General features: G+C 62.4%; 56 protein-coding genes (2 of these 56 cut by a window edge). 27 read left to right on the plus strand and 29 right to left on the minus strand.

Features of this window, described 5'->3' with window-relative positions:
- Together glpK and O3306_RS04010 are read left to right on the plus strand one after the other, a co-directional pair.
- Positions 1-1,374 carry the 3' portion of a glycerol kinase GlpK gene (glpK, locus tag O3306_RS04005; RefSeq protein WP_272003635.1) on the plus strand. 120 nt of this gene lie to the left of the window's left edge, so only the last 1,374 of its 1,494 coding nucleotides appear in the window; its start codon lies beyond the left edge, outside the window; its stop codon occupies positions 1,372-1,374.
- A gap of 19 nt (positions 1,375-1,393) precedes the next feature.
- Positions 1,394-2,074 (plus strand): glycosyltransferase family 2 protein, encoded by a 681-nt coding sequence (locus tag O3306_RS04010; RefSeq protein WP_272003637.1) that lies wholly within the window; start codon positions 1,394-1,396, stop codon positions 2,072-2,074.
- A 7-nt stretch (positions 2,075-2,081) separates the two neighbouring features.
- On the opposite strand, the gene O3306_RS04015 is transcribed toward O3306_RS04010, so the two are convergent.
- Complete coding sequence (locus O3306_RS04015) at positions 2,082-3,134, minus strand: DMT family transporter (RefSeq protein ID WP_272003639.1); 1,053 nt, start codon at positions 3,132-3,134, stop codon at positions 2,082-2,084.
- A 260-nt stretch (positions 3,135-3,394) separates the two neighbouring features.
- Between O3306_RS04015 and O3306_RS04020 the strand changes: the two genes are divergently transcribed.
- Both O3306_RS04020 and O3306_RS04025 read left to right on the plus strand, forming a co-directional pair.
- Positions 3,395-4,270, plus strand: a complete 876-nt coding sequence (locus O3306_RS04020; protein WP_272003642.1) for a hypothetical protein — start codon at positions 3,395-3,397, stop codon at positions 4,268-4,270.
- A 596-nt stretch (positions 4,271-4,866) separates the two neighbouring features.
- On the plus strand, positions 4,867-5,892 hold the full coding sequence (locus tag O3306_RS04025; protein ID WP_272003644.1) for a LacI family DNA-binding transcriptional regulator: 1,026 nt from the start codon (positions 4,867-4,869) through the stop codon (positions 5,890-5,892).
- Between the two features lie 21 nt (positions 5,893-5,913).
- Here the strand turns inward: O3306_RS04025 and O3306_RS04030 are convergent, their stop codons facing one another.
- The 3 genes from O3306_RS04030 to O3306_RS04040 all read right to left on the minus strand — a co-directional run bounded on the left by O3306_RS04030 (position 5,914) and on the right by O3306_RS04040 (position 9,685).
- Positions 5,914-7,416 (minus strand): heme biosynthesis protein HemY, encoded by a 1,503-nt coding sequence (locus O3306_RS04030; protein ID WP_272003646.1) that lies wholly within the window; start codon positions 7,414-7,416, stop codon positions 5,914-5,916.
- Positions 7,417-7,436: 20 nt separating this feature from the next.
- Complete coding sequence (locus tag O3306_RS04035; RefSeq protein ID WP_272003649.1) at positions 7,437-8,831, minus strand: hypothetical protein; 1,395 nt, start codon at positions 8,829-8,831, stop codon at positions 7,437-7,439.
- Between the two features lie 98 nt (positions 8,832-8,929).
- Positions 8,930-9,685 carry a uroporphyrinogen-III synthase gene (locus O3306_RS04040; protein ID WP_272003652.1) on the minus strand — a complete coding sequence of 252 codons (756 nt, stop codon included), beginning with the start codon at positions 9,683-9,685 and terminating at the stop codon, positions 8,930-8,932.
- A 49-nt stretch (positions 9,686-9,734) separates the two neighbouring features.
- Between O3306_RS04040 and tsaD the strand changes: the two genes are divergently transcribed.
- From tsaD to O3306_RS04070, 6 genes are all read left to right on the plus strand, one after another.
- Positions 9,735-10,832 carry a tRNA (adenosine(37)-N6)-threonylcarbamoyltransferase complex transferase subunit TsaD gene (gene tsaD / locus O3306_RS04045; protein ID WP_272003655.1) on the plus strand — a complete coding sequence of 366 codons (1,098 nt, stop codon included), beginning with the start codon at positions 9,735-9,737 and terminating at the stop codon, positions 10,830-10,832.
- The gene (locus O3306_RS04050; RefSeq protein WP_272003657.1) at positions 10,829-11,794 is read left to right on the plus strand and encodes an NAD(P)H-dependent glycerol-3-phosphate dehydrogenase; all 966 of its coding nucleotides are present in this window, start codon (positions 10,829-10,831) and stop codon (positions 11,792-11,794) included. Before tsaD ends, O3306_RS04050 begins: the two co-directional genes overlap by 4 nt.
- Complete coding sequence (locus O3306_RS04055) at positions 11,788-12,057, plus strand: YciI family protein (RefSeq protein WP_272003659.1); 270 nt, start codon at positions 11,788-11,790, stop codon at positions 12,055-12,057. The genes O3306_RS04050 and O3306_RS04055 overlap by 7 nt, the downstream gene beginning before the upstream one ends.
- A gap of 1 nt (position 12,058) precedes the next feature.
- Positions 12,059-12,481, plus strand: coding sequence for an EVE domain-containing protein (locus O3306_RS04060; protein ID WP_272003661.1), 423 nt, complete (start codon positions 12,059-12,061; stop codon positions 12,479-12,481).
- A gap of 309 nt (positions 12,482-12,790) precedes the next feature.
- The gene (locus O3306_RS04065; RefSeq protein WP_272003663.1) at positions 12,791-13,696 is read left to right on the plus strand and encodes a hypothetical protein; all 906 of its coding nucleotides are present in this window, start codon (positions 12,791-12,793) and stop codon (positions 13,694-13,696) included.
- A 271-nt stretch (positions 13,697-13,967) separates the two neighbouring features.
- Positions 13,968-14,363 carry a DUF1761 domain-containing protein gene (locus tag O3306_RS04070; protein ID WP_272003664.1) on the plus strand — a complete coding sequence of 132 codons (396 nt, stop codon included), beginning with the start codon at positions 13,968-13,970 and terminating at the stop codon, positions 14,361-14,363.
- Between the two features lie 292 nt (positions 14,364-14,655).
- On the opposite strand, the gene O3306_RS04075 is transcribed toward O3306_RS04070, so the two are convergent.
- Entirely contained in the window at positions 14,656-15,309 is a 654-nt protein-coding gene (locus tag O3306_RS04075; RefSeq protein WP_272003667.1) for a peroxiredoxin, read from the minus strand.
- A gap of 173 nt (positions 15,310-15,482) precedes the next feature.
- Between O3306_RS04075 and O3306_RS04080 the strand changes: the two genes are divergently transcribed.
- Genes O3306_RS04080 through O3306_RS04095 form a run of 4 tightly spaced genes read left to right on the plus strand, consistent with a single transcriptional unit; the run spans position 15,483 to position 19,628 of the window.
- Positions 15,483-16,916, plus strand: a complete 1,434-nt coding sequence (locus tag O3306_RS04080) for an aldehyde dehydrogenase family protein (RefSeq protein ID WP_272003670.1) — start codon at positions 15,483-15,485, stop codon at positions 16,914-16,916.
- Between the two features lie 10 nt (positions 16,917-16,926).
- Entirely contained in the window at positions 16,927-17,679 is a 753-nt protein-coding gene (locus O3306_RS04085; RefSeq protein WP_272003673.1) for a glycosyltransferase family 25 protein, read from the plus strand.
- On the plus strand, positions 17,672-18,544 hold the full coding sequence (locus O3306_RS04090) for an alpha-1,2-fucosyltransferase (protein ID WP_272003676.1): 873 nt from the start codon (positions 17,672-17,674) through the stop codon (positions 18,542-18,544). The genes O3306_RS04085 and O3306_RS04090 overlap by 8 nt, the downstream gene beginning before the upstream one ends.
- Positions 18,545-18,587: 43 nt before the next feature.
- Complete coding sequence (locus tag O3306_RS04095; RefSeq protein WP_272003680.1) at positions 18,588-19,628, plus strand: serine/threonine protein kinase; 1,041 nt, start codon at positions 18,588-18,590, stop codon at positions 19,626-19,628.
- A gap of 4 nt (positions 19,629-19,632) precedes the next feature.
- Here the strand turns inward: O3306_RS04095 and O3306_RS04100 are convergent, their stop codons facing one another.
- Together O3306_RS04100 and hemC are read right to left on the minus strand one after the other, a co-directional pair.
- Complete coding sequence (locus tag O3306_RS04100) at positions 19,633-20,280, minus strand: pseudouridine synthase (protein ID WP_272003683.1); 648 nt, start codon at positions 20,278-20,280, stop codon at positions 19,633-19,635.
- A gap of 94 nt (positions 20,281-20,374) precedes the next feature.
- Positions 20,375-21,322 (minus strand): hydroxymethylbilane synthase, encoded by a 948-nt coding sequence (gene hemC / locus O3306_RS04105; protein ID WP_272003685.1) that lies wholly within the window; start codon positions 21,320-21,322, stop codon positions 20,375-20,377.
- A 92-nt stretch (positions 21,323-21,414) separates the two neighbouring features.
- Between hemC and hemE the strand changes: the two genes are divergently transcribed.
- From hemE to O3306_RS04120, 3 genes are all read left to right on the plus strand, one after another.
- Positions 21,415-22,449 (plus strand): uroporphyrinogen decarboxylase, encoded by a 1,035-nt coding sequence (gene hemE / locus O3306_RS04110; RefSeq protein WP_272003687.1) that lies wholly within the window; start codon positions 21,415-21,417, stop codon positions 22,447-22,449.
- 187 nt (positions 22,450-22,636) lie between these two features.
- A complete protein-coding gene (locus O3306_RS04115; protein WP_272003690.1) occupies positions 22,637-23,965 on the plus strand; it encodes a mechanosensitive ion channel family protein in 1,329 nt (442 codons plus the stop codon).
- The gene (locus O3306_RS04120; protein WP_272004160.1) at positions 23,962-25,143 is read left to right on the plus strand and encodes a TIGR03862 family flavoprotein; all 1,182 of its coding nucleotides are present in this window, start codon (positions 23,962-23,964) and stop codon (positions 25,141-25,143) included. The genes O3306_RS04115 and O3306_RS04120 overlap by 4 nt, the downstream gene beginning before the upstream one ends.
- On the opposite strand, the gene O3306_RS04125 is transcribed toward O3306_RS04120, so the two are convergent.
- Positions 25,119-25,706: a glutathione S-transferase family protein gene (locus tag O3306_RS04125; protein WP_272003692.1), complete on the minus strand. Its 588-nt coding sequence runs from the start codon at positions 25,704-25,706 to the stop codon at positions 25,119-25,121. The genes O3306_RS04120 and O3306_RS04125 overlap by 25 nt on opposite strands.
- Before the next feature lie 142 nt (positions 25,707-25,848).
- On the opposite strand from O3306_RS04125, the gene O3306_RS04130 reads away from it, so the two are divergent.
- A complete protein-coding gene (locus O3306_RS04130; RefSeq protein WP_272003695.1) occupies positions 25,849-26,283 on the plus strand; it encodes a GFA family protein in 435 nt (144 codons plus the stop codon).
- A 6-nt stretch (positions 26,284-26,289) separates the two neighbouring features.
- On the opposite strand, the gene O3306_RS04135 is transcribed toward O3306_RS04130, so the two are convergent.
- The 4 genes from O3306_RS04135 to leuS are packed head-to-tail and all read right to left on the minus strand — an operon-like array spanning position 26,290 to position 31,205.
- Positions 26,290-27,075 (minus strand): hypothetical protein, encoded by a 786-nt coding sequence (locus tag O3306_RS04135; RefSeq protein ID WP_272003697.1) that lies wholly within the window; start codon positions 27,073-27,075, stop codon positions 26,290-26,292.
- Positions 27,072-28,100, minus strand: a complete 1,029-nt coding sequence (holA, locus tag O3306_RS04140) for a DNA polymerase III subunit delta (protein ID WP_272003701.1) — start codon at positions 28,098-28,100, stop codon at positions 27,072-27,074. The genes O3306_RS04135 and holA overlap by 4 nt, the downstream gene beginning before the upstream one ends.
- Complete coding sequence (gene lptE, locus O3306_RS04145) at positions 28,097-28,591, minus strand: LPS assembly lipoprotein LptE (RefSeq protein ID WP_272003704.1); 495 nt, start codon at positions 28,589-28,591, stop codon at positions 28,097-28,099. The genes holA and lptE overlap by 4 nt, the downstream gene beginning before the upstream one ends.
- A 55-nt stretch (positions 28,592-28,646) precedes the next feature.
- Positions 28,647-31,205, minus strand: coding sequence for a leucine--tRNA ligase (gene leuS, locus O3306_RS04150; RefSeq protein ID WP_272003707.1), 2,559 nt, complete (start codon positions 31,203-31,205; stop codon positions 28,647-28,649).
- 195 nt (positions 31,206-31,400) lie between these two features.
- Here leuS and O3306_RS04155 point away from each other — a divergent pair, with 195 nt between their 5' ends.
- Entirely contained in the window at positions 31,401-32,651 is a 1,251-nt protein-coding gene (locus O3306_RS04155; RefSeq protein WP_272003710.1) for a glycosyltransferase, read from the plus strand.
- A gap of 115 nt (positions 32,652-32,766) precedes the next feature.
- Here O3306_RS04155 and O3306_RS04160 read toward each other — a convergent pair whose 3' ends face one another.
- Together O3306_RS04160 and O3306_RS04165 are read right to left on the minus strand one after the other, a co-directional pair.
- Complete coding sequence (locus O3306_RS04160) at positions 32,767-33,219, minus strand: GNAT family N-acetyltransferase (protein WP_272003713.1); 453 nt, start codon at positions 33,217-33,219, stop codon at positions 32,767-32,769.
- 227 nt (positions 33,220-33,446) lie between these two features.
- On the minus strand, positions 33,447-33,929 hold the full coding sequence (locus tag O3306_RS04165; RefSeq protein ID WP_272003717.1) for a DUF3576 domain-containing protein: 483 nt from the start codon (positions 33,927-33,929) through the stop codon (positions 33,447-33,449).
- A gap of 164 nt (positions 33,930-34,093) precedes the next feature.
- On the opposite strand from O3306_RS04165, the gene O3306_RS04170 reads away from it, so the two are divergent.
- The gene (locus O3306_RS04170) at positions 34,094-34,747 is read left to right on the plus strand and encodes a YggS family pyridoxal phosphate-dependent enzyme (RefSeq protein ID WP_272003720.1); all 654 of its coding nucleotides are present in this window, start codon (positions 34,094-34,096) and stop codon (positions 34,745-34,747) included.
- A 23-nt stretch (positions 34,748-34,770) separates the two neighbouring features.
- On the opposite strand, the gene O3306_RS04175 is transcribed toward O3306_RS04170, so the two are convergent.
- The 3 genes from O3306_RS04175 to O3306_RS04185 all read right to left on the minus strand — a co-directional run bounded on the left by O3306_RS04175 (position 34,771) and on the right by O3306_RS04185 (position 37,263).
- A complete protein-coding gene (locus O3306_RS04175) occupies positions 34,771-35,157 on the minus strand; it encodes an H-NS histone family protein (RefSeq protein ID WP_272003723.1) in 387 nt (128 codons plus the stop codon).
- Between the two features lie 535 nt (positions 35,158-35,692).
- On the minus strand, positions 35,693-36,190 hold the full coding sequence (locus O3306_RS04180) for a L,D-transpeptidase family protein (RefSeq protein WP_272003725.1): 498 nt from the start codon (positions 36,188-36,190) through the stop codon (positions 35,693-35,695).
- A gap of 41 nt (positions 36,191-36,231) precedes the next feature.
- Positions 36,232-37,263 (minus strand): NAD(P)/FAD-dependent oxidoreductase, encoded by a 1,032-nt coding sequence (locus O3306_RS04185; RefSeq protein WP_272003728.1) that lies wholly within the window; start codon positions 37,261-37,263, stop codon positions 36,232-36,234.
- A gap of 76 nt (positions 37,264-37,339) precedes the next feature.
- Between O3306_RS04185 and mnmD the strand changes: the two genes are divergently transcribed.
- Both mnmD and O3306_RS04195 read left to right on the plus strand, forming a co-directional pair.
- Positions 37,340-38,017 (plus strand): tRNA (5-methylaminomethyl-2-thiouridine)(34)-methyltransferase MnmD, encoded by a 678-nt coding sequence (gene mnmD / locus O3306_RS04190; RefSeq protein ID WP_272003731.1) that lies wholly within the window; start codon positions 37,340-37,342, stop codon positions 38,015-38,017.
- Positions 38,014-38,880, plus strand: a complete 867-nt coding sequence (locus tag O3306_RS04195) for a DMT family transporter (protein ID WP_272003733.1) — start codon at positions 38,014-38,016, stop codon at positions 38,878-38,880. The genes mnmD and O3306_RS04195 overlap by 4 nt, the downstream gene beginning before the upstream one ends.
- A gap of 80 nt (positions 38,881-38,960) precedes the next feature.
- Here O3306_RS04195 and O3306_RS04200 read toward each other — a convergent pair whose 3' ends face one another.
- Positions 38,961-40,934, minus strand: coding sequence for a lytic transglycosylase domain-containing protein (locus O3306_RS04200; protein WP_272003736.1), 1,974 nt, complete (start codon positions 40,932-40,934; stop codon positions 38,961-38,963).
- A gap of 156 nt (positions 40,935-41,090) precedes the next feature.
- On the opposite strand from O3306_RS04200, the gene dapA reads away from it, so the two are divergent.
- Entirely contained in the window at positions 41,091-41,966 is an 876-nt protein-coding gene (dapA, locus tag O3306_RS04205; protein ID WP_272003738.1) for a 4-hydroxy-tetrahydrodipicolinate synthase, read from the plus strand.
- A 115-nt stretch (positions 41,967-42,081) separates the two neighbouring features.
- Here the strand turns inward: dapA and O3306_RS04210 are convergent, their stop codons facing one another.
- From O3306_RS04210 to O3306_RS04220, 3 genes are all read right to left on the minus strand, one after another.
- Positions 42,082-42,786 (minus strand): NYN domain-containing protein, encoded by a 705-nt coding sequence (locus tag O3306_RS04210; protein WP_272003741.1) that lies wholly within the window; start codon positions 42,784-42,786, stop codon positions 42,082-42,084.
- Positions 42,787-43,012: 226 nt separating this feature from the next.
- Positions 43,013-43,879: a glutathione-dependent disulfide-bond oxidoreductase gene (gene yghU, locus O3306_RS04215; RefSeq protein ID WP_272003745.1), complete on the minus strand. Its 867-nt coding sequence runs from the start codon at positions 43,877-43,879 to the stop codon at positions 43,013-43,015.
- A 138-nt stretch (positions 43,880-44,017) separates the two neighbouring features.
- On the minus strand, positions 44,018-45,130 hold the full coding sequence (locus tag O3306_RS04220) for an S-(hydroxymethyl)glutathione dehydrogenase/class III alcohol dehydrogenase (RefSeq protein WP_272003747.1): 1,113 nt from the start codon (positions 45,128-45,130) through the stop codon (positions 44,018-44,020).
- Between the two features lie 134 nt (positions 45,131-45,264).
- On the opposite strand from O3306_RS04220, the gene O3306_RS04225 reads away from it, so the two are divergent.
- From O3306_RS04225 to O3306_RS04235, 3 genes are all read left to right on the plus strand, one after another.
- Positions 45,265-45,555 (plus strand): I78 family peptidase inhibitor, encoded by a 291-nt coding sequence (locus tag O3306_RS04225; RefSeq protein ID WP_272003749.1) that lies wholly within the window; start codon positions 45,265-45,267, stop codon positions 45,553-45,555.
- A gap of 108 nt (positions 45,556-45,663) precedes the next feature.
- On the plus strand, positions 45,664-46,008 hold the full coding sequence (locus O3306_RS04230; protein WP_272003752.1) for a DUF2794 domain-containing protein: 345 nt from the start codon (positions 45,664-45,666) through the stop codon (positions 46,006-46,008).
- Between the two features lie 25 nt (positions 46,009-46,033).
- Positions 46,034-46,663, plus strand: a complete 630-nt coding sequence (locus O3306_RS04235; RefSeq protein ID WP_272003754.1) for a LysE family translocator — start codon at positions 46,034-46,036, stop codon at positions 46,661-46,663.
- A gap of 6 nt (positions 46,664-46,669) precedes the next feature.
- Here O3306_RS04235 and O3306_RS04240 read toward each other — a convergent pair whose 3' ends face one another.
- The 4 genes from O3306_RS04240 to O3306_RS04255 form a co-directional block, all read right to left on the minus strand.
- A complete protein-coding gene (locus tag O3306_RS04240; RefSeq protein WP_272003756.1) occupies positions 46,670-47,533 on the minus strand; it encodes a class I SAM-dependent methyltransferase in 864 nt (287 codons plus the stop codon).
- Between the two features lie 113 nt (positions 47,534-47,646).
- Positions 47,647-48,495 carry a C40 family peptidase gene (locus tag O3306_RS04245; RefSeq protein WP_272003758.1) on the minus strand — a complete coding sequence of 283 codons (849 nt, stop codon included), beginning with the start codon at positions 48,493-48,495 and terminating at the stop codon, positions 47,647-47,649.
- On the minus strand, positions 48,492-49,877 hold the full coding sequence (locus tag O3306_RS04250; protein WP_272004163.1) for a leucyl aminopeptidase family protein: 1,386 nt from the start codon (positions 49,875-49,877) through the stop codon (positions 48,492-48,494). The genes O3306_RS04245 and O3306_RS04250 overlap by 4 nt, the downstream gene beginning before the upstream one ends.
- A 162-nt stretch (positions 49,878-50,039) precedes the next feature.
- On the minus strand, positions 50,040-50,435 hold the full coding sequence (locus O3306_RS04255) for a hypothetical protein (protein ID WP_442969972.1): 396 nt from the start codon (positions 50,433-50,435) through the stop codon (positions 50,040-50,042).
- Positions 50,436-50,681: 246 nt separating this feature from the next.
- Between O3306_RS04255 and O3306_RS04260 the strand changes: the two genes are divergently transcribed.
- Positions 50,682-51,332 carry a carbonic anhydrase gene (locus O3306_RS04260; protein WP_272003762.1) on the plus strand — a complete coding sequence of 217 codons (651 nt, stop codon included), beginning with the start codon at positions 50,682-50,684 and terminating at the stop codon, positions 51,330-51,332.
- 155 nt (positions 51,333-51,487) lie between these two features.
- Here O3306_RS04260 and O3306_RS04265 read toward each other — a convergent pair whose 3' ends face one another.
- From O3306_RS04265 to O3306_RS04280, 4 genes are all read right to left on the minus strand, one after another.
- Positions 51,488-53,125: a DUF4139 domain-containing protein gene (locus O3306_RS04265; RefSeq protein WP_272003764.1), complete on the minus strand. Its 1,638-nt coding sequence runs from the start codon at positions 53,123-53,125 to the stop codon at positions 51,488-51,490.
- A gap of 339 nt (positions 53,126-53,464) precedes the next feature.
- Positions 53,465-54,487, minus strand: coding sequence for an aspartate-semialdehyde dehydrogenase (locus O3306_RS04270; RefSeq protein ID WP_272003766.1), 1,023 nt, complete (start codon positions 54,485-54,487; stop codon positions 53,465-53,467).
- 139 nt (positions 54,488-54,626) lie between these two features.
- Positions 54,627-55,802: an MFS transporter gene (locus O3306_RS04275; RefSeq protein ID WP_272003768.1), complete on the minus strand. Its 1,176-nt coding sequence runs from the start codon at positions 55,800-55,802 to the stop codon at positions 54,627-54,629.
- A 68-nt stretch (positions 55,803-55,870) separates the two neighbouring features.
- Positions 55,871-55,918, minus strand: the final stretch of a protein-coding gene (locus O3306_RS04280) for a histone deacetylase family protein (protein ID WP_272003770.1). Its footprint extends 879 nt past the window's final position; 48 of the gene's 927 nt are visible here — the last part of the coding sequence; its start codon lies off the right edge, out of view — the gene reads right to left on this strand; the stop codon is at positions 55,871-55,873.

A 55,918-nucleotide genomic window follows, 5' to 3' on the forward strand; every position in this document is an offset into this window, starting at 1 on the left:
GGCTGGGTAGAGCATGATCCGGCTGACCTCTGGGATACCACTTTAGCCACCTGCCGCACCGCGCTGAAGGATGCAGGGCTGTCCGCCGCAGACATCGCCGCCATCGGCATCACCAACCAGCGCGAGACAACGGTGGTCTGGGACGCCGCGACCGGCAAGCCGCTGCACAATGCCATTGTCTGGCAAGATCGCCGCACCGCCGAGACATGCCGTGCCCTGCGCGCTGCCGGGCACGGCCCGATGGTCAACCAGCGCACCGGACTGCTGCTAGACCCATATTTTTCGGGGACCAAGCTGAAATGGATTCTCGATCAGCACAAGGATGCGCGCGACCGGGCGGCCAAGGGCGAGCTGCTTTTTGGCACGGTCGATTGTTTTCTGATCTGGCATCTCACCGGCGGCGCGGTACATGCCACAGATGCCACCAACGCCGCGCGCACGCTGCTCTATGACATCCACGAAGGACAATGGAGCGACGATATCTGCGCGCTGCTGGATATCCCCATGCAGATGCTGCCAGAAGTCCGCGACAGTGCTGCCGATTTTGGGGAAACCGACGCGGAGCATTTCGGTGCACCGATGAAGATTCGTGGCGTTGCCGGCGATCAGCAGGCAGCCGCAGTGGGACAGGCGTGTTTCAGGCCCGGCATGATGAAATCGACCTACGGCACCGGGTGTTTTGCCCTGCTGAACACCGGCTCGGCGCCGGTGACGTCGCACAACCGGTTGCTGACGACCATCGCCTACCAGTTGGACGGCAAACCGACCTATGCGCTTGAAGGGTCGATCTTTGTCGCAGGTGCCGTGGTGCAATGGCTGCGCGACGGGCTGGGCGTGATCGACGAGGCGTGTCAAACTCACGCGCTGGCCGAGTCCGCCGATCCGGGGCAGGACGTGGTGTTGGTGCCTGCATTTACCGGGCTTGGCGCGCCCTATTGGGACGCCGAATGCCGTGGTGCGATTTTCGGACTGACCCGCGGCACCGGCCCGGCCGAACTGTCGCGCGCCGCATTGGAAAGCGTCGGCTACCAGACCCGTGACCTGCTGGAGGCGATGCGCGCCGACTGGGCGGCGCAGTCCAGCGCCAGTGAACCCACCCTGCGCGTCGATGGCGGGATGAGCGCCTCTGACTGGACGATGCAGTTCCTCGCCGATATCCTCGACGCCCCGGTGGACCGCCCAAAGGTGCTGGAGACCACCGCGCTGGGGGCGGCGTGGCTTGCAGGGATGCAGGTGGGGCTTTATCCCGATCAGGACGGCTTTGCCGACGGCTGGGCGCTCGAGCGTACCTTCAGCCCGGCGATGGACCGCACCACACGCGACGCAAAATACGCCCGCTGGAAACGCGCCGTTCAGGCGACATTGGCGGTTTGAACGCCCAAGGAAAACATTGATGCCCGATCCCATCAGCGCCGTCGTGCCCGCCTTCAATGAGGGCGAAACGATCGCAGCCGTGATTGCCTATCTCAGCCGCGCCCCCGAAGTGGCCGAAGTGATCGTGGTCGACAACAACTCGACAGACGACACCGCGGCAGTGGCCACAGCAGCAGGTGCGCGCGTGGTGACGGAAACGCGGCAAGGGATGGGGCACGCCTTCAAGGCCGGGGTCGCCGCAGCACGGCATGACTGGGTGATGAAGGTCGATGCCGATCTCGAGCGTTTCGGACCGGAGCTGGTGACGCGCCTCGCCGGTGCACGCGCGCCGGGCATCGGCCTGGTCAAGGGCGCGTGGCAGGATCCGGGCGACGACATGCCCATGACCCGGCTGCTGGTACAGCCCGCCGTGGCCGCACTCTGCCCGTCCTTGTCGACGCTCACCGCCCCCAATTCCGGGATTTACCTGATGGATCGCTCACGCATTGCCCATACCGAGCTGCGCGGCAACTATGCCGTAGATCTTGATGCGATGCTGCGCATGGCGTGGGCCGGGCACGGCGTGACCGAGGTCGATATCGGTCAGATCGAAAACGACAAGCGCAACCCGGCGCATTATAGCGCCATGGCCCATGAAATCATGCGTTTCTTTCTGGATTGCGCGCGAGATCGGCCAGAGGCAAGCCCGCCACCCTTCTGAACGGCGATCACGCCCCCTTGAAGTTGACGCGGCCTTCCGCCTTCAGCGCTTCGTCCAGATTATCGTCCTGTGTCGCCTGCGTGGCCTCAGCTTCGGCTGCCAGCATGCGTCGGCGACCGTACTGCCCAACCGCGATGGCCGCGAGGATGATCGCGCCACCGGGGATGAGGCCCGGACCGGGGTCCTCGCCCAGCAGCAGCATGGCAATCACCAGCGCCGCCAGCGGCGAAAACGAGGTGGCGAGCGAGACATCGGCAGAACGCGCGTTCTTCAGTCCGAGGTTCCAGGCGAACTGGCCGATCATGATGACGATCACCGCATAGACCCAGACCCATTTCCAAACCACCGGCGACAGCACGTCCTGAAAATGCGACGGACCGTAAAGGTATAGCGCCAGAACGAAATAGATCGCCGTCCCCAGTACCGTGCGGTAGATCGAGAAAATGCCCAGCGGCACGCCTTTCAGCCCCACCCGCGCCACCAGCGTCGAGGCAATGAAGCTGATCGTTGCGGCGATGGTGGCGATCTCTCCCTTGCCGAACATGAATGCGGCACCGTCGCCCTTGAACGCAATAATGATGACCGCCCCGACCAACGCGATGAGACCTGCCGCAAACGCCCAAGGGTCAAGCTTTTCGCCCAGGATGAAATACGTGGCGAGCAAGAACAACGGCGGTTCGATCCGGCCGATCAGGACGACGTTGGTCACAGTAGTATAATCGAGCGCGACGAAAAACAGCGCCGGGGTCAACGCCGATGAGAGCACCGCCGAAACCGTCAGGATGCCCCAATCCTTGCGCGTCAAGCCCGCCAGATTTTCGCGTGTCCAGTCACGCCAGAACATGAACACCATCGGGATGAGCGACAGCAACGATCCAAGAAAGAGCAGATTGCAGAAGGTAATGGCGTTGCGCCCGTCGACCGGGTTATCGCGCCCGATCTGGGTCAGCAGTGACACGATCGAATTTGACGACGCGTAAACAATGACGGCAAGCCAGACGAGGCCCGCGCCAAGCAGCAGCTTTGAGGCCGGTGGGTCCGCTCTGTCGGTCTGGCTCATCGGGCTGTCCTTTTGCTACGGATCGCCCGTATCTGACGCGCCGGCCCGATTCAGGCAAGGCCGTGTGCTACACATCCCTATCACGATGCAGTGCACCCCCGAAACAATGTTTCGATTCGGGTCAGCTTTCCGCCATTGCAGTCACGGGCGCGCGCCTCAGTGAAACATTCGCGCCGTGCCGGTTAGCCGAATTCAAGCTTGCGATAGACGTCCGGGCAGCGCACATGGCAGACAGCCAGTCGCACGAAAGGGAAAAAACGATGATCGAAACCGAGGGCAGCCGCGCAAAACGGATCGTCACGATTTACGATGACATCTACAATCTGCCGGATGCCCGGGATTACTTTCGGGCGATGCATCACGCCGGATTTCGGACCGCGCATCATGGTGCCGCCGCCTTTCGCGCCGCGCGCGCCGAACTGATGCGGCTGCGCGGCCTGCCCTCGCTGGGCGTGCTCGACTTTGCCAGCGGCTATGGCATCGCGGCCCTGCTGATGCGCCATAAGATTTCGCTGGACGCGGTGCTGGACCATTACCGCGATCCCGCGCTTGACGGCTATAGCACCGATGAGATGGCCGCGCGTGATCAAGACTGGCTCCGGCCGCTGCGTGCCCCTGACAACGCCGACCGCTACGCCGGCCTCGACATTGCCGATCAGGCTCTGGCCTATGGCCAGCGGATCGGCGTCTTTGATGCCGCGTTCGCAGAAGATTTGCAGACAGACATGCCTAGCGACGCACTGGCCGCTTGGCTCACCGGCTGCGATCTGGTGGTAGAGATCGGCAGCGTTGCGCATATGCTGCCGCAGGCGCTGGACCGGGTGTTGCAAGCTGCGACGGCACGCAAGCCTTGGGTGATCACCGCGCCGATCCGCGGCAACGACACCGCGGAAGCGATGGATGTGATGGCACGCCACGGTCTGACGGTCGAGCCCCTGCCGCTGCCGCCGTTCCGCCATCGCCGGTTCGCGGATGACGCCGAGCAGGCCCGCGCCATCGCCAATGCCGCCGCACGCGGGCACGATCCCGAAGGGTTCGAGACGACCGGATATTTTCATGCGCAGGTTTATCTGGCGCGCCCGGCGGATGAGCTGATGGATATTGCAGGCTGGCCGTTTTCGCCCAACGTCGATTGATCCCGCACCATCGATCACGATGGCGTTGCGACGCTTGGGCGAACGCCATCGCCATGCTATATTGATCCTGAAACGAGTCGCTGTTCGACGCTGATCCGCAGCAATACGACCCCCCGTACGGTGGTCATTGCGCTTATGCCATATCCAAGGGCTGCATCGCCAAGACGGAACCCGACGATTGGACCGTTCATGGCGACAAGCTTTACTTGAAATACAATCAAGACGTGCGTTATCTGTAGAACCAAGACAAGGCTGGCTTTGTCTCTCTGGCGTATGCGAATCGGCCCGCAGTTCTGAACTGACGATAACCAGAGTTACCTCTCCACCGCGCCGCTGTCCCTCCAGCGCGGTGGCCTCCAGACCCCCCGCAAGCCTGATGGCGGCGGGGGGCATTGTTTTCCCGCCTCGTGGTGCCGCCCCTGCACGCCGCTCAGATGTCCTGCACAATTCCGGAATGCGGCGTCAGGTTGTGCCTGAAGATTCCGATTTCGCGCAGTTAACAGGCTTGCCCGCCCCTTCGGCGGGCCTGTGCCCAAGGCATGCAACCGCTTGCAGCGAGCTTTACATCACAGCGTGGCTGGCGCAGTGTTTAAGCTATGACAGACAAGCGCAGCGCCCCGACTCTGGCCGATGTTGCCGCACGCGCAGGGGTTTCGACCGCGACAGTCTCGCGGTGCTTGAACTCCCCCGGCAGCGTGGCGGAACCCACCCGCGAGCGCGTCATACAGGTGGTGCGCGATCTGGGCTATACCCCCAATTTCGGCGCCCGGGCCATGGCCGCCCGGCGGACCAGAACAATCGGCGCGATCATCCCGACCATGGAGAACGCGGCCTTTGCCCGAGGTTTGCAGTCATTTCAGGAAGAGTTGCGCGGCGCAGGATACACTTTGCTGGTCGCCAGCAGTGGGTACGACCCGTTGCTGGAAGCCGAGCAGGCACAAGCGCTGGTCGCGCGTGGCGCCGAGGGCCTGCTGCTGATCGGGCATGACCGCGATCCGGCACTTTATGACTATCTTGGCAATCAGGCCGTTTCGACACTTGCGGCCTGGGCGCTCGACGCCACCGCGCCCTGCCCCTCGGTTGGGTTCGACAACCGTGCCGCGATGCATATCCTCGCAGCCGAAGTCATCGCGCTCGGCCACCGGCAGATCGCAGCGATCTCGGGGCCCACAGCGCAGAACGACCGCGCCCGAGGACGGATCGAGGGCATCCGTGCCGCCATGTTCGCCGCCGGGCTGGACCCGGCGACTTTGCAGGTGATCGAGACTCCCTACGGGATGGACACCGGGGCTGTGGCCTTCGAGGCGCTGATGCAGGGATGGCCTACGCCTACGGCCGTACTGTGCGGTAATGATGTTCTGGCCGCGGGTGCCCTGGACTGCGCACGCGCGATGGGCATCGACGTTCCGGGTCGCGTGTCCATCACGGGCTTTAACGATAACGACTTGGCACAGGTTACTTTGCCTGCCCTGACAACGGTGCACGTCCCGCATCGGGAAATGGGACGCACCGCAGCGAAAGTCCTGATGCAGATGATCGAAGAGGGTGGCCCCGGCGAAACTGCTACGCTGCAAACCCACCTGTGCTGGCGCGCCTCGGTCGGGCCTCCGCCGGTCTGGTAAGGCGCCCGGCGCCGCTCCGCGCTATTTGTCGCGCGCGCTGTCCTTATCGTCGGTCTCTCCCACGATTTCCGCGTCGATCACTTCGGCATCCGTTGCCTCTGCAGTGGTTTCAGCCGGGTCCAGTGACGCTTCGGCGCGCTGGTCCTCCAACTGGCCGACGATCAGCGGCAGCATCTCGACACCGGTAGGTGTTGCGATGCTGGATGCGGGTGGTGATTTCCATTCCAGCGTATCGAAGGCATGGCAGTTTTCGCAGGCAGGCACCCAGTTGGCATGGATGTGCTGACACTTGTTACAGATCCACTGCGGGCCGCGCGGCGCGGTCAGTGCACGGGCGAGCCAGCCTTTCACAACCGCGTCGGGTGCACCTTCGCCACGCTCGATCGCCGCCATCACCGTCAGCACGCGGGCGTCCGGATCGCGCTCGACCAGATCACCCAGCGCCCGGCGCGCTGCCGGGAAATCCTCGTTGGCGATGTGCATCTCGGCTTCCAGCAGTCTGGACTCGCGGTGGTCCGGCTTGGCCTTGATCAGCTTGCCGAACCGCTTGAGCCTTTGTGCGGGGCTTTCATCCGGCTCGATGGCGGCAAAGGCTGCGGCGAGATCGGGATGCGGCTGCGCATCCCATGCCTTGCGGATCACCCTTGTCGCGTGGCGCTTGTTTCCCTGATCGATATAGCTGTGCGCGGCCATCACTGCGGCAGGCACCAACTGCGGCGACAGGCGGTTAGCTTCGATCGCGGTTTCGCGTGCGGCGATGTCTTTGCCTTCTTCGGCCACGTCGCGCGCCTCTGACAGTGCCAGAACGGCATCGCGCCGCTTGTGCACGTCGCGCGGCAGGGTGCCATGCTTGAGCTTGGCATTGAGTGTGGCGCGCGCGCCCACCCAATCGGCCTTCTGCGTTTGCAGTTGCAGAAGGATATCCTGAATTTCGGGATGCGCGGGCTTCAGCCCGAACGCCGTTTCGGCCAGTTTCAGCGCGGTGTCCGTATCACCGTCCGCCAGTTTTTGCCGCAGGATGCCACGCACCCCGACAAAGCGCGTGTCCTTGTGTGCCACCAGACGCTTGTAGGCCTCTTCGGCCTTGGCGCGGTTGCCGGCCAATTCAGCTGCCTGCGCGGTCAGCAATGTCGTCAGCTCCGGCTTTTTCAGGTAGCGCTCGGCCTTGCTGGCGCGTGACATCGCCGTGTTGCCATCACCAGAGGCCAGCGCCATCATCCCTTCGGTCAGGGCGCGATAGCCCTTTTCCTGCCGGTTCCGGTCGAAATAGCGGGAAATGGCCGTCTCGTCGCCATTGATGAATTTCAGCACCGCGATCAGCAGCGCCGTCAGTTTCAGCAGCAGCCAAACCAGCAGCACCAGCAGCACGAAACCGATGACCGCCTTCATCGGTGTCAGGTTCAGCTCAATCCCGGCCATGACGATACGCACGCCGCCATCCAGTTCGAGCAGGTAAGACGCGCCGAATGTCACCGCGACCACGAGCCCGAGGAAAACGACGATCTTGATGATGGACCAAAGCATGGAGCGTTAACCTTTCGAGGTCAGTTGAGTTCGGCGCCGAGGGCATCGACGGCACGGGTCGCGTTCATCCGCATACGGGCGCTGTCAGCCCAGTCGGCCAGGGCCGCTTGCCCCGAAGGAGGCAAGGTCTCGATCTCTGCCAGAGCGTCGCCCAGCCGCGCCTCGCGCAGCGCGAACTCGACTCGCGAGAGCACCGCATCGGGATCGTCGCCTTCACGAGGCTCCAGCGACCGAGCCCCCAGTTGATCACTGAGAAAGGCCATCACACCGGTGGGCGCCGCTCCGCTCTCGCCCAGTTCCTTGCGGGCATTGGCAAGCGCGATTCGCGCAGCGGGCGGAAATGCCTCTTGCAGCGCGGCCAGTGACGGCGCGCCTTCTGCCGCCACCGCACGCAATTCCTCAGGGATATCCTGCCCGGTGGCCTCAAGATCGTCGAGCGCCATGGTGAAACTGGCCCCCGTATCCAGCGCGCTGCGGATGCGAGTCAGCGCGGCACGGCGCAGAGTTGCAGTTGCCGATGCCTGTGCTGCCGCCTCTTGTGCGGCAGCGTCGGCGCTGAGCGCCGCAATCTCGGCCTGTTGCGCGGCCAGCGTATCGGATTGCGCCATAAGCATCTGCTTCAACGTGGCTATTTCTCCCTGCGACACCGTCGAGCCATCGGCGGCTGGCCGGGATTCAAGCGCAGCGATCTGGGATCTTATCGACGCGATCTCATCCGAAAGCGCGCTCGTCTTCGCCTGCAGATCGCTCTGCACCTTTTGCAATTCGCTCAGGTCGGGGGCATCGCCCGCGCCGCTGGATGCCGCGTCTTCGCGCACCTGCGCAACCGTACTGCGCAAAGTCTCGATTTCATCGGCCTGTGCCGCGATCTTTTCGGCCTGCGCGGTCTGCAAGCGCATCACGTCGTCCCGGAATGCGGTGTCAGGCACGCTGAGCACGCCCAACTGCGGCAAAATGACATAGGCCAGAGCTGCACCGATTCCGGCTGCAACGATCCCGCCCCAAACCATCGGCCAGAACGCTGGCCGTGATTCTGGTGCGACCGGTACAAGTGCAGGTGCAGCACTTTCGTCCAGCGGCTCTGACCCGGTGGTATCAGCCGATGGCTCGTCATTCTCGGGCGTTTCGTCTTCTTTTACCGCATCCTCGGGCGCGGTATCTGAAATGATCGCGTCCTGACTTTCGGGCGCATCCGATTCAGTGTCAGCCCCGCCAGCATCAGGCTCATCGCCTGACTTGGCATCCGCCTCTGACGCAAGCCGATCTGCCGCCTCGGCCTTCGCACCAGCCTCTGACGTTCGCTGCGCCACCGCGTCCGTTGGGCTGTCAGCCACACGATCTTCAGACGAAGATTCCGCATCCACTTTCACGCTGTCATCACCGAGGTCGGCAGGCGCGGTATCCGCCTTCGACACGTCCTCCTTGCGGGTCCGCGTCTGCTTCGAAGGCTTCTTTTTTTCCGCCACTTTTCAAAACCCTTTTCGAATCTGCCATCGTCGAGCGTCGGACAACCTTACTGCGGCCCTATAGCACCCTCAAGCCGCTTGGCCATTGTCAACGCGTCCGCCATCAGCGCCAACATCGACGCACCGTCCGGTCGCGCCGCCATCAGCGCGGCCTTCGCCAGCGATTCGGGCAGCGCTGCCACCGCCGCAGCGCTGATCGCCAGCGGCACCAGTGGACAGGTTGGCATCGTGTCGGCGACCAGCAAACGCGCGCTGCGCGGAGAGAAGAGCGGCAGGATCACCGGCACCTGCCCCGTGAGGGCTGCGCGAGCCGCATCGCTCAGCGGCCGGGGCCGTTGTGCATAAAGCACCGCATCACGCGCCTCGACCCCGGCATCGCGCAGCGCCCGCGCCACATCGGCAGCCATATGTTCACCGTGCAGATGCAGGACCGGGCCACACACATTATCGGCCAGCATCAACGCCAGCAAATCATCAGCCGCCCCGCTGGCCGAGACCGCCTGAATGCCCGCAGCTTCTGCGGCCTCCTTGGTGGTGTCGCCCACAGTATAACACGGTATGTCGCGCCGGTCGGTCCCCGCCGCGTATCCAAAGACACCGTTCTGCGATGTGAATACCAATGTGCGGATGTCGCTCAGATCCGGCACCGCGCCGGTCTGCACGATCTCCATCACCGGCGCGAACAGCATCTGGGCCTGGCCGGGATGGCGCGCCTCGACCGCCGCCGCGAACTGACCCGCGCCCGGCTCGGGCCGGATGATCAGCAGCAATGGCGCAGGGGATGTGACCGGAGTTGTTTGCATGACCCTCTGGTGTTACCTGCCTAGAGGCATCACCGCAACGGGCAGAACGATGGCAAAGACGTGGACAATACTGGGGCTTGAGAGCAGCTGTGACGATACGTCAGCCGCATTGCTGCGCATGGGCGCGGGCACGCCCCCTGACGTGCTGGCGCTTGTCACCATTGGTCAGGACGAATTGCATGCGGATTTCGGTGGTGTCGTGCCAGAAATCGCGGCGCGTGCTCATGCCGAAAAACTGGATGTTTGCGTGTCTGACGCATTGGCGGCGGCGGGCCTGAATTTGTCTGCCGTGGACGGTATTGCCGTGACCGCCGGGCCGGGGTTGATCGGCGGCGTGATCTCTGGCGTGATGTGCGCCAAGGGATTGGCCGTGGGCACAGGCAAGCCGTTCGTCGGGGTGAACCATCTGGCGGGTCATGCGCTCAGCCCGCAACTGACCGAAGAGGTGCCGTTTCCCTACCTCATGTTGCTTGTCTCGGGCGGGCATTGCCAGTTTCTGATCGTGCATGCGCCTGACCGCTTCACACGCCTTGGCGGCACCATAGACGACGCCCCGGGCGAGGCGTTTGACAAGACCGCGCGCCTGCTGGCGCTGCCACAACCGGGCGGCCCGCAGGTGGAACAAACCGCTCAGGTCGGCGATCCCGTGCGTTATGCCTTTCCGCGCCCTCTGCTGGACCGGCCCGGTTGCGACATGTCGTTTTCGGGGCTGAAGACCGCGCTGTTGCGCACCCGCGACGCCGTGATGGCGGAACGCGGCGGGCTGACACGCGCCGATCGCGCCGACCTTTGTGCCGGGTTTCAGGCGGCAATGTGCGATGTGCTGGCGGAAAAAACCCGGCGTGCGCTGGCCGAATGCACCAGACGCGGCGTGCCGGTCAGCGCGCTCGCCGTTGCGGGCGGCGTCGCGGCGAATCAGAGCATTCGCGCAGCACTGGAAGGCGTCGCAGCCGAGGCCGAAACGCGCTTTGTCGCCCCCCCGCTACGATACTGCACGGATAACGCGGCGATGATCGCCTATGCGGGCGGGCTGCTGTTGATGGACGGCCACCGCGACGGCATGGACCTGAGCGCCCGCCCCCGTTGGCCGCTTGACCGGGACAGCGCGCCGATGCTGGGATCGGGCAAGAAGGGGGCAAAGGCATGATCGGTGTCATGGGAGCGGGTGCCTTCGGCACGGCGCTGGCGATTTCGCTGGCCGGAAACGGGCCTGTCACCCTATGGGCGCGGGACAAGTCTCATGTGGCCGAGATGCGCGCCACACGCGACAACGCCCGCCGCCTGCCCGGGGCCACGCTGCCCGTCTCACTGCGGGTAACCGCTGAATTGGGCGATTTGCAGCACGCTACAACCGTGCTGCTGGCCGTGCCGATGCAAAAACTGCGCACCATTTTGGCAGAACACGGCGCCGCGCTGGCCGGCAAAACGCTGGTCGCCTGCTGCAAGGGGGTCGAACTGGACACTCAGCAGGGCCCGGTGCAGGTCATCTCCGAGATGGTGCCAGAGGCAATGCCCGCAATCCTGACTGGCCCCGGCTTCGCCCATGACATCGCGCGCGGCCTGCCCACCGCTATGACTCTGGCCTGTGCCGACGCGCTGGCAGGCAGCGCCCTGCAGGATACGCTGAGTACCGCCAACCTGCGGCTTTATCGGACCACGGACACGGTCGGGGCCGAACTGGGCGGCGCGCTGAAAAACGTCATCGCGATTGCCTGTGGTGCGGTCATGGGGGCCGGGCTGGGCGAAAGTGCGCGCGCCGCCCTGATGACCCGCGGTTATGCCGAAATGCAGCGCATGGCGCAGGCACTGGGCGCGCGGCCCGAAACACTGTCGGGCCTGTCAGGCTTTGGCGATCTGGCGTTGACCTGCACGTCCGAGCAGTCGCGCAACACACGGCTGGGACACAGCATCGGGCGGGGCGAGGATTTCGACCCCACGGTGACGGTCGAAGGGGCCGCAACAGCCCACGCCGTCCAGATCCGCGCCCGAAGCATGCAGATCGACATGCCGATCACCGACGTGGTGTGCGGGTTGACGAAAGGCCAATTGCGCGTCGAACAGGCTATGGATAGGCTGCTCTCACGCCCATTGAAGGAAGAAAAATGCTGATCGCTCTCATGGCCAAGGACAAACCCGGTGCGCTCCAGACCCGGCTCGACAATCGCGATGCCCATGTCGCCTATCTCAAAAGCAGCGGCGTGGTCAGCCAGGCCGGTCCGTTCCTCGATGAAGCCGGTGAGATGATCGGCTCGCTTGTCATTCTCGATGTGCCCGACATGCAATCGGCCGAAAAATGGGCCGAATCCGACCCCTACGCCAAGGCCGGGCTGTTCTCCGAAGTCAGAATGATCGCATGGAAGAAGGTCATCTGACATGGCGTACTGGCTCTTCAAGTCCGAACCCTCGACCTGGGGCTGGGACGATCAAGTCGCCAGAGGCGAGAAGGGCGAGGAATGGGACGGCGTGCGCAACTACCAGGCACGCAATTTCATGCGCGAGATGGCGGTGGGAGATCGTGGGTTTTTCTACCATTCGCAAAAGGAAAAAGCCGTCGTGGGCATTGTTGAGGTCTGCGCCACGGCGCATCCTGACAGCACTACCGATGATGACCGCTGGGAATGCGTGGACATCAAGGCGGTCAAACCGATGGCGCGCCCGGTAACACTGGACATGATCAAGGCCGACCCGCGCCTTGCCGACATGGTTTTGGTCAAGAATTCGCGCCTGTCGGTGCAGCCCGTGACGGACGCCGAATGGCAAATCGTCTGCGAACTGGCCGGAACGTCCCCCGACTAGACCATTCACAAAGCGAAGAATTTCGGGGCCGGAATTACTGCACCTGAGATGGCGTTCGCGCCGGAAAGGTTCCTTATCAATCACCAGCCCTTTGCACTTCGTGGTGCAGGCAACCGATACCGAGGCTCAGAGCGCAGTGTCCGCTCCGAGTTCAGTCTGCCGATGCTGCACGGATCACGAATGACAGCATTCCACACTTCAATACGCAGACAGGCATGCACTTTCACTGCACACAAACCTTAAGTCAAAAAATTGCCCGAATGGTCCACTAAAGCTGGCTTAAATTGGAACGAATGTGGACATCAATGAATGCAGACCAAATCAAATGTCAGGTCTTTTCTTGGTTTCGTTGGGATAGTTTCGTTCTTTTTGAGTCTGTTCTTCTTGTTCGCCTTGCTGATCGTTCAGCCACTGGACTTGCCGCTCCTTTCACGTTTCCGTTGGATGCATTCTGTGACGGCAATCTGGCTCGTGCTCTCGCTTGGCTGTTCAGCGATTTTGATCCCAACGTTCTACCTCTCCGGTAAGACGAAAGATGCAGAACCTGTGGGGGACAACCAGTCTTGCCGCGAACAGAGCCACCCTCACAAGACCTACGAAGCGTCGCGGGACGCAGTTTGGGTATGTAATTACAACGCATCCGGTCTAGGCAGGCGGCTTGATGCAATGCAGGATCTGCAAATTACCCTGGAGGTCATAAAACGTTATGAGCGGGGTGAGTCGATTGATTCAACCGAAATGCCCAAGTCTTTCATTCTTCGTGGAAAACGAGCTTCCACAGACATCATGATCTGTGCTTTTTTATTCGTCTCGGAAGACGTGGTTGAAGTATTACGTCGCTTCGACCTTGGAAAAGACAGCCTAGTTGAGCTCGAAGCTATCTATCGTGGTCGCGAGAAAAAGCCACTTTCGAAGGCGTTTTTCATCCTAACGCAACAGAACCGCAAAGAAGCGTTCTCGGCAATTGGTTGCGATCAGAGTTGGATCCGGAAAATGTCCAGAATCTGCCCGCAATGGGGGATGTTTGTCGAAGACGCGCCCGACAACGCTTTTGCAGTAACGGAAAACGCGCTGGACGGGCCAGACATTTGGCGTGACCCGGCTGTTCCTCAACAGATCTTTTTCAGCAATCAATTAAAAATGGCGCTAGACGCCCAAGGGATCGGTAGCAAGCTAGGGCTCAAACGATGCCGAGTTGTGCAATCAACAATCTAGGGTAATACCCCAATTTCTTGGAACGCATTATCGGGACGGTTCGAGGTTTTTCCCCCATGCGATAGTGGCGAAGTTGATTGCCGACGCTCTGTTCTTTGGCTTGGACGGCAGCTTTATCCGCGTAGCAGACATCAAGTATGTAAGGCTCCACCACGAAGTGCAAAGGATTGGAAACAATCGCGAAGCCTTCTTTCGTCCCTCTACTAAAACTGGACCGACCCCGGCTTTGCACGCAAACTCGGATCATGAAACAGAAACTGGAGGGCTGCAAATGGGACTTCTCAATGTGATCGTCGCGGCGGTGGCGGGTTTCGGCTTTGGCGCGATCTGGTATTCGGCCTTGGCCAGGCAATGGATGGAAGCCTCGGGCGTCTTGGTAGGCGCCGATGGAAGGCCCGCCAACAGCTCTGATCCAATGCCCTATGTCATGGGATTCATCGCGATGCTGCTGGTGGCGGGCATGATGCGCCATGTCTTTGCCCTCAGTGGCATCGATACAATCGGCAAGGGCCTTGTGTCAGGCCTCGGGATCGGCCTCTTTCTGGCCGCGCCCTGGCTGCTGGTCTGCTACGGGTTCGCGGGGCGGTCGAGAAAACTGACTTTGATCGACGGCGGCTACGCCACCTTTGGAAGCGCGATCATCGGTGCGGTACTGACGGCGTTCTGAACACCCGGTGCAACGCGGCGCGATGCAGGACAATAGCATGGAAAAAGACGGAGGGTCAGGCCCAAGCCGAAACCCTCCGTCACCCCACGTGCTCCCTACGCACCACACGTGTAAACTGTCGACTTAGGTCCCGGCCATCCTAGCCTGATACAATGCATCCTAGCGCCCACTGCACCTTCGCGCAAATTCCGAATTCCTAGAATGCGTTTCAAATCTGATACTTATTGCAAAATGGCCCGGCCGGCGAGCTGCCGACCGGGCCGATCCTCTTCAGTGCAACAAGGCTGGCCGATCAGGAAGGCAGCTTGGTCTTGCGCAGATAAGGCAGCACTGTTTCGAAGTCGCCGAACTTTTTCTTTGCATCCGCATCGCTGACCGCTGGCGGGATGATGACATCCTCACCCACCTGCCAGTCAGCAGGCGTGGCGACGCCCGCCTTGGCGGCGGTCTGCAACCCGTCAAGCGCGCGCAGCACTTCGCTGAAGTTGCGGCCAACATTCATCGGGTAGGTCATCGACAGTTTCAGTTGCTTGTCCGGACCGATGATAAAGACGCTGCGGACGGTCGCGCTGTCATTCGGCGTGCGGCCATCGGGCAAATAGGCTTCGGCAGGCAGCATGTCGAATGCCTTGGACACGGCCAGCCCTTCATCGGCGATGATCGGAAAACCGGCCTTGGAGCCAGCGACCTTCTCAATGTCGCCTTTCCATTTCTTGTGATCTTCAACCCCGTCAACCGAAACACCGATCACCTTGGTGCCGCGCTTTTCCCATTCAGCCGACAATTTGGCGACGGCACTGAATTCGGTGGTGCAGACCGGAGTGAAATCCTTGGGGTGGGAAAACAGGATCGCCCAGCTATCACCGATCCAATCGTGAAAGCTGATTTCACCTTGATCGGTGTCGGCTTTGAAATCCGGGACAATATCGTTGATACGCAGGCCCATGACGCTACTCCTTGGTTGTTGATTTCGACTCAGCCCGAAAGATAAGCAGCCTCTGGCAAAATTGCACGTCCCCGTCACTTGCCCCTGCCCGCGACGGGTGACAAAGTGGCCCCAGCAAAGCCGCCCAGCCACCGTCAGGCGGCCCATCATCCATTTTTCACTTGGAGCAAGACATGATCGAAAAACGTCAATTCTACATTGGTGGTGCCTGGACAGATCCGGCCATCAAGAATGATCACAACGTCATCAACCCCACCAACGAAGAGTCCTGCGCGATCATCACCCTTGGCGGGCAGGCCGATACCGATGCTGCCGTTGCCGCCGCCAAGGCAGCGTTTCCGGCCTGGGCCGCGACCGATCCGGCGACCCGGATCGCTTATGTGGAAAAGATTCTGGAAATCTACAACAGACGCACCGAGGACGTAGCGCAGGCGATCAGCCTGGAGATGGGCGCACCCATCGACATGGCTCGCGAACAACAGGCCGGTGCAGGCGCCTACCACATCGGCACCTTCATCGACATCGCCAAGAAATTCGAATTCATCCACCCGATGGACCCCAACACACCCGGCAGCATGATCGCACATGAACCGATCGGCGTGACCGCGCTGATCACACCGTGGAACTGGCCGATGAACCAGGTCACGCTCAAGGTGATCGCGGCGCTGGTGGCGGGCTGCACGATGGTGCTGAAACCGTCCGAGGAATCGCCTCTTTCCGCGATGGTCTTTGCCGAAATCGTGGACGAGGCCGGCATTCCCGCCGGTGTCTTCAACCTGGTGAACGGCGATGGCGTGGGCGTCGGCAGCCAACTCACGGTGCACGAAGATGTGGACATGGTCAGCTTTACCGGCTCGTCGCGCGCAGGCAAGCTGATCTCGAAGGCCGCCGCCGACACGCTCAAGCGCGTCAGCCTGGAACTGGGTGGCAAGGGCGCGAACCTGATTTTCGCCGATGCCGACGACAAGGCCGTGAAGCGCGGCGTGCTGCATTGCATGAACAACTCGGGCCAGTCCTGCAACGCGCCGACCCGCATGTTGGTCCAGCGTGAAATCTATGACCAGGCCGTCGCGACAGCGGCAGAGGTCGCCTCCAGCGTCAAGGTTGGCCCAGCCAACGAATCGGGCCGCCATATCGGCCCCGTGGTAAACGAGGTGCAGTTCAACAAGATCCAGGATCTCATCCAGAAGGGCATCGACGAAGGCGCCCGTCTGGTTGCAGGCGGCACGGGCCGGCCCGATGGCTTGAACCGCGGTTTCTACGTCAAACCGACGGTCTTTGCGGATGTGAACAACCAGATGACCATCGCGCGCGAGGAAATCTTTGGCCCCGTGTTGTCGATCATCCCCTTTGACACCGAAGAGGAAGGGATCGAGATCGCCAATGACACGCCTTACGGTCTGACCAACTATGCCCAGACCCAGGATCCGGCCCGCGCCAACCGCCTAGCACGCGCACTGCGTGCCGGAATGGTCGAGATCAACGGCAAGAGCCGGGGCGCCGGCGCGCCATTTGGCGGGATGAAGCAGTCCGGCAATGGTCGCGAGGGCGGAACCTGGGGCATCGAGGACTTCACCGAGGTGAAATCGATCTCGGGCTGGACCTGAGAGGCCCCGTATGGCGATGCGCGCCTATGTCCTGCATCTGCTCCGCGCTGAAAAGCGGCGACAGAATGCGCGCGATCTGCTGAGAAACTGCGGCGTGGCCGGAACTATCTGGCCCGCCGTCGACGGAGCAGCAATGTCGTCCGGCGATCTGGCCAAAAGCTATGGCGCGGATCTATTCGAGCCCCCCTACCCCTTTGCCCTGCGCACCGGCGAAATCGGCTGTTTTCTCAGCCACCGGCAAATCTGGGCCGACATGCAGGACCGCAGCGAGGATGCGGCCCTGATCATCGAGGATGACGCGGGACTGGACGCCCCCCTCTTTGAGCAGGCGATGGCCCTGGCCAACGAGCACGTGCAAGCTCTGGGCTATATCCAGTTGCAGACCCGCCCGCCCCGCAGCCCCAGCCGCCTGATTGACAAGAACGGCCCCTGCGCATTGGTGCTGCCCGAAATGGCCGGGCTGCGGACCACCGCACAAGTCGTCAGCAAACAGGCAGCGGCACGGCTGCTGGCACGCTCGGACCCGTTCGACCGGCCCGTCGATACCTACGTCCAGAGCTCTTGGTACACCGGCCTGCACCCGGCGATGATCACCCCGTCCGGCGTGCTGGAGATTGCTGACCAGCTTGATGGCTCAACAATCCAGAGCAGCAAAAAATCGCTGTGGGAAAGGGCCACCCGCGAGGTCAAGCGTTCACGCTACCGCGCTGCCGTACGCCGCATCTCGCGTCAGGCTCTGCCCCCGGAGCCAAGTGATGACTGACCGCGACCCGTCGCGATTGATCACCACCCGGCTGTTCGGCGGGGCGGGCAACCAGCTTTTTCAATATGCTGCGGGGCGGGCGCTGGCGGATCATCTGGGGTGCGATCTGGCGCTGGATTCGCGCTACGTGTCGGGCAGCCGCGATCGGGGTGATTGTTTTGCCCATTTCGGCCATGCGCGGTTCACCCGCGATGTGCGCCTGCCACCCGCCAAAGCGGACGGTGCACTGCGCTACGCGCTCTGGCGCGCCCTTGGCCGCGCGCCCCGGTTTCACCGCGAACGGGGCCTCGGGTTCGATCCCGCGTTCTTTGACTTGATGCCCGGCACCTATCTGCACGGTTATTGGCAGTCGGCGCGCTATTTCGCCCCCATCGCAGCGCAGTTGCGCGACGACCTGCGTTTTACCACCTCCTTTGATGCGGAAAATGCCGACATGGCCACGCAGATCGCCGCCGCCCCTCTGCCGGTTGCGCTGCATGTGCGCCGGGGTGACTATGTGGCCGGTGACAGCTATGCAGCCTGCCCGCCCGACTATTACCGCCGCGCCGTCCGGCATATCGCCGAGACAGCAGATGCCCCGCTGACCTGTTTCGTCTTTTCCAACGATCCGAGCTGGGCGCGTGACAATCTGGCACTGGGTCAGGAAACGGTGATCGTCGATATCAATGACGAGACGACAGGTCATTTCGATATGGCACTGATGGCGCGCTGTACGCACAACATCATCGCCAATTCCACGTTTTCGTGGTGGGCCGCATGGCTGAACCCGCACCCGACCAAGACGGTCATCGCGCCCAAAGACTGGTTCGCCAAGGATAAGCTGAGCAATCCCGACCTCTGCCCGCAGGACTGGCTGCGGTTGTGACCACACGCTTTCCGCCGCAGGCGAAACGCTCTAAGAAAAGCACATGACATTGCCCCCGGATATCGCCGATGCGCCCTTTGAAGGCGAGACCGTGCACAAGCGCGACATCTTTTCCGAGACCATTTCGGGGCACTTGATAGGCGTGCCGGATTTTCCGGTTGTCCTGCGCAGACTGGACGGGGTGCCCTTCTATGCGCGCGCCTTGGCCTGGGCGCTGGCACGCCGCGAGATCAAAGGTTTGCGGGCGGTGCAGGGCATTGAAGGCACGCCGCTGCTGATCCGGGTAGATCGCACGGGCCTGTTGCGCAGTTGGACACGTGGCACGCCGTTGCATCTTGCCAAACCGGCCAGCGCCGAATGGTACCGCGACGCCAAGCGCCTGTTGCGCGAGATGCGCCGCGCGGGCGTCACCCATAACGATATCGCCAAGCCGCAGAACTGGTTGATGACGCCCGAAGGACGCGCGGCGGTCATCGACTTTCAACTGGCAACGGTGCATCGGCGGCGCGGCCGGCTCTTTCGCGTGATGGCACGCGAGGATCTGCGCCACTTGCTGAAACAGAAACGCGCCTATGCGCCTGACCTGCTGACCCCGGCCGAACACGCGATGCTGGCGCGAAAGGCGCTGCCCGCGCGCATCTGGATGGCCACGGCCAAGCCAGCCTATAATTTCATCACCCGCCGCCTGATGAACTGGTCCGACGGCGAAGGTACCGAGGACCGCATTTCGCGCGACGGCCCTGCGCTGCGCACCGCCCTGATGGAGCATCCCCGGATCACTGATGTGGCGCTGGCCACCTACGCCCTGCCCGCCAAAGGCGTCGGGCTGTATGCCTTTGTCGAAACGCCGCTGGATGCCGCTGCGCTCGCAGCACTCGCGCCCACACCCCGCCCCGAACTGATCCAGCCGGTGATCGCCTTGCCGCGAGGCCCGGATGGTCGCGTGCGAGAGGACGCGTTGCATCTGGTCGCCGCCAACCGTCTTGATGAATTGCAATTGCTGATGGACGCCGACCCGGATCTGGCGACAGCGCTGCGCCCGATCATCGCGGCCCGCCTCAACCTGACCGACCGCTCGCGCTGATCGCTCAGAACGGTGCCTTGGCGCGAAAGCTGAGGCCGCGCCCGCCATCGGGGTGCTTCAGCCGCAACTCCTCGGAGTGCAGCATCAGGCGCGGATAATCACCCGCCGGACCTGAAGCGTAGAGCGGATCACCCAAAATGGGGTGCCCCAGCGCCAACATATGCACGCGCAACTGGTGGCTGCGCCCTGTCTTGGGCATCAGCCTCACCCGTGTCTCGGTATCGTTTGCCCGCAGCACGCGCCAATCGGTATGCGCCGCGCGCCCGGTCTCGTGACAGACCATCTGGCGCGGCCTGTTGGGCCAGTCGACGATCAACGGCAGATCGACCGTGCCCGTTTTCGGCTCCAGCCGCCCCGCCACACGCGCCACATAGAACTTGCGCACATATCGCTTTTCGAACTGCAGCCCTAGATGCCGCTGCGCATAGGGCGTCAGGCCAAAGATCATTGCGCCTGACGTGTCGCGGTCCAGCCGGTGCACCAGAAGTGCCGTAGGAAACGCGTCCTGCACACGGGAAAGCAGGCAGTCGGCCAGCTCCGGCCCCTTGCCCGGCACCGACAAAAGCCCCGCAGGCTTGTCCAGCACAACGATCTCGTGATCGGCATGCAGCACGCTCAGCGGTACGTCGGGAGGGGAATAGGCGTCACTCATCCTGCCCGCCTACCCGAAGCTCGCGGCGTGGTCCAGCACCGACCACACCTGTTCAATGTCTTCAAGATACTTGGAATACACGGCAACACAGACGCTAACTGCGCCAGTCAAAGAACCCCGGCCCCGCGCGCTCCAGCAGATCGCGCGCCATGGCACGCCCCAGTTCCGCGCCATCCTCGATCGGGGCGGTGCGGTCATCTTTCAGGGCCTCTGATCCGTCCGGGCGCAGCACTTCACCGCGCAGTCGCAGCGTGCCGCCGTCAAGATCGGCCAGACCGGCAATCGGGGTTTCGCACGAGCCGTCGAGTTCAGCCAAGAAGGCGCGTTCGGCCACCAAGCGCTGGCCGGTGGGCGTGTCATGGATCGCTTCCAGCATCTCGGCGGCGCGAATGTCATTGGCGCGCCGCTCGATACCGATGGCGCCTTGGGCAATGGCAGGCAACATGATCTCGGGTGCTATTGCCGCCGTGATCACCTCCGAACGCCCCAGCCGGTTAAGCCCGGCAACAGCCAGAAATGTGCAGGCGGCAACGCCGTCATTTAGCTTTTTCAGGCGAGTCTGCACATTGCCGCGGAAATCAACCACTTCAAGATGCGGATAGTTCACCAGTACCTGCGCCCGACGGCGCAGCGACGAGGTGCCGACCTTTGCGCCAGCCGGCAGATCCCCCAGCCCCTCCGCGTGGGGTGCGACAAATGCGTCGCGCACGTCCTCTCGTGGCAGGTAGGTGTCCAGCAACAGCCCTTCGGGCTGCAATACCGGCATATCCTTCATCGAATGCACCGCCAGATCGATACTGCCATCCAGCAATGCCTGTTCGATCTCCTTGGTGAACAACCCCTTGCCACCGATCTCCTTCAGCGGCCGGTCGATGATGCGGTCGCCGGTCGTCTTGATCACAACGATTTCAAACGCTTCGCCCGGCAGATCAAAGGCGGCACCTAGACGCGCACGGGTCTCATAGGCCTGCGCCAACGCCAAGGGCGAGCCGCGGGTGCCCAGTCTCATCGGGGCCGTAGGGGTGGGCAATTGCAGTGTCATGCAGACGGTCTAGTGCCCCCGCGCTGGCGGCGCAAGCATCAGGGTTGACATCACGCGCCCGGGGGAGGACGAACCCCACAGGAGGACCGGATATGGCCAATGACAAGACGATCCTGCGCGCCCTCGCGGGCGAGACATTGCAAACACCACCGATCTGGATGATGCGCCAGGCGGGGCGGTATCTGCCCGAGTATCGCGCGACACGCGCGCAGGCCGGCGATTTCCTGTCCCTGTGCTACAACAGCGACCTTGCGACCGAGGTCACGCTGCAACCCATTCGGCGCTTCGGCTTCGATGCGGCAATCATGTTTGCCGATATCCTGCTGATCCCGCAGGCGTTGGGCGCGGACCTGTGGTTCGTGACCGGCGAAGGGCCGCGCCTTTCGACCATTGACAGCGAGGCCGATTTTGCCCGTCTGGCCGACGCGGCAGACATCCACGAAACACTCGGCCCGATTTATCAGACCCTGCGCAACCTCACCGGAGCGCTGCCCCCCGAGACGACCCTGATCGGCTTCGCAGGCGCGCCCTGGACCGTGGCCACTTACATGGTCGCCGGGCGCGGCACCCCCGATCAGGGCCCGGCGCACGCACTCAAGAACACCAATCCGGCGCTCTTTGATGCCTTGATCGACAGGCTGACCAAGGCCACGATCGAATATCTTTCCGCACAGATCGAGGCCGGCGCCGAAGTGGTCAAGCTCTTTGACAGCTGGGCCGGGTCGCTGAAAGGCGCGGATTTCGACCGCTACGCCATCGCGCCCACCAAAGAGGTCATCACCGCCCTGAAAGCGCGCCACCCGGACACACCGATCATCGCCTTCCCGCGCGAGGCTGGCGATAAATATATCGGATTCGCCAAGAAAACCGGGGCCGATTGCGTCGCCATCGACAACTCGGTGACCGCCGATTGGGTGGCCGAAAACGTACAGGTTGACGGCTGCGTGCAGGGTAACCTCGCGTCGTCGCACATGGTCACGGGCGGCGATGCTCTGGTCCGGGAGACCCGCCAGATCGTCAACGCCCTGCGCGGCGGGCCGCATATCTTCAATCTCGGGCATGGAATCACTCCCGATGCGAACCCCGATAACGTACAACTGATGATCGATACCGTACGCGGCGGCTGACAAAAGCGCTGCCGCACCAGTTGCCTGCTCGGCAAGTCCGGTGCGGCATAACGGCGCGCTGGCCCTTGCCCGCATCCCGGCGCGCCGCAGACGGCCGGGCGGATCGAACGCCGCGTATTTCTTGATCCTCTCGGCAAGAATGGGCAAGAGAACGGGAACACATATCGGAATAGCTGGGGAATAGGCGATGGACGAACGGCCCGAGATCGTGGATCAGGCAATCGGATATGCCCGGCAGGGGTGGGACATCGCCGAAGGCTGGCTGCTCAGCCCCGCCGCGTGGTCGCAATTCGCGCTGCTCATCGCCGCCTATCTGCTGGCGCTGCTGATCAGTCGCAGACTGACCCCATTGCTGAAACGCGTACTGACCCCGCCAGAGGCACCGCAGCATATCATCGCCCGCACGCGGCGTTTCATGCTGATCTTCTTACCCCTGATCCTGCCCTTGCTGGCCTATGCCCTTACCGGGATCGGTGAAAGCGTCACCCGCTCGCTCTTTGGTTCGGGCGCGGTGATCGCCTTTGGCAAACGTCTCTTCCTGTTCCTTGCTGTGCGCATTCTGGTGCGCGACATCCTGCGTGATCCGTTCCTGCGCGTTCTGGGGAAATTTGTCCTCATTCCTGTGGCGGCGCTCTATGCGGTGGGGCTGCTGGACGACCTCACGGCCCAGCTTCGGGCGACAGTCGTGCCACTGGGCAACATGTCCTTCGACCTCTTGTGGCTCATTCAGGGCATCATCCTGGGCGGCGTGATATACTGGCTCGGGCGCTGGTCGAATGATCAGTCCCACGAGTTCATCAAAAGCCAGCAGGAGATGCGCCCCGCCACAAGGCAACTGGCCGCCAAGGCCGCCGAGATCGCGATTTTCGGTGCCGCTTTCCTGGTCCTGATGAATGTCATGGGGATCAGCCTGACCAGCCTCGCCGTGCTGGGTGGTGCCATCGGCGTCGGCCTCGGGTTCGGCCTGCAAAAGATTGCCGCAAACTTCATCTCTGGTGTGATCCTGCTGCTCGAAGGCCAGGCGACCGTGGGCGATTATGTCGAACTGGACGGCGGCGAGGCCGGTACCATCGTCAAGACAACGGCGCGCGCGATGATCCTGGAGACCTTTGATGGCCGCTGGATCGTGGTGCCGAACGAGGATTTCATCACCACGCGCGTCGTCAACTATTCCGATCAGGGCAGCGCGAACCGGTTCGAAGCACCATTTTCGGTCAGCTATGATGTCGATATCAACATCGTTCCGGATATCGTGGAAAAGGCCGTGGCCACGCATCCCGATGTGCTGTCCGAACCCTACCCGCCCGATTGCGAGCTGCGCGCCTTTGGCGATAGCGGCGTGGAGTTTGCTGTCGAATTCTGGGTCAACGGCCTCGATGACGGCAAGAACAAGTACACCTCTGACGTGCTCTTCCTGATCTGGAACGCGCTCAAGGCAGCAGATATCGAAATCCCCTACCCCCAGCGTGTCGTGCACCACAAAGGGCTACCGCCCGCACCCGTCGAGGCTGGATAATGGATGCGCTTGTCATCGGGGCCGGCCCTGCGGGGCTGATGGCAGCCGAAGCCTTGGCGCAGGCCGGGCTGCGCGTCACAGTTGCCGAGGCGAGACCGTCGCCAGCGCGCAAATTCCTGATGGCCGGCAAGTCGGGGTTGAACCTGACCAAGGCCGAGCCGCTCGAGACCTTTCTGGCCGCCTTGGGGCCGGATGCGCGCACCCTGGAGCCGATGCTGCGAGCCTTTGGCCCGACAGAGGTGCAGGCTTGGGCGAGCGGATTGGACCAGCCGCTCTTTACCGGCTCGACGGGGCGGGTTTTTCCCGCGACCATGAAAGCATCGCCACTCCTGCGCGCATGGCTGGCACGGCTTGACTCCTTGGGCGTCACACTCCGGCGGCGCTGGCGCTGGGAGGGGTGGGACGGCGCCCAAGTGCTGATGCAGACACCCGACGGCCCTATGCGCCTGACGCCGACGGTAACGGTGCTGGCCTGCGGCGGGGCCAGCTGGGCGCGGCTGGGCTCTGACGGTGCGTGGGCCGCGAATCTGCCGGATCTGACCGCCCCGTTTCAGCCAGCGAACATGGGCTTTCGCATCAACTGGTCGGCGCACATGGCCGCCCATATGGGGCACGCGGTCAAGGGCGTGGCCCTACATGCGGGAGGTGCGGTGTCGCGGGGTGAGTTCGTTCTGACCCGGCACGGAATCGAAGGCGGCGGCATATACGAAGTGTCGCGACAACTGCGTGACGGCGCGCCGCTGACCGTCGATCTGATGCCTGACCTCACCGAAGAGACCATCCGCGAACGGCTGGCCCGACCACGCGGCAAAGCCAGCCTTGGCAACCACCTGCGCAAGACGCTGAAGCTGCCCCCGGTGAAACAGGCATTGCTGATGGAGTTCGCGCGCCCCCTGCCCGACGACATGGCCCCGCTGATCAAGGCGCTGCCGATCGCGCATGACGGGCCGATGCCGCTGGATCAGGCGATATCAACCGCGGGCGGGCTGCGATGGGACGCGCTGGACCAGGCATTGATGCTGCGCAACAGGCCCGGCACCTTCGCCGCCGGCGAGATGCTGGACTGGGAGGCGCCGACGGGGGGCTACCTGATCACCGCCTGCCTGGCCACCGGCCTGTGGGCCGGACAGCACGCCGCGCAGTGGGCCGCTGATCAGGGCAGTGCGACCGCGCGCTGAAACGCCTCGCGCGCTTCCATCCGGGCCTTGAACGCCGCCAGCTTCTCGTCCGGTTCGGGGAATTTCGCGACCTCGGCCCAGCGCAGGCAATGGGCCAGAAGCATGTCGGGAATCGTCATGTCCTCCCCCATCAGGAAGGGCCCCTGCATCGCGTCCGACAGCCGCGCGATATTGCGGCCATATTCCCATTTCATCGGTTCCTTGATTGCTGCGATACGATGTTCCTCGGGCAGCACGAAGGTATGCCGTGCGGTGGCCCAGAGTATCGCGTCGACATCATCAAGAATCTGCAACGTCAGCGCATCTTGCTGCGCGCGCGCCACCGTGCCCGCCGGATGGGTGAACATCGCGTGCTTGTCGCCGAGGAAGGTCATGATCGCGACGGAATCAAAGATGGCGGTCCCGTCCACCCACATCGCCGGAATTTTCCCTGACGGGTTGGCCGCCATCGCCGCGTCGCTACGCGGCCCACAGGGGGTGTGGGTGTAGGGCACACCCATCTCTTCAAGCATCCACAAGACGCGCAGGGCGCGGCTGGCGCGGGTTCCGATCACTTCGTACATGGGGCAGGCTCCGGGCTGAAATTTCTCCTCAAGCAGTGGCGCAGAGTCACACCGATTGCAATGGCGCGCATTGCTGACAGAAACTGTCACTGCCCCTATGGTACGTTCCGCGTCAACAACCTGCATAAAAGGGAGCGACGCCATGTCCAGAATCGGAGCCTGCCTTTGTGGCGCGGTCAGCTATGTCATTACGACTGACCCCACCCACACCGGCGCCTGTCATTGCAACATGTGCCGCAAATGGTCGGGCGGTGTTTTCATGGGCCTGCAGACGCCTGCAGATGGCCTGCAGATCACCGGCGCGGATGCGATCACCACCTTCAAATCATCCGACTGGGCGGAACGGGCGTTTTGCAACAAATGCGGCAGCTCGCTTTATTACCGGGTGACGGCACCGGGTCCGCATCAAGGTACCTATCACGTTGGTATTGGCACGCTTGATAACCCCAACGGGATCGCATTGACCGAAGAGATTTTCATCGACGAGAAACCGGATGGATACAGCTTTTCCCAGCACACAAAGACCATGACCGGGGCGGAAGTCTTCGCGATGTTCGCCCCGCCGGATGGCCGTTAAACCTGGTCAGAGATGTTCGTCGAGAAAATCGAGGATGATCTGCTGGACATTCGGCTCTTTAGACAGCCAATGCTGTTTATAGAGCGGATCGTCGCGGTCAAAGACCACCGATCGGTCGTTGCCATCCATGAACTCTCCGCAATCGCCGCGCAGGATGGGCAGGCGGAACCACGGATCGCGCTTGCCCACCAATGACAGCACCGGCTCTGCCTCGGGCGCGTTCAGCCCGATATATTCGGGCCAACCGGCATTGCAGGTCCAGCCTTCGATCACGCGTGCGTCAAAATCGTAGCCTGAATAGGTCGCCGTAGTGGTCGCGCCTTCGCTATGCCCCGCAAGAACCACCGCCGTCCCGTCGAAACCGGGCAAGGCGCCAAGCTGCGCCATCGCATGATCCACCTCGGCCTGCCGCCAGCCCAGAACCGCCCGGTGCAACCCGCCCTCGGGGATTTCGGCGCGGCAACTGACCGGCTTGTCCTCGCGCGCGAAACTGTCAGGCGCGACAAAGATGTACCCGGCCTGCGCGTACATGCGCCCCGCAACATGGGCGATTTCAACGATGCCAGTGCAGCCATGCATGTAGAGCACCAGGCGGGGGTGCGGGTGGTTTGCCAGATAATCCTCCAGCGATCCGATACCGATCCGCCGCGCACCGTGCACCTCGTCCGGCACGTAGACCAGCGCCGCCGCGTAGGTCCGCTGCAATTCGCGCGGATCGTCTGCACGACCATCTGCTTGGGCCGATGTGGCAATCACGGAGATCACTGCCAGAATGCTCAGAATGCGGATCACCTAGCAGCCCCCATCATGGCGAGGCGGATCAATGCGCGCTCTACCAGCGCCATCTGCGGCGCGGATTGCCCCGCAGAACGCAAGTGCAGGTCGGTATCCGTCAACAGCACCAACGCTGATTCCAACCGGGACGCGCCCCATTGCTGGGCCTGGCGGATCATCCGATCACGGCGCGGGCCAAAGACCGGCGGACGCATGCGCGCGATGCCCTGCGATGGCCCGCCCGGATCGGAGGCCGCCGTGTAAAGCGTGCGGAAATGGCGCGTCGCGGTGATGCACAGACTGACCGGCTGTACCCCTTGGGCGCGCAGGCGTTTCATGATCGGACCAATCTCTCCCGAGCGCGCTTCGGCCACGATATTGAGCACATCGTCAAGGTCCGCCTCGGTCGAGGCCGGGGCGCAGACGGCCACATCCTCGGGGCTGAGGGCCGCATCATCACCCAGCTTGTAGAGCGACAATTTCTCCAGCGTCTGCCGGAAATCTCCGGGATCGAGCGCACGCGAGAGCGTGACCAGATCGGCCATCGCCTCGGGCGCGACATTTTTCAATCCCGCCTTGCCCAGCATCGCCTCTATCTCGCCACGTGAGGGAGGGTCGTCATAGATCGCCGCCGCATAGGCGTTACTGTGGGTCTCGAACGCCTTGCGCAGTTTCGACGCGGGTTTGAGCGCACCGGCGGTCACGATGATCTGCGCATCGCCAGCCTGCCAGTCCTCCAGCGCGGCAAGGATCGGCGGCGCCAGTGCCTCGGTCGCGTCCTCGACAAAAGCGACGCGCGGGCCGGGAAAAAAACCTTGTGCCTTGACCGCATCCATCAGCCGTGCCGGATCTTTGCGCAGTTCGGCGGCGGGCATTCGCGCAAGGCGCATCTCGGTTTCGCCCTCTGGTCCGATCAGCGCCGCGATCACTTCCTGCCGTCGCAAGGCCACGCGCATCGCATCATTGCCGTAGATCAACAGCCCGGTGCGCGCAGGTTCCGGCCGCGCGAAATAACCCGGGGCCTCGCGCGGGCCCAGCTTCATGTCGCGGAGACCGGCGCGGCAACCAGCCGGGTAATCAGCATGTTCGCAAGGATCGACATCAGCCGTGCTCGTGCGTCGCGTTCTGCCGCCTGCGTTGCGACGGTGGAACCAGACGCGGAGTAGCCGGTAAAGTTGCTGACCTTGCCAGAGGTCACGACCGCGCCGGTCTCCAGATTGCGCAGGGCATATGTGATCTCACCCAGCAGATTGTAGCGCTGCGTCACGTCGTTGAGATCAATGGCAATCGACTCTTCATCGACCTTGATCGCATAGGACAGGCCATAAACGGCCGGGTTGCCGCGCCCCAGCCGCTGTTCGATCTCGCGCACCAGCAGGAAGGCATCGCGCGTCGTGGGCGCATCCACCAGCACAGCATCGTGCAACGCGGCAGCGCTCCCGCCCGGTCCGTAGACCGGCGTGAACCCGCAACCACCAAGCGCGGCGAGGCTGGCGAGACAGAAGAAGCGGCGTGAATGGCGTGTATCGGTCATTTCAGGAACATATCACCATTTGGGTCCTTGCGCTCCGCAGTACCGGGGAAACGCCCTAAACCACCACATTCACGATCCGTCCGGGGACAACGATCACCTTCTTCGGCTGTCCACCATCCAGTGCCTTTTGCACAGCATCATGCGCCAGCGCGATTTTTTCAACTGCTTCCTTGGATGCATCCTGCGCCACCTCGATTTCGCCGCGCCGTTTGCCGTTAATCTGGACTGGCAGCGTGATGGTGTCGTCGATCAGCATCGCGGGATCGGCCACCGGCCAAGGGGCGGTCACGACCAGACCGGTACCGCCCAGCATCTGCCACAGCTCCTCGGACAGGTGCGGCGTCATCGGCGACATGAGCTGTGCCAGTGCCGTCGCGGCCTGCCGCTTGGCCGCCGCACCGGCCTTGGATTTCGACAGGGTGTTGGTAAAGGCGTAAAGTCGCGCGATTGCGGCATTGAAGCCAAAGGACTCTACCCCACCCGTCACGTCGTGGATCGCCTTGTGCATCTCGCGCAGCAGCGCCTCATCCGCCTCTGCCGAGGCGTTTTCGGCGGTGTCAGCCGCGATTTCGGAGACGATCCGGTAAACCCGTGCGAGGTGCTTGTGCGCAGCCTCGGCCCCCGCCGCAGTCCACTCGACGTCACGTTCGGGCGGGCTGTCGCTCAGAACGAACCAGCGCGCGGTATCGGCACCATAGGCCGAGATGATCCGCGCCGGGTCCACCACGTTCTTCTTGGATTTGGACATCTTGGCAGACGGGATGATTTCCACCTCGGTGCCGTCGTTCAGCCTGCCATCGGTCACCTCTTCGGGCAGATGATAGACCGGACGATTATTGGCATCGCGCGTCTGGTAGATCTCGTGCGTTACCATGCCCTGAGTAAAGAGCGCATCGAACGGCTCGATCGCGGATTTCGGCAGATGCCCGGTAAGATGCATCGCACGCGCGAAAAAGCGCGAATAGAGCAGGTGCAGAATCGCGTGCTCGATGCCGCCGATATACTGATCGACATTCATCCAGTAGGCCGCTTCCTCTAGATCCGTGGGCGTTTTTGCATGCGGGGACGTGAAGCGCGCAAAATACCACGAACTGTCGACAAACGTGTCCATCGTATCTGTCTCGCGTTGCGCGGCACCGCCACAGGACGGGCACGTCGTCTGCCGCCATGTCGGGTGGCGATCCAGCGGATTGCCCGGCTGGTCAAAGGTGACATCATCCGGCAGGCGCACCGGCAGATTTTCCTTGGCCTCCGGCACCACGCCACAGACCTCACAATGCACCACCGGGATCGGGCAGCCCCAGTAACGCTGACGGCTGAGGCCCCAATCGCGCAGGCGGTATTTGGTCACGCCCTGCCCCACGCCCTGGGATTCGCAGAATGCGATGGCCGCATCGATAGCGTCATCCCCGGTCTGCACTTCCTCGCCCGCGAAACCGCGGACATACCGGACACGTTCGGTCTTGGGCGGAACATAAGCATCGCCGCCATCTTCGGGGGCCTGGTGTTCGGTATCGTGCGGCAGGTAGGTCGAGATCACAGGCAATTCGTATTTGCGGGCAAACTCCAGATCGCGCTGATCATGCGCGGGGCAGCCAAAGATCGCACCGGTGCCGTAATCCATCAGGATGAAATTCGCCACGTAAACCGGCAGCTCCCACGCCGTGTCAAAGGGATGACGCACGCGCAGGCCGGTGTCGTAGCCGCGTTTCTCGGCTGTCTCCAACGCCTCGGCCGTGGTTCCGCCCTTGCGGCATTCCGCATTGAACGTGGCCAGCGCTTCATCGCTTTTCTCCAGTTGGCGGGCCAATGGATGATCCGGCGAAATGCCAACGAAACTGGCCCCCATCAGTGTATCGGGTCGCGTGGTGTAAACCTCTACCCGGTCGTGCCCTTCGGGGCCGTCGATCAGCGAGAAGGAAAATTGCAGCCCGCGCGATTTTCCGATCCAGTTTTCCTGCATCAGCCGCACCTTGGCAGGCCAGTTTTCAAGTGTATCCAGCGCCTCGAGCAATTCCTCGGCCATGTCGGAAATCTTGAAGAACCATTGTGTCAGTTCGCGCCGCTCCACCTCGGCACCTGATCGCCAGCCCTTGCCGTCGATCACTTGCTCGTTGGCCAGAACGGTCATGTCGACCGGATCCCAGTTCACGACCGCATTCTTGCGGTAGACCAGCCCGGCCTCGAGCATGTCGAGGAAAAGCGCCTGCTGCTGGCTGTAATACTCCGGATCGCATGTCGCGAATTCGCGGCTCCAGTCGATGCTGAGGCCCAGCGGCTTCATCTGGCCGCGCATGTCGGCGATGTTCTGATAGGTCCAATCCTTGGGATGGCCACCGCTGGCCATCGCCGCGTTTTCCGCAGGCATGCCGAATGCGTCCCAGCCCATCGGGTGCAGCACGTTATGGCCAGTCGCCAGTTTGTGCCGCGCGATGACGTCGCCCATCGTGTAGTTGCGGACATGGCCCATGTGGATGCGGCCCGACGGATAGGGAAACATCTCGAGCACGTAATACTTCGGCTTGTCATCCGAGCGAACGGCCCGGAAGATCGAGGCCTCTTCCCAAGCGTGTTGCCATCTGGCTTCGATCTCGGCGGCGGAATAGCGCGACATGGGCGGCGCCCCTCTTTGGTCTGAATGCATCGAGAAGGGTGATATGCCGGGCGCGGCGCGGGGTCCAGAGGCAGGTGTCAAATTGCATCATCGTCAGCGCCATGGATTACCCCTCCCGGCGCACGACGCGACCCTTTGCAGCGCGGCCCGCCCTGCCTATAACGGGCAAATCCGGGCAGCAGGCGGTGCAGGCACATGAATATCCTCTTCATTCACCAGAATTTTCCGGGCCAGTACAAGCATCTGGCCCCGGCACTGGCAGAGGCCGGTCACGCCTGTCTGGCCCTGACATTGCGCGTCAAGGAGCCGACCACGTGGAAAGGCGTCCAGATCCGCCCCTATACCTTGCCCAAACGCACCGGGCAGAAGCTGCATCCGTGGCTGGTGGATCTCGATACCAAGGTGACACGAGGAGAGGCCTGCTACCGCGCCGCCCGCGCGCTGCGTGATCAGGGTTACAAGCCCGACATCATTCTTGCACATCCCGGTTGGGGCGAATCAATGTTCCTGCGCGATTTGTGGCCGCGGGCGCGCATGGGCCTCTATTGCGAACTCTATCACGAGGCGGGCTATCCGCATCTGAACTTTGACCCCGAATTTCCGACAAGCGACCCGGATTTGCAGCCGCTGCGCATCCGGTTGAAGAACCTCAACAACCATCTGCACTTCCCGCGGGCCGAGGCCGGGATCAGCCCGACACGGTTTCAGGCCGATACATTCCCGGCCGAATTTCGCGACCGGATCACCGTCTGCCATGACGGGATCGACACCGACCTGTCACGCCCGGCCCCAAACGTTCGGGTCCAGCTGAAAGGGCATCCGGAACTCAGCCGCGCCGACGAGATCATCACTTTCGTCAATCGCAATCTGGAGCCCTACCGCGGCTATCATATCTTCATGCGCGCCCTGCCGCGCCTGCTGCGAGAGCGCCCCAAAGCGCGGGTGATCATCATCGGCGGGGATGAGGTGAGTTATGGCACCCCCGCGCCCGGTGGCAAAACCTGGAAGCAGATATTTCGCGACGAAGTGGCCGATCAGATCAGCGCCGAAGATTGGAAGCGCGTGCATTTCCTTGGACGCATTCCGCATGGTGATTTCACCCGCATCCTGCAATTGAGCCGCGTCCATGTCTACCTGACCTACCCGTTCGTGCTCAGCTGGAGCCTGATGGAAGCGATGGCCTGCGAGGCAGCCATCATCGCCAGCGACACCGCCCCCGTGCGCGAAGTCATCCGCGATGACGAAACCGGTCGCATGGTCGATTTCTTTGACGGCGAAGCATTGGTGGACGAGATCTGCGAGCTTTTGGACGATGCCGAGGCCCGCGCCTTGCTGGGACGCAACGCGCGCGCGCTGATGCAATCGCAATTCGACCTGAAAACGATCTGCCTACCGCGTCAGATGAAATGGGTCACGGATCTGATGGATATGCCGCTGGTGGTGTGATCGCCAACACTACGTTCACCGCGCAGGCTTGGGCGAAGATATTCGCGGCCGAAAGATTCAAGGGTCATTCCTCTTCCGCATTCAACGCGCCCGGTTTGTCAGATCACAAAGACGATTACGCGTTCTTTTCGTAGATGATGAACGGCGTGCGTGTCGCCACCTTGTCATATAGCATGCGACCCTTGTAATTGAATTCCTGCGTCTGCCAGTAAACGCCGGGAATGCCCGCCGCCCGCGCGGCGGCATGAACTTCCTCGATCAGCGCACGCCCGACGCCCCTGCCGCGCGTTTCGGGATCGGCGAAGAGATCCATCAGATAGCAGGTATCCTCGACTGACCATAAAATCCGGTGAAAGAGAAAATGCGCAAGCCCCACCGGCCGCCTGTCGATTTCAGCGATGAGGCCCTGAAATTCACCCGGCCGTCCGCTCAGCAGACGTGAAAAGGCGGTTTCAATGACGTCTTGGGGCAGCTCGGTCTCGTAGAAATCCAGATAGGCCGTCCACAGCCTGAGCCAGTCGGCATGATCGCCCTCTCGCAACGGACGGATCGAAATATCAGCGGTCATGCTGTGCCCCCCTTGGATAGCCAGCGCTTCGGGCGGGCGGATCGCCCGACGAGCCAGAAAAGGGTAACGTGCAAAACTGCCGCGCGACAAGACATTCGCCCAAACATATCCGAATCGCCCAACCGAGCCGGGGGCGCCCATCAGCCGATGGGCGTCATTCGTACAGTAACCGGGAATAAGGCGGCATCAAATGGGTGCCCGTTATCAGCGCTTGCGAAGGGGTGCGCCTAGTACCTGCCGGCCTGAATGCGCAGTTGGCGCGCGCGCGACAGGATCGCATCCTCGACCGCACGTTGGGTGCCGGCCGCAACCGGGCCGCCCTTCGACTGTAGCGCCACGTTCAGCGACCGCGCATCAAGCGCCGGGTCACTGATCAGGATTGTCGCACGATAGGCACGCCCGCCGCCCGGCGGAACGCCGTAACCAGTAGAAATTACGCCGGTAAAGGGATCGGCAGACTGCACTGGCAGAAAATCGAGCACATCCAGCGACGCGGTCCACAAGAATCGGTTTACCTTGACCCCGGTCTTGTCACCGCGAAACGCATCAAAAATGCTCGTCCCGCTTTGTACGCCGCCATGCGTCGCTTCCTTGCCGCCCTCGACCACGACCGCATTGGGATCGAATTTCGGTGGCTTGTTGCCGCAGGCGGCAACGATGGCCAGACAGGCCAGCATCCCGAATACGCGCGTTGCAGAAGAAAAGATCATACCACCGTCCGACGTTAATTGCCCCTCTCTACTATCCAAGCAGCGCCATCGGAGCAAGCGGTTTAGCTTTGCCGAAGCAGCAATACCATTTCACGCTTTGCATCCGGGCCTGTGCCTGATTTATCTTTGACCCAACGGAGTGATACCCACCGGAGATGCAATTCATGAGCCTTGACGATATTTCCGCCCGGATCCGGGCCGCCGCCCTGGACGCAGGCAGGCCCGCCGATGCCGTGACGCTGATCGCGGTCTCCAAGATGCAGCCCGACGAACGCGTGGCCGCGGTGCTGGACGCCGGGCACAGGTGTTTTGGCGAGAACCGCGTGCAGGAGGCCGCCAGGAAATGGCCCGGTTTCCGCGAGACCTACGAGGGGATAGATCTGCACCTGATCGGCCCGCTTCAGAGCAACAAGGTACGCCAGGCGATGGCGCTCTTTCAGTCCATCCACTCGGTAGACCGGCCCAGGCTAGCCCGCGCAATCGCCCGCATCGCACAGGAAGAGGGGCATTGCCCGGATCTGTTCATCCAGGTCAATACCGGCGAGGAAGAACAAAAGGCTGGCGTTCTGCCCGCCGACGCGGATGCATTCATCGCCGAGTGCCGCGATCTAGATCTGCCGCTTCGCGGGCTGATGTGCATCCCGCCCGCAGACGAAGAGCCAAGCCTGCATTTTGCGCTGCTGGCCAAGATCGCGGCGCGCAACGGCCTGAAGGGATTGTCGATGGGAATGAGCGGCGACTTCGAGCGCGCCATCGCGCAGGGCGCGACCCATGTGCGCGTCGGCAGCGCAATCTTTGGCGAGCGGCATACGGGCTGAGGCAGCACCTCAGCCCGAAAAGCTCAGGACTTGATAGCGAATGACTCGATCGATTTGCCCGATGCGATCGCATCCTTGATCCATTTCGGCTGACGACCGCGACCGGCCCATGTCTGGCTTGGATTTTCGGGGTTACGGTATTTCGCCGCGACGGGCTTGCGTTGTTTCGCCGTCTTCGGAGCTTTTACACTTTCGTCGGATTTCGCATCGCCCACGAGTTCGCCCAACGAATATCCAAGTTGCTTTGCCTTCGTTTTAAGTGCCGCCAACGCCTCTTTGCGTTCGATTTTCTCACGCGAAGCAATGGCACGCGAGACCCGCTTCTCGAGAGCGCGCAGTTCCGACATACTCATATTTTTAAGATTGATTTGTGACATCCATGTTCCATTCTTGTTAATTGTTTTGCCCATTTCACAGACGCTTCTCCTAATACGAAGAATGAAGGTGTGCAAAACAAATTTCGTCAACCGCTGGGAGCGGCCGCTTTTCTGGGTTTATGGTGCAACTGCAGCACACTATTGAAGTATGTATTTTGTGCCGCATCGCAAGCGTACATTTCGGTTAACCGTTAATACCCACGACTGCGTCTTCCACATATTTTGCTGCCCAAATCAACACAATAGGTATTGGTAATGCCTATTTTATCCTGCTTTTACAAATGTTTTCCAATCGATAGCCGACGAAGTTAAGTCTCCATTTGTTTAAATCCCGAAGATGCAAGTCCGTGTCCTTTGGAATGTTTGAATAGCAGGGACCGCATAGTTTAATTCATCAAGGGAACGTAGGCGGCATCTGGCCGCAAATTGAATTCAAAATGAAAAATGAGAATACTCCAAAGATGATCACAAGTCGGGTCAAGTTGCGAAACAGCGACGGCTATATCCCTATCTCCAGAATAGGAGCGGCCCGAGTCTCAACGGCGGCCTTTACCCTAGGGCAACAAAATCAGCCGCGCACGATAAGACGGGTACCGAGAATGACTTGCGCCGCGATACGGTGCAAATGGTCACGGCGCATTGCCACGCAGCCTTCCGTCGGAAAACCCGGTCGGCGCCACTGATGCATAAAGATACATGACCCACGCCCCGCGCGTGCATCCGGCCAATTCCAGTCCGTGACGAATATAAGATCATAGAGCGGATCGGCCCGGCGCAATACCTCGTGGCTGGGCGCATAAGGCGCGCGCACCAATTGGTTATAGGCTGAATCGCCACTGGCATCGGACCACAGATCGCCTGGCCGGATCGGGACCGCCCAGGGGGCCGGACGCGCCAGCCGGTCAGGCCGGTACAGTAACGCGACGATGGAATACGTGCCGATGGGCGTTGCGCCATCGCCTTCGCGCTTTGCGGCGCTCAGCCCTCCGCGCCCCACTGTGCAGGGATAGCGCCGCCCGCGAAATCGCAGACCAGTGGGCGTAAGGATCAGATCAGCAGGCGTCATGCGCTCTTTCTGCCCGATTGCCGGCATGGGGGGAAGGCCCGTCAGGTGGAGGCTTCGGGTCGAAAACCATCCGGAATACGGTCCACACCGTCGAGAAGCAGATCGGCCATCACTTCGCCAATCTTGGGGGCCATTCCGAAACCTATCTTGAATCCGCCATTGGCAATGAAGTCCCCTTTGCGCAGCGGGTGTTCGCCCAGCATCGGTGCACGACTGCGGCTGCGCGGTCGCACCCCCGCCCAACGTTCGACCACCGGCGCGTTCCGCAAGGCAGGCACGACCCAGCGGGCACGTTCGATCACCGCATCCAATTGCACATCGGTATTGGTCGGATCATCGTAGAGCCGTTCTGAGGTCGAGCCGATGGCGACGGTGCCATCGCTGTGCGGCACGATATGAACCCCGTCCGCGAAAATCTGCGGCAGCTCCGGTGCGGCGTAATCCAGCAATGCCGCCTGCCCCTTGACCCCGTTGCCCAGCGGCCGGAACTGCGCGGCAGCCAGCTCCGTCAGACCGGCAACCCCCGTGGCCCAGACGGTCCCAGGCGCGGCGGCACCTTCGGTCGTAATCTCGCCACCACGCGCGCGGATCGCCGCGACGAGTGCGGCACACGCATGACGCGGATGCATGCGCGCGCTCAAGGTATCGTGAATCAGCATGCCGGTCGGGCTGTGTGGCTCCCATGCCTCGCCCTTTGCCGCGACGACTTGCCAATCGGCCCTGCCCTGCCAGAAGTCGCGCGCCCCCGACACCCGCGCCGTGGCCAAGGCAAGCGCCGACTCATCCGAAACCGGCTGAAGCCGTCCGAGGCGCGCGTAACCGGGATCAATCCCGGATTCCTCGGCAATTTCCCGCCACCAGCCTTCGGCCATCAGCAGGCTATCCAACTGAAATGCCTTCTTTTCGTTCCACTGTTCGGGCACATGCGGCGCGAGGGCACCGACGATCCCGCCCGAAGCCCCGGCCCCCGGTCCGCCGGGGTCGATCACCCGCACAAGCGCACCGCGCCGAGCACATGAATAGGCTACCGACAGGCCGAATATCCCGGCCCCCATCACCGTTACATCTGCCATTGCCAAAGCGCGCCCTCCCTTGCATGGTCGCCGCACTCGCCGGGACCCTTCGGCGCAGGTGTTAAAGGAACCCGACATGCAAGGCCAGCAGGCTGAACTGGAGTGGCAAGCGGACGATGTCCCGGTCAGTGTCCGGTTCGACGATCCCTATTTCAGCCGTGAGGATGGTTTGGCGGAAACGCAGCATGTCTTCTTGAAGGGCAACGGCCTGCCCGCGCGATTCCGCGATGGCTTCCATATCGCTGAACTGGGTTTTGGCACCGGGCTGAACATGCTGGCCGCGCTCATCGCGTGGCAGGAAGCAGGTGCGCCGGGACAGCTGCATCTGACCTCCTTCGAGGCCTATCCGATGCGCGCCAGTGACATGGCACGCGCGCTGGCCGTACACGCCGCACTTGACGCGGTGGCCGCCCCCCTGCTTGCCGGGTGGGAAGCAGGGGGGCGGCAGATCGACCTGGGCAGCGGCGTGATGCTGCAAGTGATCACCGGCGACGCGCGGCAGACCCTGCCAGAGTGGCAGGGCATGGCAGACGCTTGGTTTCTCGATGGTTTCTCGCCCGCGAAAAACCCCGAACTGTGGCAGCCGCCCCTGATGCAGGCCGTGTTCGACCACACCGCGCCCGGCGGTACGGCGGCCACCTACACCGCTGCCGGATTCGTGCGGCGCGGACTGGCCGAAGCGGGCTTTGACGTGACCCGCCAGCCCGGATTCGGACGCAAGCGGCACATGACGGTGGCAGAGCGCAGACAATGACCGAACAGAACCTCAAACTCGGCATCTGGATGATGCTGCTGTCCACCTTCATCTTTGCGATGCAAGACGGGATCTCGCGGTACCTGGCGGGTGAATACAACGTCTACATGGTGATCATGATCCGGTTCTGGTTCTTCGCGGCCTTCGTGGTGGCCGTAGCCGGGCGCAAAGCGGGCGGCCTGCGTGCGGCGGCGCGCACCCGTCAACCTATCCTGCAGGCGTTCCGTGCGCTGCTTCTGGTCTCCCAAATCTGTGTGATGGTGCTTTCCTTTACACTGCTCGGCCTGATCGAGAGCCACGCGGTCTTTGCCTGTTACCCGCTGCTGATCGCCGCCCTGTCGGGTCCGGTCCTCGGCGAGCGGGTCGGTTGGCGGCGCTGGACGGCCATCGGCATCGGGTTCATCGGCGTGCTCGTCATCCTGGAGCCCGGATTCGGCGTCTTTGAACCCGCGGCCATCGTCCCGCTGGTCGCTGCCTTGTTGTTCACGCTCTATGGGCTGCTCACCCGCTATGCGTCACGACAGGACAGCACCGCGACCAGCTTCTTCTGGACCGGGGTCGTTGGCGCGATCGGCATGACCCTTGTCGGCATGTGGTTCTGGGAGCCTATGGCAGCGCCCGATTGGGCATGGATGGCGCTCTTGTGCGTGACTGGTGCCAGCGGGCATTACGCGCTGATCAAATGCTACGAAGTGGCCGAAGCGAGCGCAGTGCAACCTTTTGCCTATCTGCAACTCGTTTTCATCAGCGTCCTGGGGGTCACCGTCTTTGACGAAACGATCCGCACCAACGTGGCAATCGGAGTGGGGATTGTCGTGGCCACCGGGCTCTTTACCCTATGGCGGGAACGCGTGAAGGCATGACGGCGCGGGGCCGTTTGCCTATGCAAGCCCGCGCGACCAGCCAAGCACGAAGACGCCCGCCCGGGCGGATGCGTGCCGCACTATTGCGTTTCCAAGGTTGACGGCACGCTGGCACCGATCAATTCCTGACTGAACGGTAGCGGATGTGGCGGTTTGCCCATCCGCGCGCGGTAAATGGGCAGGCTTTCCGCGACGCGCTGGACGTAATTGCGCGTTTCGCGAAACGGGATGTGTTCGATCCAGTCGATCACATCCATGCCACCCGCGCGCGGGTCACCGAATCGTTCCATCCACTGGGCCGGACGGCGCGGGCCAGCATTGTAACCGGCAGAAATCATCACGACATTCGCGCCAAATTCCAACGACAGCTGCGCCAGATAGGTGGACCCCAACCGCACATTATATTCCCAGTCACCCAGAACGCGGGAGTGCTGATGGGCAAGCGCCAGATCGCGTGCCACGTCGCTGGCGGTGCCGGGCATCAACTGCATCAACCCCTGCGCACCCACGCCGCTGGCCACCGACGGGTCGAACTCACTCTCGCGGCGGGCGATGGCCAGCGCCATTTCCATCGGCACCGGCAGATCCATGTCGATCATCGGGTGCAAGGGGTAGTACGCCTCTGCCAGAATGATCTGCCGCTGTGCGGCGTGTTTGCCCAGCATCACCTGCAGATGCGGCGCCTCCAGATCGTCCAGCATCCGCGCCATCTGGCGCAATCCGGTCTCATCCAGCGTCTCGGCGAGCGCCAGGAAAAACCGCTCGGCGAGCCCGCGCTGCCCCGCGCCCAACGCCAGTGAACCGGCCTGCGCCAGCGAACCTTTCGCGAATGCTGCCTCGCGCCATGGCGGCACAGCCGAGGCCCCCAAGCCGACATCAAAGGGCAGCCCAGCCTTTTCCGCGGCAAGTAGCCCGTAAAAACTGGTCTGGTGCTGTGCGCCTTCTGCATAAGCGATCGCTGCCGCCTCGACATCGCCCAGCGCCTCCTGCGCACGCCCGATCCAGTAACTCGCACGTCCCATCGAGATGGGTGATTCCACTCCGGCGCGCAGACGCTGGAAATGATCGCGCGCCAGTTCCGGCTCATCAAGAAAGCGCAGCGCCAGATACCCCGCCAACCATTCTAGGTCGGCATAGGCCGCGCCGCCGTCAAGCTGATGATTGGCTGCCAGATCATAGGCCAGCGCATACTGGCCGTCGCGCATCATCCGCCGCGCCAGACTGCGCCGCCAGCCTGACCAGCGCTCGGCCTCGCCCAGCCCACCCGCGATGCGGCTTTGCGACTGCAGCAGCGCAATGGCCTTTTCGGGTTCGTCTTGCCTCAGGTAGCGATTGAAACGCTCATAGGCGATCCCCGGATCGTCCCGTCGGCTTGCCGGCAACATGGCAAGCGCAGCATCGATCCCGCCCTCACCGCGCGCGATCTTGCGGCGAAACTCGGCCACGACGCGGTCTTCCTCATCCACCAAGGGCAGCATCAGCGCGCTGTCCTTCAAGCCTCGCCAGAGCGTCATGTCCAGCCGGGCCAGATGATGCGGCTCCAGCAGCGGACCATGCGCATTGAGGAACGCAACATGCTCTTCGGTGCTCAGATCCATCGTGCGCCACGCCAGGACCACGCTGGCCTCGGCCTCGCCCCGCTCACCACCAACGAGGCGTGCCGCGGCATAGCGCAGCACACCCGCACCGGTCTGAGGGTGGGATCCGGCAAAAAACGCGATCACTTCCGCGTCGCTGGCATCCTCGAAAGCGGGCTCGCTCTGCTTGCGCAGATAGTCGAGCCCCGGCCAGTCCGGGTAAGTCTCTAGAAAGGCGAGAATCTCAGGCACGCTGCCGCGCCCCGCACGCAAGCGGCTCCATTCGATGATCGCCTTCGCCACTTGCCCTTCGCGGGCCGCCAACTCCGAGGCACGAGCCCAGCGCCCGCCTTGCGCCGCGTCGAGTGCGCTGGCCAGCGCGCTGGGTGGACGGATGTCAGCCGATTGCGCCCCCCCCGGAGACGAGAGACAAATCAGCACCAGAAGGACCGTAATTACGCGCAACATCTCTTGCATTTCCCGCCATTGCAAAGGATAGACAGCGCCAGCCTATGCGGCCACCGCCCTTCCGTCCACACGCAAACCGGAGGATCGGGCAGCATGTCGCCGGGCGCTTGATATTCCTGTTAGCGGGCCTGCTTACCCGCCCATCTGATCCGAAAGGAGCGCGACATGATCAAAGGTTCTCTGCCTGCCCTTGTCACGCCGTTCAAGAACGGCGCAGTGGATTTTGACACGCTCAAGAAACTGGTGGAATGGCATATCGGCGAAGGCAGTCATGGTCTGGTACCTGTCGGCACCACGGGCGAGAGCCCGACGCTCAGCCACGAAGAGCACGAGGCCGTGGTCGAGGCCGTGGTACAAGCCACAAACGGCCGGGTCCCGGTCGTCGCGGGTGCGGGCAGCAACAACACCGTCGAATCGATGCGCTTCATGCAGCATGCGCACAAGGTCGGGGCAGATGCCGCACTGGTGGTCACGCCCTATTACAACAAACCGACGCAACGCGGCCTCATCGCGCATTTCCGCGCGCTGCACGATTGCTGCGATTTGCCGATAATCATCTATAACATCCCCGGCCGTTCGGTCGTGGACATGATCCCCGCGACGATGGGTGAACTGGCGAAATTGCCGCGTATCATCGGCGTCAAGGATGCAACCGGCGATTTGGCGCGGGTCTGCCAGCAGCGCATCACATGCGGCACCGATTTCATCCAGATTTCTGGCGAGGACGCCACCGCGCACGGCTTCAATGCCCAAGGTGGGGTCGGCTGCATCTCGGTCACGGCCAATGTTGCACCGCGGCTCTGCGCCGAATTGCAGGAAACGATGCAGGCCGGCGACTATGCCAAGGCGCTGGAGATTCAGGACAAGTTGATGCCGCTGCATCAGGCGATCTTTACCGAGCCGGGTCTGGTCGGCGTGAAATACGCCATGTCACGGCTAGGGCTGTGCAGCGAAGAGGTCCGCTCGCCGCTAACCGGACTGTTGGACGAAACCAAGGTGCTGGTCGAACAGGGCCTGCGCCATGCCGGGTTGCTGAACTGAAGCCGTCAGCGTCTGATCTGAGTTAAAATATCGATACAAAAGGCCCATCGCATTGAAGTTGCGGTGGGCCTTTTCCTTTGGCGATCATCGGCTCTCAAGCCAGCGGCACTTGGGTTCAGTCGACGCGACGCACCATTAACTGATTGCCCTCGCGCCGCGTTTCCAGAACCTTGATCGCGGCGATGAGATCGCTCAGCTTCTTGTGTCCATAGCTGCGGGTGTCGAAATCCGGGTTTGCCGCGGTCACTTGCTGGCCCAGACGCCCCAGAGCGTACCATTCGCTGTCCTGATCAATGCTGTCCATCGCCTTGAACAGCATGTCACGCGCTTCATTGAGGTTCTTGCCGCTGGTTTTGGCGGGGGTATCCGGTGCGCCGCTGCCTTGCAGGTTCTCCAGATAGATGAACCGTTTGCACGCCTGACGGAATGCCGCGGGCGTTTTTTGCGCGCCGATCCCGAAGACATCCAGCCCCTGTTCGCGGATACGGCTGGCCAGCCGGGTGAAATCACTGTCCGAGGACACCAACACGAAGCCGTCGAACCGGCCCGAATGCATCAGGTCCATCGCGTCGATCACCAGCGCGATGTCGCTTGCATTCTTGCCCACCGTGTTGGCCGGCTGGTGATGCGGCACCAAGCCAAATTCAGCCTGAACCTTGTTCCAGCCGGTCATCTGCTGGGACGAAAAATCACCGTAACAGCGGCGCACAGAGGCTTCGCCCATGCCGGCGATTTCATCAAAGATCGCCTGCGTCCATTTCGGCGACGTGTTGTCAGCGTCGATCAGCACGGCGAGCAGCGGTGTGTGGGTATCGGCCATCAGAATTCTCCCTTGTTGCCGTGTCGTTGCCGCGTTGTGCCTGAAGGCACGAATCTGATCAAGGTGGCTTTTCCAGAGCGCGGCGAGCCGGCTTGTTGGCCGCAGGCGCTCTGGCCGCCAGTCTGCGGCTCAGACCATTCATTCATGATCTATCGGAAGGTCTGCGGTTCAGGCGGACGCACCGCCGCTGCTCTTGGGCAGCGGCGGTGCGGGTTGCGATAGCAGGTTACTCGCTACCGATCTTGTCTTGCGTTTGGGTCTCGAAATCGCTCGGTGAATGGCGCTCGTGCAGTTGCATTGACGGCTCTCCAAAGGCACGGTTCACCATCCGCCCGCGCCGTACAGCGGGGCGCGCGTCGATCAACTCGGCCCAACGCATCACGTTGTTGTAGCTCTCGACATCAAGGAAGGTTGCGGCATCATAGAGCCGCCCGAGGACCAATTGACCGTACCACGGCCAGATCGCCATGTCGGCAATACTGTATTCGTCACCGGCGATGAATTCACGCTCGGCCAAGGTCCGATTCAGCACATCCAGCTGGCGTTTCGTTTCCATCGCGTAGCGGTCGATCGGGTATTGGTACTTCTCGGGGGCATAGGCGTAAAAATGACCAAACCCGCCGCCCAGAAATGGCGCACTGCCCATCTGCCACATCAGCCAGTTGAGCACTTCGGTCCGGGCCGGGCCCGATGCGGGTAGAAAGGCACCGAATTTCTCGGCCAGGTGCATCAGGATCGAGCCGCTTTCAAAGACGCGCAGCGGCGCGTCACCGGTATAGTCGACCAGCGCCGGAATTTTCGAGTTCGGGTTGATCTCGACAAAGCCGCTGCCGAACTGGTCGCCTTTGCCGATGTCGATCAGCCAAGCGTCATATTCGGCGTCATGGCCCGCCTCCAGCAGTTCTTCGAACAGGATCGTGACCTTGACGCCGTTCGGCGTGGCCAGCGAATGCAGCTGGTAGGGATGCTTGCCGCGCGGCAATGCGGCTTCGTGGGTGGCCCCCGCAACGGGCCGGTTGGTCGAGGCGAACTTGCCGCCATTCTCCTGATCCCAGGTCCAGACCTCGGGCGGAGTATAGATGTCATCGCGCATGTAGAGGGCTCCTTTCGCCGTCCTTTTAACGCCTACCTAAGTAACAGTGGGCGATGGGCAACGTGCAGGGCCGCACAGTGATCTGTGCGGCCCTTGTTGATGGGTGCCACGGGATGGGCGAAACCCCTCCCCGACAGATCAGTAGACGACGACGCCGCGGATGCTCTTGCCCGCATGCATCAATTCAAACCCTTTGTTGATCTCTTCCAGCTTCATCGTGTGCGTGATCATCGGGTCGATCTGGATCTTGCCATCCATGTACCAGTCCACGATTTTCGGCACATCCGTGCGACCGCGCGCGCCGCCGAATGCAGTACCGCGCCATGACCGTCCGGTAACCAGCTGGAAGGGCCGTGTCGAAATTTCCTGCCCGGCACCGGCGACACCGATGATGATGCTCTCGCCCCAGCCCTTATGCGCCGATTCCAGCGCCTGCCGCATGACCTGCACATTGCCGGTCGCATCAAAGGTGTAATCAGCCCCGCCACCGGTCAGTTCGACCAGGTGACCGACAATATCACCGCTGACTTTCTTCGGGTTGACGAAATCGGTCATGCCGAACTGGCGCGCCATCGCCTCCTTGTCGTCATTCAGATCGACCCCAACGATCTGGTCCGCCCCGGCCAGTCGCAGCCCCTGAATCACATTCAGCCCGATACCGCCCAAACCGAACACGATGGCGGTCGAACCGATCTCGACCTTGGCTGTATTGATCACCGCGCCGATACCGGTGGTGACGCCGCAGCCGATGTAACAGATCTTGTCGAACGGCGCGTCCTTGCGGACACGTGCCAGCGCAATCTCGGGCAGAACCGTGTAGTTGGAGAAGGTCGAGCAGCCCATGTAGTGCAAAATCGGTGTGCCATCGAGCATGGAAAAACGGCTGGTGCCGTCGGGCATCACGCCCTTGCCCTGGGTCTCGCGGATCGACTGACAGAGGTTTGTCTTGGGGTTGAGGCAATATTCGCACTCGCGGCATTCCGGCGTATAAAGCGGAATCACGTGATCGCCGACTTCGAGGCTGGTCACACCGGGACCGACCTCGACCACAACGCCCGCGCCCTCGTGGCCCAGAATGGCAGGAAATGCGCCTTCGGGATCGGCACCCGAACGGGTGAACTCATCGGTGTGGCACAAGCCCGTGGCCTTGATTTCCACCAGAACCTCGCCGGCCTTGGGGCCTTCCAGGTTCACTTCCATGATTTCCAAGGGTTTTCCGGCTTCTAGTGCCACGGCAGCTGTAGTGCGCATTGCGTGTTTTCCTTATTTTGAATCGCCGCGATTGTGGGCGAATGCCCGCGCAACTTCAACTCAATTGGCGGTCTAGAGTTGAAAGTTCAGACCAAAATGTCGATCTGAATGCAACACATGCAGGAGAGCGACCCGTGAACCGTTTTTTGAGTTTGGCCCTCGCCGCTGGCGTGCTCGTTGCGGTTGGAGGATTCACCTGGGTCAAGATGTCGGGAGAAGCCGCAATGGATACCAGCGACACATGCGGGGCCGCAGCCCACGCGGACAAGATCGGCACGCCCCATACCGATCACGATTTCACCGATCCCGACCACCCGCACCGGATTATCCCGCCGAATTCGGCCGTCACGCTTGATCACCGCCCCGACCGGCTGAACGTCGACGTGGACGAGGGTGGCGTGATTACCCGGATCTGGTGCGGTTGACTCCCGGCCCGCGCCTGCCGGTGTGCCCCGCATGCTCTGCCGCGCGGGGGTGGCCGCAGCGCCCCGATTTCGCTTGCTTTGCAACGATTTCGGCGCAACTCTGGGGGCATGAACTACCAATCCACATCCCCCTTGCAGTCGAATAACCGTGATCCGCAGGTCGCGTTCCACCGCAGGGAACTGTCGGTGATCCTGTCACTTTACGGGCGCATGGTCGCGGCGGGCGAATGGCGCGACTACGGTATTTCCTGTCTGCGCGATGTGGCCGTCTTCTCGGTCTTCCGCCGCACTGCCGAGCACCCGCTTTACCGCATCGAAAAGCGGCCGCGCCTGCGCGGGCGGCAGGGGCAATATGCCGTGATCGGCCCGGGTGGCCAGATACTGAAACGCGGCAGCGAATTGAAAACCGTGTTGCGCGTGCTCGAACGCAAACTCATCCGCGCGGTCGAATGATGCCCTCTGAGCAGAGAGAACTGCGATGCTGGTAGAAACCTATCTGATCTACCTTGCCGCGGTCGCGATCTTCTTTGCCACGCCGCCTGACACCAGCCAACTTCTGATCATCTCCAACAGCATCCGCCACGGGTTACGCCGCAGCCTCTGGACCGTTCTGGGCGATCTCAGCGCCAATGCGTTGCAGATGACCGCAGCCGCCTTTGGGCTGGCCGCGATCATCGCCAGTTCCGCCACGGCATTCACCTTGATCAAATGGGTCGGCGTTGCCTATCTGGCATGGATTGGTCTGCAACTGGTGCTCAGCCGCGAGCACAGTGGTGCGGTTGGTGCCAGTGCCTCGGCGTCCCGGCCCCAACTTTACCGGCAAGGGTTCTTCACCTCGATGGCCAACCCTTTCGCCGTGGTATTCTTTGGCGCGCTTTTCCCGCAATTCATCGATCCGGCGGCACCGGTATTGCCACAACTTCTGATCCTCGGCGCCACATATATCGTGGTCGACGGCACAATCCTGATCGGCTGGGGCTGGGTCGGTCGCCGCGCTGCGGCGGTATTGCAACGGCTATCGGGCGGGTTGGTCAACCGGGTGTGCGGCGCGTTGATGATCGCGGCCGCCGCCCTGCTGGCGAGCAAGGACATGACCCCGCAGAAATAGCGCCCGCTATGTCACACTTCCCCCGGCGCGCGCGGTGCAAAGCTGGATTGCCGCCGGAACCCTCACCCCTTCAGGCGTTTCAAAAGCAGCTAGTTCCGCGCGAACCGTATCCTGAATCGCTGCAATGTCCTCACGCGTCGCGTTGTGTTCCTTGATCACGCGGGTCGCGGGGCCGATCCGCGTTGAAAGCGCCGCAACATCTGCCGCTGTCCCGCCCGGAGTCAGGAACACATCCTCGCGCTTCACCGAGATATCCCGCAGCCCGGCATCGGCCAGCAGCCCCGCCACATAGTCCCGATCCTGAAACGCCATCGGCCCCGGTGCGCGCGGATCAGTGGGCGGCACGCTGCCCAACCGGTCCGTCGCGACCTGAGCGGGAATAGCAAACCAAGGGTTGTCAGCGACACCACACCAAGCGGCAAAGATCAGCGGCCGGCCGGGTTTGAGCCCGCTCGCGATGTTGCGAAACGCCTGCGCCGGGTCGGAAAAGAACATCACCCCGAACCGCGACAGCGCCACATCGAAGACCCCAGGCTCGAACGCGTGGGTCTGCGCATCGGCCAGAATGAAATGCGCACCCGGCACCCCCTTGGCGCGACTGCGGGCCTCGTCCAGCAGCGAGGCGGCGATATCGACCGCGACAACCCGGCCTTCGGGCGCAATGCGATGGGCGATCTCGATCGTGCTGGTCCCGGTGCCGCAGCCGATATCCAGCACCTGCGCGCCGGGTTTCAGAGCCGCGCGCTCCAATACCAGATCGAGCACCGGGGCCATCAGGGCATCGAGCGCCTCGCGTTGCTGCACCCATTTGCGGCCCGGTCCTTGGGACCAATATTGCGCCTGACCGGCATTGGCTATTTGTTCATCCATTTTGCACCCCCATCACGCAGAGCCGTTCGAAGATGATCGACGCACCGCGCATCTGGCGTGGTCCGCAAAGCGAACCAGCTCGGCCCCCAAAGCCGGGTGAAAAAACGGATTGCTCATGGAGTCTCTCCGATACGTCTGATCGCCGTAACCGCGCCGAATTCCCGGGCGGCGATCCTGTCGATGGCATCCTGTAGCGGCTCGCTGGTGACGGCCATGTGAAACGCATTGGCATGCAGCAGGGTCTGCGCGTCCTGCAATATCCCCACATGCCCCTTCCAAAAGACCAGATCCCCGCGCCGCAGCCGCGCGCCCGGCTCCACCGGCTGCCCCAGCGCCTGTTGCAGATCGCTGTCGCGCGGGCACGCCCGCCCTTGTGCATATTGCGCCAATTGGACCAAGCCAGAGCAATCCACTCCGGTCCCGGTATTCCCACCCCAGAGATAGGGCGTGCCGAGGAACATCTCGGCCACCGCCACGGCATCATCGGCATACCAGCCAAGCGGGACAAGGTGCTGCGCAACCATGTAGCCGCCGCCCGCGAGTGCATGAAATCCGCCCTCGACCGCGCCCGCCTCAACTTCGGCAAAGAAACTGAGAAGCGCAGTTTCACGCGATTTGATATCCGGCTCTGCATAGACATGCGCCAGTCGCGCGCCCACCCGGTGCGTCGGGTGCACCCCGCCCACGACCGCCGCCTCGGGCAGATAGCCGACATAGCCGCCGACCTCATCAATGACAAAGGCCCAGCCAGCGTGGATTTCCAGCACCCGAACCGGCTGACCGCGCAATATCTGCAAATCGCGCGGGCCGTTGGGACTGCGACACAGATCGGCAAAAGGCCAGCTGCAGCGCATCACTTCGCCCTCGACATATTCGGGCGCATCGACATGACCGCGCAGGGACACATGCGCCACCCGCGCATTGGCCGCCCGAAAGCGACGATCGCTCAGCGCGCGAGTCACAGGGCCAGCATGCGCGGCAGCGCCTCCAGCAGCGCCCGCGCGCCCATGCCTACGCCACCCTTGGGACGTGCCGGGGCGGCGGTGGGGTTCCAGCCATAGATGTCGAAATGCATGTACTTCGCGTCCCCGGCAAAACGCCGCAGGAAAAGCGCCGCGGTAATCGATCCGGCAAAACCGCCCTTGGGCGCGTTGTCCAGATCGGCAATGCCGGGCTCGATCATCACCTCGTAAGGGTCATGGAACGGCAGCCGCCACACCGGGTCCGCCACCTGTGCCGCCGCCTCTTCCAAAGCGCCGACAAGCGCGCTGTCATCGGCGTAGTACGGGGCAAGGTCCGGGCCAACCGCGACCCGTGCAGCCCCCGTGAGCGTGGCCATCGACACCATCAGATCGGGCGTAGCTTCGGCGCCAAGGGCGAGCGCATCGGCCAGCACCAGCCGCCCCTCGGCGTCGGTATTGTTGATCTCCACCGTCTTGCCATTGCGCGCGGTCAGGATATCGCCCGGGCGAAAGGCGTTGCCCGACACTGCGTTTTCCACCGCCGGGATCAGCACGCGCAGGCGCAAGCGCAGCCCCAGCGCCATGATCATATGCGCAAGGCCCAGCACCGTTGCCGCCCCGCCCATGTCCTTTTTCATCAGCCCCATGCTGGCACCGGGCTTGAGGTTCAGCCCGCCAGTATCGAAACACACCCCCTTGCCCACCAGTGTCAGGGCGGGGCCGGTATCGCCCCAAGTCATGTCGATCAGGCGCGGCCCGTCGGCAGCCGCGCGTCCGACCGCGTGGATCATCGGAAAGTTCTGCGTCAACAACGCCTCTCCCCGGATCACCTCCATCGCGGCCCCATGCTCGGCCGCCAGCGCGCCACAGGCCGCCTCAAGGTCGGTGGGTCCCATATCACCTGCGGGCGTATTGATCAGATCGCGGGTCAGCGCCTCTCCGGCGGCGATGATTTCGAGCCGCGCGGCGTCGACCCCTTCGGGGGCTACCAAACGCGCATTGGCCGGGCGCTGGCTGGCATAGCGATCAAAGCTATAGCCCCCCAACAGCCAGCCCAGCGCCTCTTCTGTGGCGCGGGCCGGGTCGAGCCCCTTGAGCGCATATGTCCCTTGCGGCAGAGCACCGGCGCAAGCAGCCAGATGGAAGCGCCCCCTGCGGCGGGCCTCGTCATTGCCGTACCCCGCCAGTGCCAGCGCTATGTTCCCGTCGGCACCGGGCACCAGCAGCGTGCTGCCCAAGGCACCGGTGAACCCGGCGGCCCGCACCCATGCGGCGGTGCGATCCGGCTGCGTTTCCAGCCAACCATCCAGCGCGTCACTTTCGATCACGTGCAGAGGGATCGCCTCTGCATCGGTGGCGGCAAATGTCAGGGATTTGGCAATCGGGCTGTTGGAAGAGGTCACTGTGCACACTTTCAGGCTGGGGTAGATATCGCCCAGCCTATCCACCCAGCCAGCGCCCGCAAGCCAAAGCGGTTTTTAAACCGCTCGGCAGTGCAAGATTTTTCCGCCGATCCCCGCGCACCCGTTGCCGGAACGCCCCATTCAGACCGACATGTCCTGCAAATCCCAGATCTCGCTCAGGCTGCGCTCGCCGATCCGCAGCAACCGCGCCAATGTCACGGCCAAGGCCACGCGGTCGCCGCTATCGGCACAGCGCGTCACATCGCGGGCGACCCGGCTGAACATCGCCATGCCGATCTGATCCGCAATCGCGCACAGGCTGCGCGCCGATTTCCGCATGTCGGGCAGACGCCCCTCGCGATAGCAGCGTTCGGTATGCGACAGGCGCACCGCCAATTCCTCGAGCGCGCGACAAACAACGTCCTCGGCGCCGGCTTCGCCCAGTTGAACATACAGCTCTTTCAGCCGTTCAGGATCGAAATGCACGGCCTCGTTCTGTTTCAGCAATGTCAAATGTTCCACAATCTCACCCCAGATATTCACGGATGCCCGGGCGGTCCCCACTCCTACCGGGCAAGACTGACAGTGGCGGATGGTCCTTCCCAAAAGGTTTCGCACGGGCGCATTTCTTTCTCGAATTATCGGCGAATTCCAGATATTCATGGCATTCAACGCGCCAACGCAGGGCTTCGCCCAAATCCCGAGGCTCCCCGGCGGCGCGGAATGCTAACGATGATCACTGGTTTCACTGCTTTTGCAAAATCGCCTAATTGAAAGACTGCCATGCATCGCGCCCGTCCACTGCCCTCCTATCTGATCCAGCGCTACAAGGGCTGGAAAGCGACCAGCTACGCCGAGAACGAGGCGTGGTATCGCCTGCTCGCCGATGACGGCCAGCACCCGCGCGCAATGATCATCTCGTGCTGCGACAGCCGCGTGCATGTCACGTCGGTCTTTGGTGCCGATCAGGGTGAGTTCTTCATTCACCGCAATATCGCCAACCTCGTGCCACCCTATGAGAGCAATGGTGGCCAGCATGGCACATCGGCGGCCATCGAATACGCGGTCAAGAGCCTACGTGTGGCGCATCTGGTGGTGATGGGACATTCCAATTGCGGCGGCGTCAGCGGCTGTGCCGACATGTGCGCCGGCCTCTCGCCCGAGCTTGAGGACAAGTCGAGCTTTATCGGGCGTTGGATGGATATCCTGCGCCCCGGCTACGAGCGTGTCTCGCATATCGAAGACCCGGCAGAGCGCACCCGCGCGCTGGAGAAGGAATCGGTGCTGATCTCGCTTGAGAACCTGGCCACTTTCCCCTTCGTGAGCGAAGCCATCGAAGCGGGGCGGCTGACAGTTCATGGTGTCTGGCTCGATATCGGTGCTGGCACCATTGAGCAGTATTCACCGGAATCGAAAAGTTACGTCCCGATCTGAAAGATTTGCGCTTTTCCCTATATCAGGGAAAGTAAAACAGGCCCACGCCCATTCAGGATCGTGGGCCTCTCGCGCCGGACTCTTTCAAAGATCAGAAATGTCCGGCGCTGCCACATTTTCCGCCACCCTCACGCCGGAATCCGGTCGGGTGGGTTTCAGCGCAGGACCATCCCGTCGGGCCATTCCAGATCAGAGCCGAGCTGAATTTCGTATGTCTCGCCGGCCTCCAGGTCAAAGTTCCAAGCCAGAACACCTCGCTTGCCGTCCACGTCACTCTCGGACGGTTCAGGTTGCGCAGTCCATTCGATCTCCAGCTTTTCCTGTTCCGAATAGGGCACCCGGTCGAGCAGACGGACCGGCCAGGTCTCCTGCGTCAAATTCTCGACTTCGATCTTGACCTTTTCGCTCATATCGTTGGACCGGCTGATCACGCCTCGGTCGCCCTGCTTGCGGTCCAGAATGGTGCGCGTCAGACGCAACCCGTCAATCGGACCGAATGACAGGGTTTCCTCGGCACCCGCAGCGATCATGGCAATCCCGCTCTGGCCTTGGTACGTGCCATCGAGATAGAAATTCGCCTCGTCCGAGCGGAGGATCAACTCGCCCATGTCATTGGTGAATTTCGCCATCAGAAATGCCGTGCTGTCTGCCAGCGGAACGGCCTGGGCAAACAGATCCACCTTGGTATCCAGCGTATCGAGCGCGAGGCGCACATTATCGGCACCGGTCGCGATACTCACTGGCGCAGGATAGGTATAGGTCACGGCCAGCCCGTCGAATTCGGCGGCTGCGGCGATGCGTTTCGGGCTGGGTTTGGCCAACATGCCGGCGGCGGATTCCTCTGCCATGACGATCGGCGCCGGGGCCACGTCCGCGGACAGATACTGATTTTCATCCTCTTCCTTGACGATCCAGCGCTGCTGGGGCCAGATATCGCTGGGCCGGGTCTGCTCGGAGGGGCGCACTGTCGACAGGCGCAGCGCGACATCGCGCCAGTTTTCACCGGTGGACTGCGCGACGAACGCGCCGCGTTCCAGCGTCAGTGTTCCGGTCGCGCGGTCAAGACGCAGATCGTAGACCGGGCGCCAGGCCGCGTCCGGCACGGTATAGGTCACGGTCATCGTGCCTTCCATCGGCGCATCGCCCGAAATGGCGACCGACAACAATGCGCGCGCCTCCGCTTCGGGGACCAGCGCGGCAAGCGCCGCTTCGGCCTTTTGCAACTCTTCCTTGAGGTCGCTCAGCGCACGGGATTCGGCATCGGCTCGTGACAGCGCGTCATGTGCTGCACGCTTGGCCGCCAGTGTTTCCTCGCCAATCAGCTGCAGCAGATCACGCAGTGCTGCCACATCGAGGGAGGCGACATTCTCACCCTCGCCAACCTGCTTGAGAAACGCTACGCGCGCTTCGGCCGCTTCGGCCTCGAGCCGGATTTCGCGCACCTTGCCCTGCCGGTCGCGCAACGCATCTTGCAAGCGCTCCACCTCGGCCTCGGCCGCGTCAATGGCCGCGTCCGTTTCCGGATCGCGCGGCGGCACAAACCGGTTGCGGGCCGTCACGCCGCCCATCTCCGCGCCATCCACCCGGACACGAACGCTCGACAGCGGTGTGCGCAGCGGCATGTCGGTCAGGATCAGGTCATGCTGCCCGGCGGGTGCGGTGAATGGCACTTTCCGGGTGATGGTTGCGCCCTGCGGGTAGAGCGTAACGGCGCTCACATCGCTGTCGAGCGGGATATCCTCTGCCCAAAGGGCAGTCGGGAAAAGAGCGAGAACTAGGGGCCAGACGCGCATGCGGGTTCCTCCATAAAGCCTGTTTTCAATCTTTGGCGGGTAGCCGCCATTTGCAAGCGGCAGTCCACCAGATACGCGGATTCACGCTATCTTAATCATGATCTGGCAAGATATGCGGCATGGAATTGTAAGGCTGGATACTGACGCTGCCGCCCGGAATGTTGGCGGGGCTTGGGGCCCTTGCGCGCCATATGCGGCGCATGCCCCTGCTAGGCGCTCGAACCTGGCCACAGGATCGCCACCTGGAAGGGCGGCTTTTCGAAAGAGCGCACCCGGATCCGGATGCGCCCGATCATTTCCCTGACAGCTTTGATGTGATCGCGCTGTCCCAAACGGCATTCAGCCCTTCTTCAGGACCCGGTTGCCCAGCGTCTCGGCGATCTGCACCGCGTTGAGTGCAGCACCCTTGCGCAGGTTATCGCTGACACACCACAGGTTCAGGCCGTTCTCGACCGTGTTGTCCTGACGGATGCGGCTGATGAATGTGGCGAAATCACCGACACATTCCTTGGGCGTGACGTAGCCACCGCTTTCGCGCTTGTCGATCACCATGATGCCCGGTGCCTCGCGCAGGATGTCGCGCGCCTCGTCTTCGTCGAGGAACTCTTCAAACTCGATATTGATCGCCTCAGAATGCCCGACAAAGACCGGAACCCGCACGCAGGTCGCAGTCACCTTGATCGCCGGATCGACGATCTTGTGAGTTTCGGCGACCATCTTCCATTCTTCCTTGGTCGAGCCGTCTTCCATGAAGACGTCGATATGCGGGATGACGTTGAACGCGATTTCCTTCTGGAAGACCTTGGGAGGTACATCCTTGGTGGGGTTATAGACTGCCTTGGTCTGCTCCCACAGTTCGTCCATGCCCTCCTTGCCTGCGCCGGAAACCGACTGGTAGGTCGACACGACGACGCGCTTGATCCGGGCGCGATCATGCAACGGTTTCAGCGCCACGACCATCTGCGCGGTCGAGCAGTTGGGGTTGGCGATGATGTTTTTCTTGGCATAACCGTCGACGGCCTCGGGGTTCACTTCCGGCACAACCAGCGGCACGTCCGGGTCGTAGCGGTAGAGCGACGAGTTGTCGATTACGATACATCCCGCAGCCGCGGCCTTTGGTGCATGGGTCTTGGTAGCGTCCGAGCCGATGGCAAACAGCGCAATGTCCCAGCCAGTGAAATCAAAGGCATCAAGGTCTTTTGTCTTCAAAGTTCGGTCGCCAAAGCTGACTTCCGTTCCCAGCGACCGACGCGACGCCAGCACGGCGATCTCATCGACCGGGAAATGGCGTTCGGCCAGGATGTTCAGCATTTCGCGGCCCACGTTACCCGTGGCCCCGACGACGACGATTTTGTACCCCATGATGTCAACTCCGGAAGGGACTGTATGGAGTTGGCCTCTTAGACCCAAAGCCCCCGAGTGGAAAGGCCTTACAACTAAGGCATTTCGCGAAAAACCTGAATCGTAGGCTTCACGAAAGGCCTACAGCATCCGAAAGGCGTCAGGGTTTGTAGTCGCGGCTGAACAGATAGATCACCAGCCCGGCAAGGATGGCAAAGCCGAAAAACGCGAAAAGCGCGCTGTAGGCAGCCTGCGCACCGGCCCGCTCTGCCACCGCCGCATGCAACGGGCCCGATCCGAACTGCATCAAGCCGGCACCTCCGATCCCGAAGAGATTCATCAGCGTCACACCCCGCCCCGCCAGGTGCGGCGGAAAGAAGCTGCGCCCATGTGCCACCAGCAACGGGAAACTCGCGCCAAAGAGCCCGATCATGGCACAGAGCAGGATGGACAATCCCACCCCCTGCCCGACCAGCAGCGCCAAGGTTAACGTCGCCACGCAACAAATGAGGTTTCCACCGAAACACACCCATTTTTGCGTCCCCAGGATCCGGTCAAGCGGACCGTAGAGGAACGTCCCCGCAGTCATCGCCACCCCCATCACCAGGCTCGCCTGCCCGACCTGCCCGATATCGAGCGCAAAGACGTCGCTCATGTAGGGGCCGATCCACAACCCGCGGATCGCAGCCATAGGCGCATATCCCACGAACATCAGTGGAAAGATCGGCCAGAGCGCCCGCATCTTCAGCAGATCAAGGACCGAGCCCTGCGCACCGCCCTCCACTGGCTCCGGGTCACGCACGCTGACCGCGAGGCCCGCCGCCACCACGACCGAGATCGCCGCCAGCCCCCAGAGCGAGGCGCGCCAGCCGAAACTTTCGGCCGCCAGCGCCATCGGCCATGACGCCACCAGGTTGCCCAGCGACCCCACGCCCAGCATCACGGCGGCCAGCGTCGCGAACTGCGCCACCGGGAACTGCCGGGCAAAAATGTAGTAGGATGCCATCAACACCGGTGAACAGCCCACGCCGATCAGCGCCATCGCCAGCGTCACATGTCCCGGCCCCGTCGCCAGCGCAAAGAGCGCCGCACCGCCGCCACCGCCCAGCAACAGCAACGTCGCGGCCGTCCTCCGTGGCCCGATCCGGTCCAGCGCCCAGCCTATGGGCAGTTGCATCACCGCAAAGGTCAGGAACCAGATGCCAGAGGCAAAGGCGAGATCCTCTGGCGTGGTGCCGATATCACGCTCAAGAACGCCCCCCAGCACCGCCAGAAACGCACGAAAAAACTGGCTGAGCACATAGGCCAGACACAACATCAACAAACCGAAACGCATTTTCCAGCTCCCATCGGACAGGCGCGCGGCGCACCTGAACAGTTCTTGGCCCCGAAGCGCCGATAGTTTCAGCCCGCGCGCGCCATCAGCGCATCCACATGGGCGGTGGCGCTGGC

Origin of the sequence: Roseovarius sp. ZX-A-9, from assembly GCF_028369135.1 — a bacterium.
Lineage (GTDB): Bacteria > Pseudomonadota > Alphaproteobacteria > Rhodobacterales > Rhodobacteraceae > Roseovarius.

Excerpts from the sequence above, each read along its gene's own strand:
- O3306_RS04010 (WP_272003637.1), top strand. The coding sequence starts at position 1,394 with ATGCCCGATCCCATCAGCGCCGTCGTGCCCGCCTTCAATGAGGGCGAA.
- O3306_RS04015 (WP_272003639.1), bottom strand. The coding sequence starts at position 3,134 with ATGAGCCAGACCGACAGAGCGGACCCACCGGCCTCAAAGCTGCTGCTT.
- O3306_RS04020 (WP_272003642.1), top strand. The coding sequence starts at position 3,395 with ATGATCGAAACCGAGGGCAGCCGCGCAAAACGGATCGTCACGATTTAC.
- O3306_RS04025 (WP_272003644.1), top strand. The coding sequence starts at position 4,867 with ATGACAGACAAGCGCAGCGCCCCGACTCTGGCCGATGTTGCCGCACGC.
- O3306_RS04030 (WP_272003646.1), bottom strand. The coding sequence starts at position 7,416 with ATGCTTTGGTCCATCATCAAGATCGTCGTTTTCCTCGGGCTCGTGGTC.
- O3306_RS04040 (WP_272003652.1), bottom strand. The coding sequence starts at position 9,685 with ATGCAAACAACTCCGGTCACATCCCCTGCGCCATTGCTGCTGATCATC.
- tsaD (WP_272003655.1), top strand. The coding sequence starts at position 9,735 with ATGGCAAAGACGTGGACAATACTGGGGCTTGAGAGCAGCTGTGACGAT.
- O3306_RS04050 (WP_272003657.1), top strand. The coding sequence starts at position 10,829 with ATGATCGGTGTCATGGGAGCGGGTGCCTTCGGCACGGCGCTGGCGATT.
- O3306_RS04055 (WP_272003659.1), top strand. The coding sequence starts at position 11,788 with ATGCTGATCGCTCTCATGGCCAAGGACAAACCCGGTGCGCTCCAGACC.
- O3306_RS04060 (WP_272003661.1), top strand. The coding sequence starts at position 12,059 with ATGGCGTACTGGCTCTTCAAGTCCGAACCCTCGACCTGGGGCTGGGAC.
- O3306_RS04065 (WP_272003663.1), top strand. The coding sequence starts at position 12,791 with ATGCAGACCAAATCAAATGTCAGGTCTTTTCTTGGTTTCGTTGGGATA.
- O3306_RS04070 (WP_272003664.1), top strand. The coding sequence starts at position 13,968 with ATGGGACTTCTCAATGTGATCGTCGCGGCGGTGGCGGGTTTCGGCTTT.
- O3306_RS04075 (WP_272003667.1), bottom strand. The coding sequence starts at position 15,309 with ATGGGCCTGCGTATCAACGATATTGTCCCGGATTTCAAAGCCGACACC.
- O3306_RS04080 (WP_272003670.1), top strand. The coding sequence starts at position 15,483 with ATGATCGAAAAACGTCAATTCTACATTGGTGGTGCCTGGACAGATCCG.
- O3306_RS04085 (WP_272003673.1), top strand. The coding sequence starts at position 16,927 with ATGGCGATGCGCGCCTATGTCCTGCATCTGCTCCGCGCTGAAAAGCGG.
- O3306_RS04090 (WP_272003676.1), top strand. The coding sequence starts at position 17,672 with ATGACTGACCGCGACCCGTCGCGATTGATCACCACCCGGCTGTTCGGC.
- O3306_RS04095 (WP_272003680.1), top strand. The coding sequence starts at position 18,588 with ATGACATTGCCCCCGGATATCGCCGATGCGCCCTTTGAAGGCGAGACC.
- O3306_RS04100 (WP_272003683.1), bottom strand. The coding sequence starts at position 20,280 with ATGAGTGACGCCTATTCCCCTCCCGACGTACCGCTGAGCGTGCTGCAT.
- hemC (WP_272003685.1), bottom strand. The coding sequence starts at position 21,322 with ATGACACTGCAATTGCCCACCCCTACGGCCCCGATGAGACTGGGCACC.
- hemE (WP_272003687.1), top strand. The coding sequence starts at position 21,415 with ATGGCCAATGACAAGACGATCCTGCGCGCCCTCGCGGGCGAGACATTG.
- O3306_RS04115 (WP_272003690.1), top strand. The coding sequence starts at position 22,637 with ATGGACGAACGGCCCGAGATCGTGGATCAGGCAATCGGATATGCCCGG.
- O3306_RS04125 (WP_272003692.1), bottom strand. The coding sequence starts at position 25,706 with ATGTACGAAGTGATCGGAACCCGCGCCAGCCGCGCCCTGCGCGTCTTG.
- O3306_RS04130 (WP_272003695.1), top strand. The coding sequence starts at position 25,849 with ATGTCCAGAATCGGAGCCTGCCTTTGTGGCGCGGTCAGCTATGTCATT.
- holA (WP_272003701.1), bottom strand. The coding sequence starts at position 28,100 with ATGAAGCTGGGCCCGCGCGAGGCCCCGGGTTATTTCGCGCGGCCGGAA.
- lptE (WP_272003704.1), bottom strand. The coding sequence starts at position 28,591 with ATGACCGATACACGCCATTCACGCCGCTTCTTCTGTCTCGCCAGCCTC.
- leuS (WP_272003707.1), bottom strand. The coding sequence starts at position 31,205 with ATGTCGCGCTATTCCGCCGCCGAGATCGAAGCCAGATGGCAACACGCT.
- O3306_RS04155 (WP_272003710.1), top strand. The coding sequence starts at position 31,401 with ATGAATATCCTCTTCATTCACCAGAATTTTCCGGGCCAGTACAAGCAT.
- O3306_RS04160 (WP_272003713.1), bottom strand. The coding sequence starts at position 33,219 with ATGACCGCTGATATTTCGATCCGTCCGTTGCGAGAGGGCGATCATGCC.
- O3306_RS04165 (WP_272003717.1), bottom strand. The coding sequence starts at position 33,929 with ATGATCTTTTCTTCTGCAACGCGCGTATTCGGGATGCTGGCCTGTCTG.
- O3306_RS04170 (WP_272003720.1), top strand. The coding sequence starts at position 34,094 with ATGAGCCTTGACGATATTTCCGCCCGGATCCGGGCCGCCGCCCTGGAC.
- O3306_RS04175 (WP_272003723.1), bottom strand. The coding sequence starts at position 35,157 with ATGGGCAAAACAATTAACAAGAATGGAACATGGATGTCACAAATCAAT.
- O3306_RS04180 (WP_272003725.1), bottom strand. The coding sequence starts at position 36,190 with ATGACGCCTGCTGATCTGATCCTTACGCCCACTGGTCTGCGATTTCGC.
- O3306_RS04185 (WP_272003728.1), bottom strand. The coding sequence starts at position 37,263 with ATGGCAGATGTAACGGTGATGGGGGCCGGGATATTCGGCCTGTCGGTA.
- mnmD (WP_272003731.1), top strand. The coding sequence starts at position 37,340 with ATGCAAGGCCAGCAGGCTGAACTGGAGTGGCAAGCGGACGATGTCCCG.
- O3306_RS04195 (WP_272003733.1), top strand. The coding sequence starts at position 38,014 with ATGACCGAACAGAACCTCAAACTCGGCATCTGGATGATGCTGCTGTCC.
- O3306_RS04200 (WP_272003736.1), bottom strand. The coding sequence starts at position 40,934 with ATGCAAGAGATGTTGCGCGTAATTACGGTCCTTCTGGTGCTGATTTGT.
- dapA (WP_272003738.1), top strand. The coding sequence starts at position 41,091 with ATGATCAAAGGTTCTCTGCCTGCCCTTGTCACGCCGTTCAAGAACGGC.
- O3306_RS04210 (WP_272003741.1), bottom strand. The coding sequence starts at position 42,786 with ATGGCCGATACCCACACACCGCTGCTCGCCGTGCTGATCGACGCTGAC.
- yghU (WP_272003745.1), bottom strand. The coding sequence starts at position 43,879 with ATGCGCGATGACATCTATACTCCGCCCGAGGTCTGGACCTGGGATCAG.
- O3306_RS04220 (WP_272003747.1), bottom strand. The coding sequence starts at position 45,130 with ATGCGCACTACAGCTGCCGTGGCACTAGAAGCCGGAAAACCCTTGGAA.
- O3306_RS04230 (WP_272003752.1), top strand. The coding sequence starts at position 45,664 with ATGAACTACCAATCCACATCCCCCTTGCAGTCGAATAACCGTGATCCG.
- O3306_RS04235 (WP_272003754.1), top strand. The coding sequence starts at position 46,034 with ATGCTGGTAGAAACCTATCTGATCTACCTTGCCGCGGTCGCGATCTTC.
- O3306_RS04240 (WP_272003756.1), bottom strand. The coding sequence starts at position 47,533 with ATGGATGAACAAATAGCCAATGCCGGTCAGGCGCAATATTGGTCCCAA.
- O3306_RS04260 (WP_272003762.1), top strand. The coding sequence starts at position 50,682 with ATGCATCGCGCCCGTCCACTGCCCTCCTATCTGATCCAGCGCTACAAG.
- O3306_RS04265 (WP_272003764.1), bottom strand. The coding sequence starts at position 53,125 with ATGCGCGTCTGGCCCCTAGTTCTCGCTCTTTTCCCGACTGCCCTTTGG.
- O3306_RS04270 (WP_272003766.1), bottom strand. The coding sequence starts at position 54,487 with ATGGGGTACAAAATCGTCGTCGTCGGGGCCACGGGTAACGTGGGCCGC.
- O3306_RS04275 (WP_272003768.1), bottom strand. The coding sequence starts at position 55,802 with ATGCGTTTCGGTTTGTTGATGTTGTGTCTGGCCTATGTGCTCAGCCAG.